At 58.4% G+C, this 54146-nt stretch carries 63 protein-coding genes (2 of these 63 cut by a window edge); 31 read left to right on the top strand and 32 right to left on the bottom strand.

Annotated elements, in window-relative coordinates:
• The 4 genes from ACR0DJ_RS00905 to ACR0DJ_RS00890 form a co-directional block, all read left to right on the top strand.
• Positions 1-159 carry the 3' end of an ABC transporter permease gene (locus ACR0DJ_RS00905; protein ID WP_170346388.1) on the top strand. Its footprint begins 810 nt before the window's first position, so the window shows 159 of its 969 coding nt (coding positions 811-969); its start codon lies beyond the left edge, outside the window; it ends in the stop codon at positions 157-159.
• A gap of 90 nt (positions 160-249) precedes the next feature.
• Positions 250-1173 carry a sulfite exporter TauE/SafE family protein gene (locus tag ACR0DJ_RS00900; protein ID WP_480683580.1) on the top strand — a complete coding sequence of 308 codons (924 nt, stop codon included), beginning with the start codon at positions 250-252 and terminating at the stop codon, positions 1171-1173.
• Between the two features lie 91 nt (positions 1174-1264).
• Complete coding sequence (locus ACR0DJ_RS00895) at positions 1265-2185, top strand: sulfite exporter TauE/SafE family protein (protein ID WP_480683579.1); 921 nt, start codon at positions 1265-1267, stop codon at positions 2183-2185.
• A gap of 2 nt (positions 2186-2187) precedes the next feature.
• Entirely contained in the window at positions 2188-2955 is a 768-nt protein-coding gene (locus ACR0DJ_RS00890) for a TIGR02186 family protein (protein ID WP_425078929.1), read from the top strand.
• Positions 2956-2958: 3 nt separating this feature from the next.
• Here ACR0DJ_RS00890 and ACR0DJ_RS00885 read toward each other — a convergent pair whose 3' ends face one another.
• The 6 genes from ACR0DJ_RS00885 to ACR0DJ_RS00860 all read right to left on the bottom strand — a co-directional run bounded on the left by ACR0DJ_RS00885 (position 2959) and on the right by ACR0DJ_RS00860 (position 9872).
• Entirely contained in the window at positions 2959-3687 is a 729-nt protein-coding gene (locus ACR0DJ_RS00885; RefSeq protein ID WP_480683578.1) for an SDR family oxidoreductase, read from the bottom strand.
• On the bottom strand, positions 3684-5216 hold the full coding sequence (locus ACR0DJ_RS00880) for an ATP-dependent DNA helicase (protein ID WP_170346383.1): 1533 nt from the start codon (positions 5214-5216) through the stop codon (positions 3684-3686). The genes ACR0DJ_RS00885 and ACR0DJ_RS00880 overlap by 4 nt, the downstream gene beginning before the upstream one ends.
• A 60-nt stretch (positions 5217-5276) precedes the next feature.
• Positions 5277-5915, bottom strand: a complete 639-nt coding sequence (locus tag ACR0DJ_RS00875; protein ID WP_170346382.1) for an acyl-homoserine-lactone synthase — start codon at positions 5913-5915, stop codon at positions 5277-5279.
• A gap of 83 nt (positions 5916-5998) precedes the next feature.
• The gene (locus tag ACR0DJ_RS00870) at positions 5999-6718 is read right to left on the bottom strand and encodes a helix-turn-helix transcriptional regulator (RefSeq protein WP_170346381.1); all 720 of its coding nucleotides are present in this window, start codon (positions 6716-6718) and stop codon (positions 5999-6001) included.
• Between the two features lie 369 nt (positions 6719-7087).
• Complete coding sequence (gene ccrA, locus ACR0DJ_RS00865) at positions 7088-8371, bottom strand: crotonyl-CoA carboxylase/reductase (protein WP_480683577.1); 1284 nt, start codon at positions 8369-8371, stop codon at positions 7088-7090.
• Between the two features lie 136 nt (positions 8372-8507).
• Complete coding sequence (locus ACR0DJ_RS00860; RefSeq protein WP_480683576.1) at positions 8508-9872, bottom strand: 1-acyl-sn-glycerol-3-phosphate acyltransferase; 1365 nt, start codon at positions 9870-9872, stop codon at positions 8508-8510.
• Between the two features lie 144 nt (positions 9873-10016).
• Between ACR0DJ_RS00860 and ACR0DJ_RS00855 the strand changes: the two genes are divergently transcribed.
• The 3 genes from ACR0DJ_RS00855 to deoD all read left to right on the top strand — a co-directional run bounded on the left by ACR0DJ_RS00855 (position 10017) and on the right by deoD (position 13154).
• Positions 10017-11984, top strand: a complete 1968-nt coding sequence (locus ACR0DJ_RS00855) for a methylmalonyl-CoA mutase family protein (RefSeq protein WP_480683575.1) — start codon at positions 10017-10019, stop codon at positions 11982-11984.
• Positions 11985-12108: 124 nt separating this feature from the next.
• Positions 12109-12426, top strand: a complete 318-nt coding sequence (locus ACR0DJ_RS00850) for an H-NS histone family protein (RefSeq protein ID WP_170346377.1) — start codon at positions 12109-12111, stop codon at positions 12424-12426.
• 17 nt (positions 12427-12443) lie between these two features.
• Positions 12444-13154, top strand: coding sequence for a purine-nucleoside phosphorylase (gene deoD, locus ACR0DJ_RS00845; protein WP_170346376.1), 711 nt, complete (start codon positions 12444-12446; stop codon positions 13152-13154).
• Positions 13155-13190: 36 nt separating this feature from the next.
• Here the strand turns inward: deoD and ACR0DJ_RS00840 are convergent, their stop codons facing one another.
• From ACR0DJ_RS00840 to ACR0DJ_RS00775, 14 genes are all read right to left on the bottom strand, one after another.
• The gene (locus ACR0DJ_RS00840; protein ID WP_170346375.1) at positions 13191-14054 is read right to left on the bottom strand and encodes an urea carboxylase-associated family protein; all 864 of its coding nucleotides are present in this window, start codon (positions 14052-14054) and stop codon (positions 13191-13193) included.
• A 46-nt stretch (positions 14055-14100) separates the two neighbouring features.
• Entirely contained in the window at positions 14101-14295 is a 195-nt protein-coding gene (locus tag ACR0DJ_RS00835; RefSeq protein ID WP_170346374.1) for a hypothetical protein, read from the bottom strand.
• A 49-nt stretch (positions 14296-14344) separates the two neighbouring features.
• A complete protein-coding gene (locus ACR0DJ_RS00830) occupies positions 14345-14485 on the bottom strand; it encodes a hypothetical protein (protein ID WP_170346373.1) in 141 nt (46 codons plus the stop codon).
• Between the two features lie 121 nt (positions 14486-14606).
• On the bottom strand, positions 14607-15386 hold the full coding sequence (locus tag ACR0DJ_RS00825; protein WP_152456842.1) for a succinate dehydrogenase iron-sulfur subunit: 780 nt from the start codon (positions 15384-15386) through the stop codon (positions 14607-14609).
• A gap of 31 nt (positions 15387-15417) precedes the next feature.
• Positions 15418-16059, bottom strand: a complete 642-nt coding sequence (locus tag ACR0DJ_RS00820; protein ID WP_170346371.1) for a sulfotransferase — start codon at positions 16057-16059, stop codon at positions 15418-15420.
• Between the two features lie 132 nt (positions 16060-16191).
• Entirely contained in the window at positions 16192-16791 is a 600-nt protein-coding gene (locus tag ACR0DJ_RS00815) for a hypothetical protein (RefSeq protein ID WP_480683574.1), read from the bottom strand.
• 23 nt (positions 16792-16814) lie between these two features.
• Entirely contained in the window at positions 16815-18620 is a 1806-nt protein-coding gene (gene sdhA, locus ACR0DJ_RS00810) for a succinate dehydrogenase flavoprotein subunit (RefSeq protein ID WP_257599958.1), read from the bottom strand.
• 18 nt (positions 18621-18638) lie between these two features.
• A complete protein-coding gene (gene sdhD, locus ACR0DJ_RS00805; RefSeq protein WP_117870336.1) occupies positions 18639-19010 on the bottom strand; it encodes a succinate dehydrogenase, hydrophobic membrane anchor protein in 372 nt (123 codons plus the stop codon).
• A gap of 13 nt (positions 19011-19023) precedes the next feature.
• Positions 19024-19410 carry a succinate dehydrogenase, cytochrome b556 subunit gene (gene sdhC / locus ACR0DJ_RS00800; protein ID WP_170346368.1) on the bottom strand — a complete coding sequence of 129 codons (387 nt, stop codon included), beginning with the start codon at positions 19408-19410 and terminating at the stop codon, positions 19024-19026.
• 214 nt (positions 19411-19624) lie between these two features.
• A complete protein-coding gene (locus ACR0DJ_RS00795) occupies positions 19625-20287 on the bottom strand; it encodes a DUF1194 domain-containing protein (protein ID WP_480683573.1) in 663 nt (220 codons plus the stop codon).
• Between the two features lie 54 nt (positions 20288-20341).
• Entirely contained in the window at positions 20342-21370 is a 1029-nt protein-coding gene (locus ACR0DJ_RS00790) for a MaoC family dehydratase (protein ID WP_425078940.1), read from the bottom strand.
• A complete protein-coding gene (locus ACR0DJ_RS00785; RefSeq protein WP_425078941.1) occupies positions 21370-21576 on the bottom strand; it encodes a DUF1737 domain-containing protein in 207 nt (68 codons plus the stop codon). Before ACR0DJ_RS00785 ends, ACR0DJ_RS00790 begins: the two co-directional genes overlap by 1 nt.
• A gap of 12 nt (positions 21577-21588) precedes the next feature.
• Complete coding sequence (locus ACR0DJ_RS00780; RefSeq protein WP_171119697.1) at positions 21589-22143, bottom strand: NnrU family protein; 555 nt, start codon at positions 22141-22143, stop codon at positions 21589-21591.
• A gap of 6 nt (positions 22144-22149) precedes the next feature.
• Positions 22150-23007 carry an HpcH/HpaI aldolase/citrate lyase family protein gene (locus ACR0DJ_RS00775; protein ID WP_480683572.1) on the bottom strand — a complete coding sequence of 286 codons (858 nt, stop codon included), beginning with the start codon at positions 23005-23007 and terminating at the stop codon, positions 22150-22152.
• Between the two features lie 171 nt (positions 23008-23178).
• On the opposite strand from ACR0DJ_RS00775, the gene ACR0DJ_RS00770 reads away from it, so the two are divergent.
• Positions 23179-23484, top strand: a complete 306-nt coding sequence (locus ACR0DJ_RS00770; protein ID WP_480683571.1) for a hypothetical protein — start codon at positions 23179-23181, stop codon at positions 23482-23484.
• Here the strand turns inward: ACR0DJ_RS00770 and ACR0DJ_RS00765 are convergent, their stop codons facing one another.
• On the bottom strand, positions 23485-24240 hold the full coding sequence (locus tag ACR0DJ_RS00765; protein ID WP_257599953.1) for a sulfite exporter TauE/SafE family protein: 756 nt from the start codon (positions 24238-24240) through the stop codon (positions 23485-23487).
• Between the two features lie 167 nt (positions 24241-24407).
• On the opposite strand from ACR0DJ_RS00765, the gene mdh reads away from it, so the two are divergent.
• On the top strand, positions 24408-25370 hold the full coding sequence (mdh, locus tag ACR0DJ_RS00760) for a malate dehydrogenase (RefSeq protein ID WP_117870353.1): 963 nt from the start codon (positions 24408-24410) through the stop codon (positions 25368-25370).
• Position 25371: 1 nt separating this feature from the next.
• Here the strand turns inward: mdh and ACR0DJ_RS00755 are convergent, their stop codons facing one another.
• Positions 25372-25608, bottom strand: a complete 237-nt coding sequence (locus ACR0DJ_RS00755) for a hypothetical protein (protein WP_425078943.1) — start codon at positions 25606-25608, stop codon at positions 25372-25374.
• Between the two features lie 71 nt (positions 25609-25679).
• On the opposite strand from ACR0DJ_RS00755, the gene sucC reads away from it, so the two are divergent.
• The 10 genes from sucC (at position 25680) to ACR0DJ_RS00705 (ending at position 36650) form a co-directional block, all read left to right on the top strand.
• Positions 25680-26873: an ADP-forming succinate--CoA ligase subunit beta gene (sucC, locus tag ACR0DJ_RS00750; RefSeq protein ID WP_152456830.1), complete on the top strand. Its 1194-nt coding sequence runs from the start codon at positions 25680-25682 to the stop codon at positions 26871-26873.
• A 709-nt stretch (positions 26874-27582) separates the two neighbouring features.
• Complete coding sequence (locus ACR0DJ_RS00745; RefSeq protein ID WP_170346358.1) at positions 27583-28410, top strand: glycosyltransferase family 25 protein; 828 nt, start codon at positions 27583-27585, stop codon at positions 28408-28410.
• 13 nt (positions 28411-28423) lie between these two features.
• Complete coding sequence (gene sucD, locus ACR0DJ_RS00740; protein ID WP_170346357.1) at positions 28424-29305, top strand: succinate--CoA ligase subunit alpha; 882 nt, start codon at positions 28424-28426, stop codon at positions 29303-29305.
• Positions 29306-29426: 121 nt separating this feature from the next.
• Positions 29427-29738: a hypothetical protein gene (locus ACR0DJ_RS00735; RefSeq protein WP_170346356.1), complete on the top strand. Its 312-nt coding sequence runs from the start codon at positions 29427-29429 to the stop codon at positions 29736-29738.
• Positions 29739-29740: 2 nt separating this feature from the next.
• Positions 29741-30283 carry a DUF805 domain-containing protein gene (locus tag ACR0DJ_RS00730; RefSeq protein WP_170346355.1) on the top strand — a complete coding sequence of 181 codons (543 nt, stop codon included), beginning with the start codon at positions 29741-29743 and terminating at the stop codon, positions 30281-30283.
• Positions 30280-33237 (top strand): 2-oxoglutarate dehydrogenase E1 component, encoded by a 2958-nt coding sequence (locus ACR0DJ_RS00725; RefSeq protein ID WP_480683570.1) that lies wholly within the window; start codon positions 30280-30282, stop codon positions 33235-33237. Before ACR0DJ_RS00730 ends, ACR0DJ_RS00725 begins: the two co-directional genes overlap by 4 nt.
• Positions 33238-33240: 3 nt before the next feature.
• The gene (odhB, locus tag ACR0DJ_RS00720) at positions 33241-34761 is read left to right on the top strand and encodes a 2-oxoglutarate dehydrogenase complex dihydrolipoyllysine-residue succinyltransferase (protein WP_480683569.1); all 1521 of its coding nucleotides are present in this window, start codon (positions 33241-33243) and stop codon (positions 34759-34761) included.
• A gap of 2 nt (positions 34762-34763) precedes the next feature.
• On the top strand, positions 34764-35033 hold the full coding sequence (locus ACR0DJ_RS00715) for a hypothetical protein (protein WP_152456823.1): 270 nt from the start codon (positions 34764-34766) through the stop codon (positions 35031-35033).
• 72 nt (positions 35034-35105) lie between these two features.
• Positions 35106-36494 carry a dihydrolipoyl dehydrogenase gene (lpdA, locus tag ACR0DJ_RS00710; protein WP_425078949.1) on the top strand — a complete coding sequence of 463 codons (1389 nt, stop codon included), beginning with the start codon at positions 35106-35108 and terminating at the stop codon, positions 36492-36494.
• 27 nt (positions 36495-36521) lie between these two features.
• Positions 36522-36650 (top strand): hypothetical protein, encoded by a 129-nt coding sequence (locus ACR0DJ_RS00705; protein WP_256369186.1) that lies wholly within the window; start codon positions 36522-36524, stop codon positions 36648-36650.
• A gap of 21 nt (positions 36651-36671) precedes the next feature.
• Here the strand turns inward: ACR0DJ_RS00705 and ACR0DJ_RS00700 are convergent, their stop codons facing one another.
• Positions 36672-37250, bottom strand: a complete 579-nt coding sequence (locus ACR0DJ_RS00700; RefSeq protein WP_480686216.1) for a TetR/AcrR family transcriptional regulator — start codon at positions 37248-37250, stop codon at positions 36672-36674.
• A 103-nt stretch (positions 37251-37353) separates the two neighbouring features.
• Here ACR0DJ_RS00700 and ACR0DJ_RS00695 point away from each other — a divergent pair, with 103 nt between their 5' ends.
• Positions 37354-37947 (top strand): NAD(P)H-dependent oxidoreductase, encoded by a 594-nt coding sequence (locus tag ACR0DJ_RS00695; RefSeq protein ID WP_480683568.1) that lies wholly within the window; start codon positions 37354-37356, stop codon positions 37945-37947.
• Positions 37948-37967: 20 nt separating this feature from the next.
• Here ACR0DJ_RS00695 and ACR0DJ_RS00690 read toward each other — a convergent pair whose 3' ends face one another.
• The 4 genes from ACR0DJ_RS00690 to ACR0DJ_RS00675 are packed head-to-tail and all read right to left on the bottom strand — an operon-like array spanning position 37968 to position 40873.
• The gene (locus ACR0DJ_RS00690; protein ID WP_257599945.1) at positions 37968-38573 is read right to left on the bottom strand and encodes a pyridoxamine 5'-phosphate oxidase family protein; all 606 of its coding nucleotides are present in this window, start codon (positions 38571-38573) and stop codon (positions 37968-37970) included.
• The gene (locus tag ACR0DJ_RS00685; RefSeq protein WP_257599944.1) at positions 38557-39300 is read right to left on the bottom strand and encodes a lysophospholipid acyltransferase family protein; all 744 of its coding nucleotides are present in this window, start codon (positions 39298-39300) and stop codon (positions 38557-38559) included. The genes ACR0DJ_RS00690 and ACR0DJ_RS00685 overlap by 17 nt, the downstream gene beginning before the upstream one ends.
• A complete protein-coding gene (locus ACR0DJ_RS00680) occupies positions 39300-40199 on the bottom strand; it encodes a cell division protein FtsX (protein ID WP_425078952.1) in 900 nt (299 codons plus the stop codon). The genes ACR0DJ_RS00685 and ACR0DJ_RS00680 overlap by 1 nt, the downstream gene beginning before the upstream one ends.
• Positions 40196-40873 (bottom strand): cell division ATP-binding protein FtsE, encoded by a 678-nt coding sequence (locus ACR0DJ_RS00675; RefSeq protein ID WP_170346345.1) that lies wholly within the window; start codon positions 40871-40873, stop codon positions 40196-40198. Before ACR0DJ_RS00675 ends, ACR0DJ_RS00680 begins: the two co-directional genes overlap by 4 nt.
• 182 nt (positions 40874-41055) lie before the next feature.
• Here ACR0DJ_RS00675 and ACR0DJ_RS00670 point away from each other — a divergent pair, with 182 nt between their 5' ends.
• Positions 41056-41805, top strand: a complete 750-nt coding sequence (locus ACR0DJ_RS00670; RefSeq protein WP_425078954.1) for a zinc-ribbon domain-containing protein — start codon at positions 41056-41058, stop codon at positions 41803-41805.
• Positions 41806-41808: 3 nt separating this feature from the next.
• Here the strand turns inward: ACR0DJ_RS00670 and ACR0DJ_RS00665 are convergent, their stop codons facing one another.
• From ACR0DJ_RS00665 to ACR0DJ_RS00655, 3 genes are all read right to left on the bottom strand, one after another.
• Positions 41809-44352 carry a TIGR02302 family protein gene (locus tag ACR0DJ_RS00665; RefSeq protein WP_480683567.1) on the bottom strand — a complete coding sequence of 848 codons (2544 nt, stop codon included), beginning with the start codon at positions 44350-44352 and terminating at the stop codon, positions 41809-41811.
• A 37-nt stretch (positions 44353-44389) separates the two neighbouring features.
• The gene (gene lysA / locus ACR0DJ_RS00660; protein ID WP_257599941.1) at positions 44390-45655 is read right to left on the bottom strand and encodes a diaminopimelate decarboxylase; all 1266 of its coding nucleotides are present in this window, start codon (positions 45653-45655) and stop codon (positions 44390-44392) included.
• Between the two features lie 97 nt (positions 45656-45752).
• The gene (locus ACR0DJ_RS00655) at positions 45753-46340 is read right to left on the bottom strand and encodes a TetR/AcrR family transcriptional regulator (protein ID WP_480683566.1); all 588 of its coding nucleotides are present in this window, start codon (positions 46338-46340) and stop codon (positions 45753-45755) included.
• A 141-nt stretch (positions 46341-46481) separates the two neighbouring features.
• On the opposite strand from ACR0DJ_RS00655, the gene ACR0DJ_RS00650 reads away from it, so the two are divergent.
• Positions 46482-46913 (top strand): DUF8051 family protein, encoded by a 432-nt coding sequence (locus ACR0DJ_RS00650; RefSeq protein WP_480683565.1) that lies wholly within the window; start codon positions 46482-46484, stop codon positions 46911-46913.
• A 95-nt stretch (positions 46914-47008) separates the two neighbouring features.
• Positions 47009-47395: a glycine zipper family protein gene (locus ACR0DJ_RS00645; protein WP_170346341.1), complete on the top strand. Its 387-nt coding sequence runs from the start codon at positions 47009-47011 to the stop codon at positions 47393-47395.
• Between the two features lie 260 nt (positions 47396-47655).
• Here ACR0DJ_RS00645 and ACR0DJ_RS00640 read toward each other — a convergent pair whose 3' ends face one another.
• Positions 47656-47853: a hypothetical protein gene (locus ACR0DJ_RS00640; protein ID WP_170346340.1), complete on the bottom strand. Its 198-nt coding sequence runs from the start codon at positions 47851-47853 to the stop codon at positions 47656-47658.
• A complete protein-coding gene (gene argH / locus ACR0DJ_RS00635) occupies positions 47853-49241 on the bottom strand; it encodes an argininosuccinate lyase (RefSeq protein ID WP_480683564.1) in 1389 nt (462 codons plus the stop codon). Before argH ends, ACR0DJ_RS00640 begins: the two co-directional genes overlap by 1 nt.
• Before the next feature lie 21 nt (positions 49242-49262).
• On the opposite strand from argH, the gene ACR0DJ_RS00630 reads away from it, so the two are divergent.
• From ACR0DJ_RS00630 to ACR0DJ_RS00595, 8 genes are all read left to right on the top strand, one after another.
• Positions 49263-49829 carry a TlpA disulfide reductase family protein gene (locus ACR0DJ_RS00630; protein ID WP_425078958.1) on the top strand — a complete coding sequence of 189 codons (567 nt, stop codon included), beginning with the start codon at positions 49263-49265 and terminating at the stop codon, positions 49827-49829.
• Between the two features lie 63 nt (positions 49830-49892).
• A complete protein-coding gene (locus tag ACR0DJ_RS00625) occupies positions 49893-50255 on the top strand; it encodes a hypothetical protein (RefSeq protein WP_480683563.1) in 363 nt (120 codons plus the stop codon).
• A gap of 87 nt (positions 50256-50342) precedes the next feature.
• Complete coding sequence (locus tag ACR0DJ_RS00620; protein WP_480683562.1) at positions 50343-50672, top strand: hypothetical protein; 330 nt, start codon at positions 50343-50345, stop codon at positions 50670-50672.
• A gap of 59 nt (positions 50673-50731) precedes the next feature.
• Entirely contained in the window at positions 50732-51118 is a 387-nt protein-coding gene (locus tag ACR0DJ_RS00615) for a hypothetical protein (RefSeq protein ID WP_480683561.1), read from the top strand.
• Entirely contained in the window at positions 51115-52086 is a 972-nt protein-coding gene (locus ACR0DJ_RS00610; protein ID WP_170346335.1) for a sterol desaturase family protein, read from the top strand. The genes ACR0DJ_RS00615 and ACR0DJ_RS00610 overlap by 4 nt, the downstream gene beginning before the upstream one ends.
• A gap of 94 nt (positions 52087-52180) precedes the next feature.
• A complete protein-coding gene (locus ACR0DJ_RS00605; protein ID WP_170346334.1) occupies positions 52181-52369 on the top strand; it encodes a hypothetical protein in 189 nt (62 codons plus the stop codon).
• 103 nt (positions 52370-52472) lie between these two features.
• Complete coding sequence (locus ACR0DJ_RS00600; RefSeq protein WP_257599937.1) at positions 52473-53306, top strand: EAL domain-containing protein; 834 nt, start codon at positions 52473-52475, stop codon at positions 53304-53306.
• Positions 53307-53496: 190 nt separating this feature from the next.
• Positions 53497-54146 carry the 5' portion of an acetyl-CoA C-acetyltransferase gene (locus ACR0DJ_RS00595; RefSeq protein WP_480683560.1) on the top strand. 526 nt of this gene lie beyond the right edge of the window, so 650 of the gene's 1176 nt are visible here — the first part of the coding sequence; it begins with the start codon at positions 53497-53499; the stop codon falls past the right edge of the window.

The raw sequence follows: 54146 nt of genomic DNA, 5'->3' as shown, positions 1-54146 counted from the left end.
GCGCTGCGGTTCCAAAATATCGACCTGGGTGGCGTCGTGATTCCCGTGCAGGTGATGGACGCCCTGCCCTATATCCTGACGGTGGTGATTCTTGCCGGGTTCGTCGGCAAAGCCATTCCACCGCGGGCGGGCGGAGAACCCTACGTCAAAGAGCGCTGATAAGGCCAGTTCCGAACTGAGTTTCAGTCCTGTTCGCTGCGGAGCGGCATGCAGAGTTGATTTTGCATGCCGCAACCGTTCTAAGAGGGTATGCACGTATACCTTCCCATAGCAGAAGTTTCCGTCAGCCCATTCCTGCTATTGGGGATCGGCGGGGCCGTCGGCATTTTGTCCGGTATGTTCGGGGTCGGAGGCGGGTTTTTGATCACCCCGTTGCTGTTCATTATCGGAATACCTCCTGCGGTTGCTGTGGCAACATCCGCCAATCAGGTTGTTGCCTCGTCCATTTCGGGTTTGTTGGCTCATCTCAGACGCAAGACCGTGGACCTGAAAATGGGAAGCGTTCTGCTGGCCGGAGGGTTGTTCGGTGCGGCCCTTGGGATGGTGGTTTTCAATTTCCTCAAGCATCTCGGGCAGGTCGATCTGGCGGTACAGCTTTGCTATGTGGCGTTTTTGGGGGCTATCGGAACCCTGATGTTCATCGAAAGCCTGGCAGCCATCCGAAAGGCCAGACAGTCAGGCAATGAACCTGCCCCCAAGCGACGCCAGCGAACCTGGATTCATGCCCTGCCGTTCAAGAAACGGTTCCCGGCATCTGGACTTTACATCTCGGTCATACCTCCGGCGCTGGTCGGATTCGGCGTTGGTGTTCTGTCGGCAATCATGGGAGTCGGCGGCGGGTTCATCATGGTGCCCGCGATGATCTATGTTCTTGGTATCCCGACAAAGGTGGTCATCGGGACATCCCTGTTCCAGATCATCTTCGTCGCCGGGTTCACAACGATGATACATGCCTCAACCAACTGCAGTGTCGACATTGTCCTCGCCCTGTTCTTGTTGCTGGGCGGTGTTTTGGGTGCGCAATTGGGAACGCAGATTGGTGCACGTCTGAAAGCCGAACAGTTGCGTATCCTTTTGGCGCTTCTAGTCATGGGTGTCGCCGGAAAGATCGGGTTTGACCTTTTTTTACCGCTAGAAGAGATCTTTTCTTTGGCGGAACCCGGGGGGATTTGATGTTGTTTGACCCACGGCACATGACAATTACCACACTTGAATTCTCAACCTATAACAGGCAAGCCACGACCATACGCAAAGTAACAGTACCATGCACATTTACCTTCCCATCGCCGAAGTCTCAGTAAACGCCTTCCTCTTGTTGGGGTTGGGCGGCATGGTCGGCATCCTGTCCGGCATGTTCGGTGTCGGTGGCGGATTTTTGATGACCCCGCTGCTGTTTTTCATCGGTATTCCGCCGGCGGTGGCCGTTGCAACCGAAGCCAATCAGATCGTCGCATCATCCTTTTCCGGAGTTCTGGCACATTTCCGACGAAAGACCGTGGACCTCAAGATGGGAACGGTATTGCTGGTTGGCGGGCTTGTCGGGGCCGCTTTGGGCGTGGTTGTCTTCAACTATCTCAAAAGCCTGGGTCAGGTCGATCTGCTGGTGACACTCTGTTACGTTGTTTTTCTTGGCGTCATCGGCAGCCTGATGTTTGTCGAAAGCCTGAGGGCCCTGCGTAAAGCCAAGAAGGGCGGCGCGGCCCCTGCCAAGCGCCGGCAGCGGGGCTGGGTCCATGCCATGCCCTTCAAAATGCGTTTCCGCACCTCGGGCCTGTATATCTCGGTCATTCCACCGGCCTTGGTCGGTCTGTGCGTTGGGGTTCTGTCCGCGATCATGGGTGTTGGCGGCGGCTTCATCATGGTTCCTGCCATGATCTATCTGCTGGGTATGCCGACCAAGGTCGTTGTCGGCACGTCGCTGTTCCAGATCATCTTTGTGACAGCCTTCACCACGATGCTGCACGCCACCACCAACTATACGGTTGATGTTGTTCTGGCGGTCTTGTTGCTGGTCGGCGGCGTCATTGGCGCCCAGATCGGAACCGTGATCGGAGCCCGGATGCCGGCGGAACAATTGCGCGTGCTGCTTGCCGCTTTGGTACTGGCCGTATGTGGCAAGCTGGCACTTGATCTGCTTCTTGAACCTGCCGAGCTCTACTCGCTTGGCAGCGGTGGAGGGCACTGAGGATGCTGCGTTCGCTTATTGCCGCCCTGTGCTTGTTCTGCATGCCCGCTTTGGCGGCGGAAGAGCAGGTTGTCCTTGGTCTCAGCCAGGACCGGGTTGCCATCACCGCTACATTCGACGGATCGGAGCTTCTGATTTTTGGGGCCATCAAGCGGGAAACCCCAATCCCTTCCGGCCCACCGGTTGAAGTCATCGTCGCGGTTGCGGGTCCGTCCGAACCTGTCACCGTGCGACGCAAGGAACGCAAGCTTGGGATCTGGGTGAACACCGACAGTGTTCTTGTCGACCTTGCACCCAGCTTTTATGCTGTTGCGACCAGCGGGCCCTTCGACGACATCCTGTCCGACACCGAAGACCTGCGTTACCGGATTTCGATCGAACGCGCGATCCGCTCGGTCGGTGCCGCGATGCACATCCGGGGCGCACAGGATTTTGCAGATGCCGTGATAAGGATTCGAGAAAACGAACACCTGTATTCCATCCGCGAAAATACCGTGGCAGTGGATGAACAGACCTTGTTCCGCACCTCGATCGATATGCCCGCCGACCTGACCGAAGGCGATTATGCCGCCCGGATATTCCTGACCCGTGGCGGAGAGGTCGTCTCGCAATATGAAGCGATCATTGATGTCCGGAAAGTCGGCCTGGAGCGTTTTTTGTACAATATGTCCCGCCAGCAACCCGTCTGGTACGGCCTGATGTCGCTGGTCATAGCGATTGCGGCAGGCTGGGGCGCCTCGACAGCCTTCCGGCTGTTGCGTGAAAAATAACGGTCAACCTCGGCCGATATAGGGCATGGTCGTGGCCATGACGGTCATGAACTGCACGTTGGCCTCGGGCGGCAGGCTTGCCATATGCAGGACGGAACGCGCGGCGTCTTCCACGGCCATCGTCGGGTCCGGTGTCTCGCCAGCGGCATGCGCCGCGTCCACAAGGCCTTGCACCATCTGCGTGCGCGCGTTTCCGATATCGATCTGCCCGCAGGCGATTCCAAAGCGACGCCCATCCAGCGAAAGGCTGCGCGTCAGCCCTGTAATGGCGTGCTTCGTGGCCGAATAGTGCACCGAATTCGGGCGCGGAACATGCGCCGCTATCGAGCCGTTGTTTATGATCCGGCCGCCCTGCGGGTTTTGGTGGCGCATGATCCTGAAGGCTTCTCGCGCACAGAGGAACATGCCGTTCAGGTTCACGTTGACGCTTTGGTACCAATCGTCCAGAGCGATCTCGTCGATCGTACCGCCCGGCGCAAAGATCCCGGCGTTGTTGAACAGAACATCCAGCCGCCCCGTGTGGTCTGTAAAAGACCGGAAAGCCCGTTCAACCGCATCCGGGTCGGTCACATCCGTAGGCAGGACAATGGCCGCCTGATGTTCTTTTGCCAGGGCTTCCAGCTTTTCCTTGCTGCGTGCCAACAGCCCGACCGTCCACCCTTCGGACAAGAACAGCTGGGCTGTCGCCCGACCAATACCTGAACTGGCACCCGTCACGATGATGGATTTCATGTCTCTTCCGCCTCCAATGTCAGCGAAGCCGCCGGAATCGCCCTCAAGTCATCCACACGCAGGGGGTGCGTGGGCTTTGACAGGCGATTGCGCACCACCCAGATCAAACGCTCTTGCGCCCGCGTGATCGCGACATATGCCAAACGTTTCCACAATGGCTGTCCGGCCTCGGTCCGGCCCATGCGAGCGGCGGCATAGAGATCCGGAGCGAACACCTGAACCGTATCCCATTGTGACCCTTGCGCCTTGTGGATCGTAACGGCCGCCCCGTGCAAAAAGGTCGCCCCCATGCGGGCAGCGAAGGGAATAAAAGGCTCTTCCTCGTCAGGTTTTTCGATCTGAACGATCGAGGCGGCACTGACCTGAGGGTCTTCGGCCCCCATCACGTGAAGACGCGAGAAACCCGGCTTTCGTCCCGGCCCCAGATATACCACCTGAGCTCCTTTGATCAGCCCGCGCGCCTCTAGATCCAGCCGCTTCTTGCGATGTTTCAGGGGCAACTCGATCCCATCACAAATGAGCGGTTCACCTTCCAGCAATTCCGTATCCGGCGCACCGTGAACTTGCCTGAAAGCCTGTATCAAACGAATGCGCGTGGCGTTGCGCCAGACAAGAACCGGGCTTCGGGCCATAAGATCGACCTCAACCCGCTGGCCCCAGACAACCCGGTCATCCCGACGAGCGGATTCTTCGATCAGTCGCTCGAAATCCTCGAAGCCCATTGCCGGATCGGCCAGCGCATGCGCAAGATCCAGAATTGGATTGTCCGCATCCTGGCGGTGCACCCGCTGGAGTGTCAGCTTCCTGGGCTCGGGCAATGCCTCGAAAACCATGCTGCCGGACTGATTTACCGGTGCCAGCTGAGCCGGGTCGCCGAACAACAGAAGGGTCGGGAAAATCTCTTTGAGATCATCGAACTGACGGTCATCCAGCATCGACGCCTCATCGACAAACCCGATATCCAGTGGTTCGTCACGGCGCTTCCACCCTGTGATGAAATCCGACCCTCGCAAACCGGCGGCGGCCAGCGCCCCGGGGATCGATTTGTTGTTTTGATAGAAAGCAGCCGCGCGATCCAAGGCTTCATCCGTCAAACCTTCGATATCGGGGCGTTCGTCATTGCCGGCCAGCCATTCCGCAATACGCTCGTATTCCGGATCATAAACCGGCGTGTACAGTATTCGGTGAATCGTGGTCGCAGGCACGCCGCGCAATCGCAGAACGCTTGCAGCCTTGTTCGTCGGGGCCAGTATGGCAAGGCTGCGCTTGTCTTTCGATTTACGGCTTTCATAATCGCCGGACACAATCTGAACACCCGTCTCTGCCAGTGCCTTGTACAGCTCGGCCAACAGCAGCGTTTTGCCCGAGCCGGCTTTGCCGATCACGGCCATCACACCGGATTTTCCTGCGCCCGGCAGTTTCAGAAGGGCATCATCTTCCAGATCAACACCTGCTGCCCGCAGCATTTCGGCGATGCTGTCATACGCGGCGGCCTGATCATCTGAGAACGTTACATTCGGCAAGGACATGGCGCGACCCTACAGGGCCGCGCCAGCCATCACCAGATGTGGATTTGCGTTTTCCGACACTTAGGCGGACAGGGCGAACCGGTGCTGTTTCTTCGGGCCGAATGCGGCCTTGAACCACATCCGAGACAGGTCGCGCGGGATGCCCGCACGCGCGGCCACCCGGTTGCAGTCGTCCGCGGAATAGGGCCACAAACCGACTGAAATCTGATCGCGTCCGCTGCCCTGGGTTCCCAGAACCTCGGGCGATGACCCGATCAGGCGATAGATTCTGATCATTCTGGCATCGAATACGCCGGCGATATGCGTCAGGCCGAAACCTTCCATCATTTCGCCTCCGCTCAGCATGATGGCGCCGGCAGTATGCGGGCTGGCTGTTCGCGACAGGCAGAACCGGGTCACCTCCCAGATCAGGGGGCTGCAAATCGGCTTACCGCCGTTGAGATGACCAAAAACCTCATTGATCATCACCCGGCCGGTCGTAGGCAATACACGCATCGACCCTCCGTGGCTGCCATCCGGCTCTTCCCAGATGACGTAAAGCGGATTGAGATCATCGTATTCGTCCCGCTCTTCCCCTTTCTCGTTGACGTGGACATCCCACCCCAACCGGGTCTTGAACTGATCCGCGCGATCCTTGAACATCCCCTCTGCCAGAGTCGGAAATCTGTGTAACTCATCGGCATATAGATAACGCAACATGACTTGTTCCCCTTGTCGTCCTGTGCAGGAACGAAGGGAGTACAGAGTCGTGGTTAATTTTGCGTGTGGAGGCCGTTCACCCCTTAAACCACTATTAATCCCCGGCTGAGTGCCGTGGCAATTGCGTGGGTTGTGTTATGTGCGCCCAGCTTTGAGCGCGCGCTTTCAATGTAAACGCGCAACGTATGCTCGGAAATCGTCAGAGAATGGGCCACTTGGGCGCGGCTGTATCCCAACGCCAAAAGTGTGATCGCGTCGATTTCCCTTGGCGACAAGCTGCGCGGGCAGTCCGGCTGCCTGTCTTTTTCAAACTCCAGCGCCTTGCGATTGATGTAATGCGCAACAAGAATCAAATCACGCCCGTAAGTCGAGATAAAGTTCTTCCAGGTTTGATCATCACAACTGTGGTTGACCGTGAACAGGGCGAACTGACCATTTGGACCCCGAATTGGGATGGAATACCCCTGATTGCCAACGCCATGGCTTTGCGCATCCAGAAGGAAGGCTTTTGCCACCTTGCCGGACCAATCCAGAGACTTCCAGTCAACCGGGTGAAACCGCTGGAAACACCCCAAGATCACAGGGTCGATACGGTGATAGTTTTTTTCCCTGTAGCGCTCATCCCAAGCGTCTGAATAGGTGGTGTAGCCGTATTGATCTCCGGCACCGTCAACCCAGTGATACGTCAGGTGCTCGACCTTCAACGCGTCCCGCAAACGCTCCGCTACGGCGCTGAGTTCTTCAAGCGTGTTGGTGTTTTCCAAATCCTGAAGGATTTGACCCAAATCGACCTTCGTTGCCATCCGCGGGCGCCCGTACCTCGTTCTTCAAGGACGCAATCTCGGCAGCCGCGATCAGTCTTGTGTCATCAAGCTGCTCTGCAAGCGCGCTCAAACCATTCGCAACGGCGAAAGCATTGAGGTCCGACAATACGTCCAATATCCACTCATTTTGCGCCATCAGGGTCTCTCTGAAACAGTTAACGAAGGGTTAACACAACCATAACATGTATGATCTTTTTCAGCCTATTCGCCGGTTTCTACTCCCCAAAAATAGCGATGGGCAAAAATGCAAACATTTGAAAGATCGTCAGAGGCCTGAAAAACACAAAACACCCGCGAACCAACAAGGTGATTCGCGGGTGTTTTTTTGTCTACAACCCTGGCGGGTTATCAACCTGCGTCCAGGACTTCCTCGAGGGTACGCAGACCAGTACGCGGCGCCTGAACAAGAACGGACATATTGCCCGGCTTGTGCTCGTTCCGCAGCATTTTCATGTGTGCTTCAGGCAGGTCATTCCAGGTGAACACTTCGGACATGCAGGGATCCAGACGACGCTCGACCATCAGTTTGTTCGCGGCTGCCGCCTGCTTCAGATGAGCAAAGTGCGAGCCCTGCAAACGCTTTTGGTGCATCCACATGTAGCGCACATCGAATGTACAGTTGAAACCCGATGTTCCAGCGCAAATCACGACCATACCGCCTTTTTTCACAACGAAGGTCGACACGGGGAAAGTGCTTTCACCCGGGTGTTCGAACACCATGTCAACATTGTTGCCTTTGCCGGTTATGTCCCAGATCGCCTTGCCGAATTTGCGGGCCTCTTTGAACCATTCGGCATATTCCGGTGTGTTGACCGTGGGCAATTGTCCCCAGCAGTTGAAATCACGACGGTTCAGAACACCTTTGGCGCCCAGACCCATAACGAAATCACGCTTGCTTTCGTCTGAAATCACACCGATCGCATTTGCGCCGGCGGTATTGATCAATTGGATCGCATAGGAACCCAGGCCCCCGGATGCACCCCAGACCAGGACGTTCTGACCCGGTTTCAGATCGTGTGGCTCGTGGCCAAACAGCATCCGGTATGCGGTTGCCAGCGTCAGGGTGTAGCACGCCGCTTCTTCCCATGTCAGATGCTTGGGGCGCGGCATAAGCTGCTGAGCCTGCACGCGCGTGAACTGGCTGAACGAGCCATCCGGCGTTTCATAACCCCAGATCCGCTGGCTGGGCGAATACATCGGATCGCCGCCGTTGCATTCCTCGTCATCGCCGTCGTCCTGGTTGCAGTGGATCACAACCTCGTCGCCAACTTTCCAGCGCTTTACCTTGTCGCCAACGGCCCAAACGATGCCCGACGCATCCGAACCCGCGATGTGGTAGGGTGCTTTGTGGCCATCAAACGGGCTGATCGGCTGCCCCAGAGCGGCCCAGACGCCGTTGTAGTTGACCCCGGCAGCCATAACCAGAACCAGCACTTCGTTGCTGTCCAACGTCGGAACATCCACAACTTCCTGCAGCATGGCCGTGTTCGGCTCGCCATGACGTTCTTTGCGGATGGCCCAGGCATACATCTGCTTTGGGACATATCCCATGGGTGGGATTTCACCCATTTCATACAGATCTTTTTCAGGTGCCTCGTACGACGCGATACCACTTTCGGTGTCCAAAGCCATGCCGGCCTCCTCTTTTCAGTACCTTTGCCGCGACGCAGAATCGCGCGCTTCACAGACTGGAATATTGGGCGTCGAGTAATATTGCAACCGTTTTTGGCATCATATTGTAATTTTATGACCCAGCGCTTGCAGAAAGTTATTTTGCGGATGCAGAAACTCCGATGCCTGAATCCGCCGGGACGGATGCGGCGTAATAGTCCAGAAGATCGCCGCGCTGACCTGATACGGACAGCATGTTCCCCTGTCGGTTCAGAATCCGGCGTTCAACCAGTTGATCCAAAGCATTTGATATGGCCTGCGAATTGTCCTTGGTCTGCGGGTCATCGCGCTCCATCATCTGTTGAATTCGTGACAGAGCGTCTTCTTCGGACATCGGGCCGTTGTCGCGTACCAGCAAACAGGCCGCTGGTGCCGGCACAAGCGGAATAGCATGCTGGATTCGCTGCATCAGCACCCGGGCCAAATCCGTCATCACGTCGTCGCTGCCTTCAGCCCGGAAGTCCTTCAGAGAGATCGGCCTGCCGTACCGGACGGACGCCAGACCGAACCGCTTGTATCGGCCGATCAAACGACGCCAAAGCTGTTTCAATATCCAACGCGTGATGACACCGATCCGCGCGCGAAACCGCCGCTCAGTGCCAAGTGCCGCGCGGGTCAGGATGGTGTCTTCCAACACACGGTCGTAATTCAGTGCCACCGGAACAAACACCACATCGCGCCCCTGTGGCGACGTTCCATCCATAATATATTTGAGCAGTCCAAGCTTGGGGCGCGCAATGGCCCCGGTCAGGCTCAGCCCGCCTTCTGGAAACATGGCTTGAGTTACGCCGGCTTCGGTTGCGTGACGCACATAGGTAGACAGAACCTGGCGATAGAGTTCGCTGCCGGACTTGCGCCGGATAAAGTAAGCCCCCATCGCCCGGATCAATCGGCTGAGCGGCCAGACCCGGGCCCACTCTCCGACAGCATAGGACAGCGCAGAATGTCGGGCTGCAAGATACGTGACCAATACGTAATCCATGTTGCTCCGGTGGTTCATGACAAAGACAACCGTTGCTTCAGGGTCGATATTCCTGACGGATTCTTCGTCCTGGTAGCTAAGCCGCACCTCGTAGAATGTGTTGCTCAGCAGCCGGGCCAGTCGAATCGCAAAGCTGAAATAGGCGAAGGCCGAAAAGGACGGCACGATCTCACGGGCATAGCGGCGCGCCTGCTCCGAGGCGACAGCCTCGGGCACACCGGTTTCGCGGGCATGTTGCTGAACCGCCTGACCGACCTGCGGATCATAAATCAAGCGCTGAATCATGTCGTGTCGACGCGCCAGCTTGAAAGGCTGGATCGGGCGCTGAAGGCGCTGGTTCAGGCGTGCCACCGCGCGTTCCAGCCTCCGGCGGAAAAACCAGCGGACAGATGGGAACAGGAAATGCGATGCGAAAGTGACCATGGCAAAGACCACGATCAGCACGAAAAGCCAAAGCGGAAGTTCCACGGTTTGCGTCATGGCCGCACATTGCCACCAATCACACTGACCCACAATCTGAACAATTGCGGCATGCCGCAACGCAGCGAATTGACATGTCCCGAAAATTGCGCTTTAGAACCTCAAGACGAAATTTTATTGCCCACTGAAATGCGAGGCCCCGCTATGACGCAGACGCAGAAAGATCGCCCCTGGCTCATCCGAACCTATGCCGGTCATTCCACGGCCAAAGCCTCGAACGCGCTCTATCGGGGGAATCTTGCGAAAGGCCAAACCGGTCTGTCCGTGGCCTTCGATCTGCCGACACAAACAGGCTATGACAGCGACCACACATTGGCGCGCGGTGAAGTCGGCAAGGTGGGTGTGCCGGTCTGTCATCTGGGTGACATGCGGGTTCTGTTCGACCAGATCCCCCTGGAACAGATGAACACCTCGATGACGATCAACGCCACTGCACCATGGCTTTTGGCGCTTTACACCGCCGTCGCGGAAGAGCAAGGCGCGGATGTATCCAAACTACAGGGCACCGTTCAAAACGACCTGATCAAGGAATACCTGAGCCGCGGCACTTATGTTTGCCCGCCCAAGCCGTCGCTCAAGATGATCGCGGACGTGGCCGAGTATTGCTATACCAATGTTCCGAAATGGAACCCGATGAACGTGTGCTCGTATCACCTGCAAGAGGCGGGTGCGACGCCAGAGCAGGAACTGGCCTATGCCTTGGCCACTGCCATCGCCGTGCTGGACGAATTGCGCCCACGTGTACCTGCCGAAGATTTCCCGGCGCTCTGCGGCCGGATTTCCTTTTTCGTGAATGCTGGCATCCGCTTTGTCACCGAAATGTGCAAGATGCGCGCCTTCGTGGATCTTTGGGATGAGATCCTGCAACAACGCTATGGCGTTGAAAATCCGAAATTCCGTCGATTCCGGTATGGCGTGCAGGTGAACTCTCTGGGTCTGACCGAGCAGCAGCCCGAGAACAACGTCTATCGCATCCTGATCGAGATGCTGGCCGTAACCCTGTCGAAGAATGCACGCGCCCGTGCAGTGCAGTTGCCCGCCTGGAACGAGGCGCTGGGTCTGCCGCGTCCGTGGGACCAGCAGTGGTCGATGCGGATGCAGCAGATTCTGGCCTACGAGACCGATCTGCTGGAATATGATGACCTGTTCGATGGCAACCCCGCTGTCGATGCCAAGGTCAATGAGCTGAAAGAAGGCGCACGGGCCGAACTGGCTAACCTGGATTCGATGGGCGGCGCAGTCGCTTCGATCGAATACATGAAATCCCGACTTGTGGATTCCAACGCTGAACGCCTGAACCGGATCGAGCGCAATGAAACCGTCGTCGTCGGCGTGAACAAATGGATCGAAGGCGAGGCATCCCCCCTGCAAACCGAAGACGGTGGCATCATGGTTGTTGATCCTGCCGTGGAGCAAGAACAGATCGACCGCCTGAATACGTGGCGCGCAGAACGGGACGAAGCGGCCGTAACAGCCGCCCTGGCGGCGCTGCGCGAAGCGGCACAGACCGGGGCAAACATCATGGAACCGTCCATTGCCGCCGCAAAGGCCGGCGCGACGACGGGCGAATGGGCCGAAGAGATGCGTCAAGTCTACGGAACCTATCGCGGCCCAACCGGTGTTTCGGGGTCTGTTTCGAACAAGACCGAAGGGTTGAACGACCTGCGTGCCGCCGTTGATGCCGTCAGCGACAAGCTGGGCCGGCGTCTGAAGTTCCTTGTAGGCAAACCCGGGCTGGACGGCCATTCCAACGGCGCCGAACAGATTGCCTTCCGTGCCCGCGATTGCGGTATGGACATCAGCTATGAGGGCATTCGCCTGACACCCGAAGAAATCGTTGCGGCCGCCCGCGAAGATGACGCGCATGTCATTGGACTGTCGATCCTGTCCGGCAGCCACCTGCCACTGGTCAAAGACGTCATGGAACGTCTGCGGCAGGCGGGGTTGTCTCATATCCCAGTCGTGGTGGGCGGCATTATTCCGGACGAAGATGCCGAAAAACTGAAATCCATGGGTGTGGCCAAGGTCTACACCCCGAAAAACTTCGAACTCAATTCGATAATGGGCGATATTGTTACTCTGGCGGATCCTCGGAATCTCGCAGCAGAGTAATCAAGGTTTAAGGCACTTTTTCTCCTGTTTCCGTCCCTGAAATATTCGGGATGGAATAAGCTGGTATTTGGAATTACGGTGCGCGCTCATGTGCACCGTAATTATTATCTGATGGAGAAGAATGATGGGGATCAATCTTGAGCAAATGTCACGCAAAGACCTTTTGGCTTTGCGCAATGACGTTGAAAAAGCTTTGATCAGGGCAGAAAAACGCGAACGTCAGGAAGCTTTGAAAGCCGCAGAAAAGGCTGCGGCAGAATTCGGCTTTTCTTTGTCTGAACTGTCCGGAGAAGCGCCGCGCAGCGTTAAGCCAACAAAAACAAAGGCTAAATACCGCAACCCGGAAAACCCCGATCAAACCTGGACCGGTCGCGGCCGCAAACCTCAATGGGTGCATGACGCGCTGACCGCAGGCGTGGATATTTCTGATCTGGAAATCTAATCTGAGCGATTCTGAAAATGACAATTCATATTGGCGCCGAAAAAGGCGAAATAGCTGAAACCGTTCTTTTGCCCGGTGATCCCTACCGGGCGAAATGGGCAGCCGAGACGTTTTTGGACGATGTCAAACAGGTCAATAACGTTCGCGGAATGTTTGGCTTTACCGGAAACTGGAAGGGAAATCCCGTAACAATTCAGGGAAGCGGCATGGGAATGCCGTCTCTTTCCATTTATGTAAATGAGTTGATCCGCGATTACGGTGCGAAAACCCTGATCCGCATCGGATCCTGCGGGGGGATGCAGGACAGCGTCAAAATTCGTGACGTTATTCTGGCCATGACATCAACCACGTTGAGCACACCGTCGCGCGGCATCATGAAAGAGCTCAACTTTGCGCCCTGCGCCGATTGGGGGCTGCTGCAAGCTGCCGCCACAGCGGCCGCGGCCAAGGGAACGCCGACCCATGTTGGTGGAATTTACTCGTCAGATGTCTTTTATGACGAGCGCCCTGATCTCAACGAACAGATGGTGCGTCACGGCATTCTGGGCGTCGAAATGGAAGCGGCCGAACTCTATATTTTGGCGGCGCGCCACAAATGCCGCGCCTTGGCCGTTCTGACTGTTTCCGATCACCTGTTGACCGGAGAGGCTCTGCCATCCTCAGAACGTGAAAGCAGCTTTGGCGATATGGTCGAGATCGCGCTTCAGGCCGCATTCCCGAACAGCTGACAAAGCGCAGGTACCGAATATTGGTGCCTGCCGATCCTAACGCCCGTGCGAGCGATCATAACCATTGCTCGCGGGGCTGTCCCACCCCTCCAAATCGCCTCTAGCCGGAGCAAAAACCTCGACCAGCAAGGGGTAACACGCAGCTGTGTCCGAGGAATGCTCGGACGAACAATCCCCGCCCGGGCAGGCGCTGAGATTGCCCAGCAGATCAATCTCGGCAAAGAACTCCAGAAAATCTCCGGGACGTACGGGTGAGGCTTTCATGAAGTATTGACCCGTGTCGCGGGTGAAACCGGTACACATGAAAACGTTCAGTACGTCGTGTACCGCTGGTTCGGCTTCAGTCAGCGGAATATTGAGGTGATCCGCAAGCGCGCGGGTCAGGTTGGAATGGCAGCAATGGTGGTATTGCGTGCCGGACAAAAGGTTGCCCGTATACGGATCGCATCGCGTGCCGATGACGTCATGAACCGACCCCCCATAGGGATCGATTCCGTACCACTCAAGCGTATCCTCAATAATCGTGGCCATCGGGCGCAGATGCGGGAAACTGGACCACATCCGCTCTCCGGTGGTCAGATGCGTGCCATGCAGCGCCCGGGTTTTTCCGGAATAGAAGCGTTCCGACAAGTCGTTTCGGTTCCACAGGTTCAGATCGCCAACCTGCGGCCCCTCGACGGAAGTGATGCGAAAGAAATGGCCGGCAGGCACTTCGAAACAACGCGCATCACGTGGCGGCACCAGCACTTCGCCCGTTTTGCTTGCGCGTTCGCGAAGGGACCTCATCCAGCGCACATCCGGTCGCGGCAATGCCTCGTTCGGGTAACAGATGACAGGGGCAACCGCGCGTCGGGCTTCGGCATCTTCGGGAGGGTGGACAGTGTTTTCTGAAACGGTCATGCCGGGCAGAGTGGCGCATTATTCAGCCCGCGAAAAGCACTATCTTTCAGGGATCACGCGCCCGCAAACACCGCAATGGTTGGTCCAGCGCAGTGATTTCGGCACCGCAGAAGCTGCACCGCCAGATGCCGTGGCTCTTGTCCTGCCGCCACCTGCAATCACGTGTCAGCCCGGAATGGCGCGAGCGCCAGAGGAAATAGGCAAACACGCCGGTCGCCAGAAGAAGCAGAAGAACAGGCATCCCTCTGCTTTGCCGATAAACCGTCGGTTTTCAAGTCTTGCCGCCCGTATCAGGCAGCGTTTGCGTATTCGAAAAGCTCTGGTTCCTTGTCAGCCTTTGCAGGTTCTGGCGTGTAATAGGCCCATGCCTGTTCAAGCAGGTCCAGCGCTTCTTGGGCGTCGGTTTTCCGTTTGGATGTTTCTTTGCTCATTGGAGTGATCCTGACTAAAACTCATCACTCCTCCCTGCCCAAAAAATAAGGCAATGCAGCCGGGGCTGCATCGCCTAATTTTGCAAGATGGACATGCGAAAACCGCAAATCGCGCCCGTGGTTAGACTGCGCGCTCGACCATCATCTTCTTGATCTCGGCAATCGCCTTGGCCGGGTTCAGACCTTTCGGACAGGTCTTGGCACAGTTCATGATTGTGTGACAGCGGTAGAGCTTGAACGGATCTTCCAGCTCATCCAGACGTTCACCCGTCGCCTCATCCCGGCTGTCGATGATCCAGCGATAGGCATGCAGCAAGGCCGCGGGGCCAAGATAGCGGTCGCCGTTCCACCAGTAGCTGGGGCATGAGGTCGAGCAACTGGCGCACATCACGCATTCATAAAGACCGTCCAGTTTCTTGCGGTCTTCGATGGACTGTTTCCATTCCTTCGCGGGGCGATTGGTCTTGGTTTCCAGCCACGGCATGATCGAGGCGTGCTGGGCATAGAAGTGGGTCAGATCAGGGATCAGGTCCTTGACCACCGGCATATGCGGCAGCGGGTAGATTTTCACGTCACCCTTGATCTCATCCATACCATAGATACAGGCCAGCGTGTTGATCCCATCGATATTCATCGCGCAGGATCCACAGATGCCTTCGCGGCAAGACCGGCGGAACGTCAAGGTCGGATCAATCTCGTTCTTGATCTTGATCAGCGCGTCCAGAACCATCGGACCGCACGTATCCATATCAACGAAATACGTATCGACACGCGGGTTCTGCCCGTCATCGGGGTTCCAACGATAGATCTGGAACTTGCGCACGTTCGTGGCGCCGTCCGGCTTTGGCCAGGTCTTGCCGGTGGTAATCCGGGAATTCTTGGGCAGGGTCAGTTGAACCATGTCAATTCTCCATTCAGCACAAGGCCGCCTTTCAGCCTGTCCGGGCGCGTTCAGACGCCCCTCGGTTATAATGCCCCCAATGGGCGATGTTCACGTCGAAATCCGGAGAAAGCCAATCCGCAAGGTTTTGCGGGTCGTCCCGGTCGATATCAAAACGCAGAAAGCGCGGGTTGTCGTCAAAGAAAGCTTCGACCTCGGAATGGTGCACGTCATACATATGCGCCCAGCCCCGCTTCACCTGGTCGGCCGTCTGTCCATTGGCCTTGCAGCATCGCTCAAGGTACCTACCGCCGGAATGGTTGGCACGTGATGCGATCCAGTCATCGCGATTGCGCGTGTTCAGCAAGAAATAGGCGTCCGGGTAAGCCGCGTGCAGCTCTCGAAAGAACCGCGCGCCGTCCAGCATGAAGCGCGAATTGACGAAGGCGATATCAGTGAAGGCCCGGACTGTACCAAACCCATCCAGCGGTCTGCGCCCCATGGCAATATTGGTTACCATGCGATGTGCAAGGTTTAGACCCTGGTCATCTTCCCAATGCACCGAAGGAATCCCGCTGTTCTGAAACAGCATGTGAAACGAGGTCGTCGCACATCGGTTCAAGCCGATCAGGATGATCTTGGGATCACTTTGCCCGGATTGGAGTTTCTCGACCGTCATTGCAAGCACCAGCATAGCGTACGCCGCGATGCGCCTGTGATTTCATCATGGCTTGCGCTTTTTTGAACGCCCCACCGGTATTTGACAGGATCAAAAGCGGCTTGTTTGGCTTCCCGGGTCGATATGGTGCTTGCGCCAGTCACTCGTTCATCTCCGCTCGAACACTTTGAACGCGGCGAAGCTGTTCTTTGAGGCATGGGCATGCCCTTTGACGGCAAACGGGTTCTCTTCTTCACAATAGAGCTGCCAGCCGGGCATGAAGTCTTCTATCCAGGCGGAATACGGGCGATGACGCACATGCTGGTTGGAAGGGTTCAGGTCAAAATCCGACGAATAGATAACGACAAAACGCTGTGCCAACCCGAAGAGCCGCCGCATGTAGTTGTCGAAAACGCTGTCCTCGGTCAGATGATAAATGACATCCAACGAAAGAGAAACGTCATGCGGCTCAACCTCGGAATCGGCGTTTTTGAACACCCAATTGGGGCGGGATCGAAAAACTTCGTTGCAGCGCCGAACGCAGAGGTCCGAGACATCCAAACCGGTATATTTCGGGATATCAAACAATTGCGCCTGATTTCCGTCGCCCGATCCCAATTCTACAACCGAGTCCACGCCTTCCATCTCGACCATCGTGTTGATGAAATTCGCTTTGTAGACAGCAAGACGCCCGTAAGACCCCGCACCCGAGGTCTTGCCGTGCTCATATCGGCGTTGCCAATAATCGGTCGAAGAAAACTCTGCCATCTCGCCCTGTTCCTGACCAGCCCTTAGAACGTCCGCGCTTTGGGCGCGATTTTCTGCAAGCTGATACCGCCTTGTTCTTCGGTCGTCAGTGGATCAACGATGACCGGACGGTAGCTGAGCTCAACCTTGTTGCCCTCAACCCGGCTGACCGTATGAACGCGCCAGTTTTTGTCATCGCGCTCGCTGAAATCCTCATGCGCGTGGGCCCCACGGGATTCCTTGCGAGCCTCGGCACCGACGATGGTGGCAAGCGCGTTTGGCATCAGGTTGGTCAGTTCAAGGGTTTCCATCAGATCGCTGTTCCAGACCAACGAACGGTCTGTGACCTTCAGGTCGTCCATCTTTGCGGCAATCGCTGTCATCTTCTCGACGCCTTCGGCCATGGTCTTGGCGGTTCGGAACACGGCCGCATCCGCCTGCATGGTCTTTTGCATCTCAAGCCGCAGTTCGGCGGTTGGGATTGAGCCGCTGGCGTTGCGCACCGCATCAAAACGGTCAAACGCCTTGTCGACCGACGCCTGGTTCAGAACCGGGTTGGCGGATTCGGCGTCGACTACCTTGCCGGCCCGGATCGCTGCCGCCCGGCCAAAGACCACGAGGTCAATCAGCGAGTTCGACCCCAGTCGGTTCGCACCGTGGACCGAGGCACAGCCGGCTTCGCCAACGGCCATCAAACCGGGAACGACCGCAGTCGGATCGTCGGCAGTTGGGTTCAGAACCTCACCCCAATAGTTCGTGGGGATACCGCCCATGTTGTAATGCACTGTCGGCAGTACCGGGATCGGTTCCTTGGTGACATCCACACCCGCGAAAATCTTTGCGCTTTCCGAGATGCCGGGCAGGCGTTCCGCCAGAGCCTCGGCAGGCAAGTGGCTGAGGTTCAGGTGAATGTGATCTCCTTCGGCCCCTACTCCACGTCCCTCGCGGATTTCCATGGTCATCGAGCGCGAAACGTAGTCGCGCGGCGCGAGGTCCTTGTACTGGGGCGCATAGCGCTCCATGAACCGTTCGCCTTCCGAGTTGGTCAGGTAACCGCCCTCGCCGCGCGCACCTTCGGTGATCAGGCAGCCTGACCCGTAGATACCGGTGGGGTGGAACTGAACGAATTCCATATCCTGCAAGGCCAGCCCAGCACGTGCCACCATGCCGCCGCCATCGCCGGTGCAGGTATGGGCCGAGGTGGCGCTGAAATAGGCGCGGCCATAGCCGCCGGTCGCCAGAACCACCATCTTGGCGTTGAAGACATGCATGGTGCCGTCGTCCAGCTTCCAGCAGACGACCCCCTGACACTGGCCGTCCTCGGACATGATCAGGTCGATGGCGAAATATTCGATATAGAACTCGGCGTTGTTCTTGAGAGACTGCCCGTACAGCGTATGCAAAATCGCGTGGCCGGTCCGGTCGGCGGCTGCACAGGTGCGCTGTACCGCAGGACCTTCTCCGAATTCAGTGGTGTGCCCACCGAAGGGGCGCTGGTAAATCTTGCCCTCTTCCGTCCGGCTGAACGGCACGCCATAATGCTCCAGCTCGTAGACTGCCTTGGGTGCCTCCCGCGCGAGATACTCCATCGCGTCGGTATCGCCCAACCAGTCCGAGCCCTTGACGGTGTCGTACATGTGCCACTGCCAATGGTCGGGGCCCATGTTTGACAGCGATGCGGCAATGCCACCCTGCGCGGCCACGGTGTGGGAACGGGTTGGGAAAACCTTGGTCACGCAGGCCGTACGCAGGCCTTGTTCCGCCATACCCAATGTCGCCCGCAGACCGGCCCCACCGGCGCCGACAACGACCACGTCATATTCATGCGTTTCGTATTCGTATGCAGCCATTTCTTTCAGCTCCGGGAATTAAAGGGCAATGCGCGCGATGGCGAAGATGCCGGCCGCAGCCGCACCGTAGGACAGGCAGGTCACCAAGATGATCAGGACCTTTTCAAGCGTGCCGTGAACATAGTCCTCAAGCATCACCTGCGCACCGTCTGCGAAGTGTTTGAAGCCAACCGCCAGCGTCAATGCTGCCACGATGGCTGGGAAAGGCCGCGAGTAATACTCGAGCACCACGTCAAACGGCTGACCCAGAACCGGGCCGAAGGTGAAGACAAACAAAGGCACAAGGATCAGCAGAGCCACCGAGCTGACTTTCATCGCCCAGAAATGGGCTGTGCCGGATTTCGCCGAGCCAAGGCCAGCGGCGCGTTTGCGGTCGGTCAGATAACGCATGTCAGGCCTCCAATCACGCGACGATGACAAGGGTCAGAAGGGTCAGAACGACCGATCCGATGACAACCGCCCAGCCCAGCTTTGTCGCTGTGGGAAGGTCCAGACCAACCGCATTGTCCCAGATCAGGTGCCGCACACCGGCCAGCGTGTGATACCAAAGACCCCAAACGGACAGAGCCATCACCAGGTCGCCAAGCACCGAAGTAATCACTCCGTTCGCAACGGCGAAGGCCTCGGGCGACGTTGCTGCGGCCAGAAACCACCAGACGATCAACAGCGCCGCCAGTAGAAGCGCGTTTCCGGTGATGCGTGTCAGGATGGATGTGACCGACGTCAGCTGTGGACGATAGATCGACAGGTGCGGCGAAAGTGGGCGGTTGCCCCGATTTACATCGGCCATGGCGGCTCCTTTTCGGTTGGCTACCGAACGTTTTACTGGTTTTTGCGACACTGTCACGTGCTGCGGGTGCAAAAACCACTAAATTCAGTGCAAATTGGCGGATTATTCAGGTATGTGATCACACAAAATATTGTCGTGATCACATTTCACATCCCCCGTCATCAATGTTAGCGATTTCAAGATCAAAGGCATGTGATCACGAATCTCCTGACTGTCATTTCAGGCCCGCCGTTTGCTGCGTCACTTCGCGCAGCAGTTTTTTGCGAATTCGTTCCGGATAGTCCGCGAAGCCCGAGGCCGAAACCACAAAAGCGCCCTCGCCCACGATGACATTCTCGAAGAAATAGGCCGTCAGATCCGGTTCACTTTCTTCGATGGCCAACGCATTGACGACAATGCCGCGGTTGCGCAGAGCGGCATGAACCTGCGTTGGTTCGACCCCTTCATTGGATACGCCGTCCCCCGACAGATCGATCAGATGTCGCTTGCAATCGGAAACGGAATCAAAAGCGTCCAGCGCCGTGTGCAACGCCTCACCTATCGCCGTCGAGAAATTCCGCCAGATGCGTGGATCTGCGGCAACCTGATCGGCGAAACTATCCAACGCCGCGAAACTGTCGATACGGGTCCAGGGGATCGTGACCTGCTGGCGCGATGACCCGGTCCATTGCACCAGCATCAACTGCGCCTGACCCCGCACCAGCGCCTCGGACACGATCGGGTCGCGCAGACCGGCGGCCAGCCCGTCCATCTGGATGCGGTACTCGTTGCTGTCGACCGAGCCGGAAACGTCAACCGCCAGGGCCAATGCCAGATCGCAGGCCTGAGCCGACGGGGCCAGACAAATACTGGCTAGTATCGCGCGCAGAAGATGCATGGTGCAAGCCTAGCACGGCTTGCACGCAAATGGCTCACATTACCGTCAGTTCTCTTACTGCGGCATGAGTGCCCAATAATCGAGGTCCAGAAGCACATCGGGCAAATACCGGCCCTCGTCAGTCTTCAACACGAACGGATCGCCACCCTTTGTCGCCACCAGGCGCAGACGGATCGCACCCACGCCGGGAACACCGGTTTCCGCTTTATCCAGGACTTCGGACCAGGCCTTGATCGTGTCACCCGCGAAACAGGGGTTGGCATGCGCGCCGCCATTCAGGCCAACAATCATCTGCGCGTTCGCAAGTCCATTGAACGACAAGGTCCGCGCCATCGAGATCACGTGCCCGCCATAGATTAACCTGCCTTCCGGGCGGAACGTCAGATCGAAATGCACCTTGGCGGTGTTCTGCCAAAGCCGGGTGGCCAGCATATGCTCGGCCTCTTCCACGGTGACGCCGTCCACGTGGTCGATTTTCTCACCGATTTCATAATCGCCCCAACGATGCGCTTCGCCGGCCAACGCGAAATCGTAATTCGAGAAATCGAGACCTTCGGGCACGATCAGATCCTGAGGTGTCAATGCCTTCTTCAATTCGGGAACAACCGTTTCGGGCGCAGGCGCATTCACGTCTGCTTTGCGCACCATGACCCAACGGACATATTCGATGACCACTTCGTCCAATTGGTTCAATCCACGGGTACGGACCCAAACCACACCCGTTTTCCCGTTGGAGTTCTGCTTGAGCCCGATCACCTCGGACACGGATCGCAGAGTATCACCGGCATAGACAGGCTTCAGCCATCGGCCTTCGCCGTAGCCAAGATTGGCAACCGCGTTCAGCGAAACATCCGGTACTGTCTTGCCGAACACCAGATGAAACGCGGCCAGATCATCAAGCGGACTTTCCGGCAAACCACAATCCCGGGCAAATTCGTCCGAGGAATAAAGAGCGTGGCGTGCGGGATAAAGCGCGTGATACAAACCGCGTTCGCCCTCGGTCACTGTGCGTGGCACGGCGTGTTGCAATACCTGCCCTACGGAATAATCCTCGAAAAATCGGCCCGGATTTGTTTTTACCATTACTGTTGTCCCAGTTTCATGTCGGGGGAATAGTCGGCTTCGACCTCTTTTGTCACGGCCTGCGCACACCGCATTACGTTGCTGGCTGAGTCAAAGGCATAGGACGGGCCGCCATACAGCTCCCATCCCTTTGCCAGCGCATCCGACACCTTGTGGCAGAAGGCTGACGTGTCTTCTTCGGTCAACAAACGATAGAGTTTCGCCATGGAGTCAGGTCCTCATGAGCCGAACGGAGACGGACCGACCAGGCCGTGGATATATCCGATAATCCCCAGCAGAACGATCGAGGCCACAAAGAACATCGCATCCTTGCCGTAAGTACCGGGCTCACCCGGCGTCCAGTCGGGTTCGGACTTGTTGATTACAATGACTTCCACCACGGCCCATGCCAGAAGACCGCCGAACAGGATGATCGAGGCCAGATCTCCGTTCACCAGCAAATGCGCAAAGGCCCACAGCTTGAACCCACCCAGCATCGGATGGCGAAACTTGTTCAGCACCCGACCTTTGGTGCCCGCTGGGCTCATCATGTAGATCGCGACAAGGACCAACAGATTGTTGACGTGAATCAGGAAGGTCGGCGGCGCCCAGACATAGATGAAGTCGGTCATGCGATAGCCGAACACCATCAGCAGGATCGACGCGACCAGCGCCAGGGCAACTGCCCCCTTGCCCCCGTCGCCCATAGCGGCGCGGCGTTCAGGCGCCACACGTTTGAACAGATGCGCCGCCCACCACAGTGCCACGCCCAAGATCAGAAGAAAAAAGCCCATGCTGGCTTACCCCGCTTGCAAAGCTGAAATCGCCTCTGCTTTTGCCAGAATTTCGCGGGCCGTTGCAACGTGCAGATTTTCAACGATCTTGCCATCCACGACGGCAACACCCTGTCCTTGCGCTTCGGTCTCTTCGAATGCCGAGATTTGGCGGCGGGCCAGATCGATTTCGTCATCCGATGGCGCGAAGGCCGTGTTGGCCACATCGACCTGGGCCGGATGGATCAGTGTTTTGCCATCAAAGCCCATGTCGCGACCCTGCGCACACTCGGCGGCCAGACCCTCGGCATCCTTGAATGCGTTGTAAACGCCATCGATGATGATCAGCCCTTCGGCCTTGGCGGCCAACAGGCACAGACCCAGCGAAGTCATCATCGGCAAGCGATCGGGACGAAAACGGGTTTGCAGTTCTTTGGCCAGATCGTTTGTGCCCATCACGAACCCGGCCATCAACGGATGCGCGGCGATTTCGGCGGCGTTCAGCATTCCGCGCGGTGTTTCCATCATGGCCCAGATCGGCATTTCTCCGGTGATCGCCGCCAGTGCATCCACGTCAGCCGCCGCATTCACCTTGGGTAACAGGACAGCATCGGCATCCATGTCGCGCACCGCCTCGGCGTCGGCACGCCCCCATTCGGTATCCAGCCCATTGATCCGGACGATCTTGACCCGTGCCCCATACCCCCCGGCGGCCAAGGCCCCTTTCAGCGTTTCGCGTGCGTTTTCTTTTTCGTCCGCTGCAACTGCATCTTCCAGATCGAAGATGATCGCATCCACAGGCAAAGAACGGGCCTTGTCCAGGGCCCGGTCCTTCGAACCGGGAATGTAGAGAACCGAACGATAGGGGCGCTGACGAGGATCCATGGACCACTCCCATTGAAATAAAGTTGCGCGGAATGGGGCATTTTTTGCAGGAAAGTTCAAGCATAAAATCGCCGCACTGCAGCAAACCCGACGCAACGTGCGTTCCCTTAACCGGATTTCGTCCCTTGCCACCCACCCTGATCGGCAGTTGGAATCAAAAAAGGGTACGGGATGCAAAAGACGGTGTTCAAGATGACGATGGGGCTTGGGATCATGGTCCTGGCCGCGCAACATGTGCACGCTCAGGGTCAAAACTGTGCGCCCAGAGAAGCTGTGCTGGAGCGCTTGCACGAGGCCTATGGTGAAACGCGCAGGGGTTTGGGACTGGCCCGGAAAGGCGCTGTGATGGAGCTTTTTGCCTCGGGCGAAACCGGCAGTTGGACGATCACGGTGACTTTGCCCAACGGGATCACCTGCCTTGTGGCTTCCGGTCAGGCTTTTGAAGAGGTGGCCGAGGCGCTACCCCCCAATGCCTGATCAGGTAAGCGCGTCCCAGATCAGTTTGCTGCCGGTGAGTGTCAGCAGCACATAGGCGAGCCCGAAGAACAGGCGTTCGGACAACATGAAATGCGCCCGAACGCCCAGCCATGCCCCCAGGATCGCAAAGGGTGTCAGCAACAAGTCCGCCCACAACGTCTGCCATGTGAACATGCCCAGATAAGCGTAGGGTACGAATTTCGCGATATTGATCACCCAGAAAACCAATACCGTGCTGGCCTGAAACTCGGTTTTGGTCAGCCGTTGCGACAAAAGATAGACAGCCGCCGGGGGGCCGCCGGCGTGGCTGACGAAGCTTGTGAAACCCGCGACCAGCCCGGCAAACAAACCAGAAGACGGCGGCAGTCGCCTGGCAAACCCCCGCACCCAACCTTGCGATTGCGCCATGTGCCAAATCACGAACCCGACAGAGATTCCACCGATCAGCAGGCGCAGCAGATCATCATCCGTTGCACGATAAAGCCATGCTCCCATCGCCACGCCGGGCACCGCGCCCAGAATCAGCAGACGTGAATCCGGCCAGCTCCACCGTCTCCAATAAGGACCCAATGTGGCCACGTCGATCACCATCAGAATCGGCAGCATCAAGGCCAAAGCCTGCCCGGGTGTCAGGATCAAGGCCAGAATCGACGAAGACGCAAAAGCCACGCCGGAACCGAAACCGCCCTTTGAAATGCCGGCAAAGATCACGGCAGGGATCGCCACGGCAAAAAACATCAGGTTCAGCTCGAACATGTGACAGTCCCGGTTTTGGCTTGTGTCAAAGGCCGTTTAGCGCAATCAAAGCAGGGCCTGCAAACAGTATGCGGTTGTATGCCACGTCGCAGAACTCTTGCCTATTGACGTTTTAACGACTAGCACAACCGCGATTTCAATACCGACCGGATATGGAGAAATTCCAAATGGCCAGACCCAAGATTGCGCTGATCGGCGCGGGGAACATCGGCGGCACGCTTGCACATCTCGCAGCTGTCAAAGAACTGGGTGACGTTGTCCTGTTTGACATCGCAGACGGACTGCCGCAGGGCAAGGCGCTCGACATCGCGGAATCCGGCCCTTCGGAAGGGTTCGACGCCTCGATGAAAGGCACCAGCGACTATGCCGATATCGCCGGTGCGGATGTATGCATCGTGACCGCAGGTGTGGCCCGCAAGCCGGGCATGAGCCGCGATGATCTGCTGGGCATCAACCTGAAAGTCATGAAGTCGGTCGGTGAAGGCATCGCTGCCCACGCACCCGATGCGTTCGTGATCTGCATCACCAACCCGCTGGACGCCATGGTCTGGGCCCTGCGCGAATTCTCGGGCCTTCCGCACAACAAGGTCTGTGGCATGGCAGGGGTGCTGGACTCGGCCCGCTTTGCACATTTCCTGTCGGAAGAGTTCAACGTTTCGATGCGCGACGTCACCGCGTTCGTGCTGGGCGGCCACGGCGACACCATGGTGCCGTCGGTACGCTACTCGACCGTTGCCGGTATTCCGCTGCCTGATCTGGTCGAGATGGGCTGGACCACGCAAGAGAAACTGGACGCCATCGTGCAGCGCACTCGTGACGGCGGCGCGGAAATCGTTGGCCTGTTGAAGACCGGTTCTGCCTATTACGCGCCTGCCACGTCGGCGATCGAAATGGCCGAGGCCTATCTGAAAGACCAGAAACGCGTTCTGCCATGCGCGGCCTACTGCAACGGCGAGCTGGGCGTAGATGGGCTCTATGTCGGCGTTCCGACCGTCATCGGTGCTGGTGGTGTCGAGCGCATCGTTGACATCAAGCTGAACGAAGACGAGCAGGCAGGGTTCGACAACTCTGTGAACGCCGTGAAGGGCCTGATCGACGCCTGTAAGGGCATCGACAGCTCGCTGGCATAAGTCAGCCATACAATCCGAGTTTGAGACCGGCCCGTTTCAGGGCCGGTTTTCGTTTGGCCCGCGCATGCCCCGGTCGCAAATGTTGGCGCAAACGCCGCAAATCCCTTTTTTCGAATATGATTTTCTTATGCTGCGCCGTTTTTTCGAATCGTTTTGCCACATCGGAAAGTTTGTGATCACACCCTAAAATACTGTGATCACAAATAGCGAAAATCTTCGCTAAAAACCCATCGAGCATCAAAAAACCCTTTAAACTTGCCCGCTAGACACCCCTATAACGATTAAACGCAGTCAGACGGGACAGTTTCGATGAACATTCACGAATATCAGGCCAAAGCCCTCCTTCGCAGCTATGGCGCACCGGTGTCCGATGGTCGCGCCGTGTTGCGCGCCGAAGAAGCCAAAACCGCAGCAGGTGAGCTGGACGGCCCGCTTTGGGTTGTCAAAGCACAGATCCACGCAGGTGGTCGCGGCAAGGGTTCGTTCAAAGAGGCCGACGCCGGTGAAAAAGGCGGTGTTCGTCTGACCAAATCGGTTGAAGAAGCCGCTGAAGAAGCCAAAAAGATGCTGGGCCGTACACTGGTCACGCATCAGACCGGTCCGGCAGGCAAGCAGGTCAACCGCATCTATATCGAAGCAGGCTCGGGCATCGAGCGTGAACTGTACCTGGCCCTGCTGGTGGACCGCCAGACCAGCCGCATTTCCTTCGTCTGTTCGACCGAGGGCGGCATGGACATCGAAGAAGTGGCCGCAGCGACGCCCGAGAAAATCCTGTCCTTCTCGGTCGATCCGGCCACCGGTTACATGCCGTATCACGGTCGCCGCATCGCCTTCTCGCTGGGTCTGGAAGGCCCGCAAGTCAAGCAATGCGTCAAACTGATGGGTCAGCTCTATCAAGCCTTCGTCGAGAAGGACATGGAGATGCTGGAGATCAACCCGCTGATCGTCTCGGACAGCGGCGATCTCAAGGTGCTGGACGCCAAGGTCGGCTTTGACGGCAACGCGGTCTACCGCCACCCGGACATCGCCGAACTGCGCGACACGACCGAGGAAGACCCCAAGGAACTGGAAGCCTCCAAGTACGACCTGAACTACATCGCACTGGATGGTGAGATCGGCTGCATGGTCAACGGTGCCGGTCTGGCGATGGCGACGATGGACATCATCAAGCTGTACGGGGCTGAGCCTGCCAACTTCCTCGACGTGGGTGGCGGCGCGACCAAAGAGAAAGTGACCGAAGCGTTCAAGATCATCACCTCGGACCCGCAGGTCAAAGGCATTCTGGTCAACATCTTCGGCGGCATCATGCGCTGTGACGTCATCGCCGAGGGCGTTGTGGCCGCTGTGAAAGAAGTTGGCCTGAAAGTACCGCTGGTCGTCCGTTTGGAAGGCACGAATGTCGAGAAGGGCAAAGAGATCATCAACACCTCTGGCCTGGACGTGATCGCGGCGGACAACCTGAAGGACGGCGCCGAAAAGATCGTGAAGGCGGTTAAGGGGTGAACACAGCCCGTCGTATAAGCCTATTGCCGGGATTATTGGCCGCGAGCGCTTTGCTTTCTGCATGTGTTGAAAGCCCTTCAAGGCTTTCTTCTGGAGGAAGCGTTGCGCAACAAGCAGCCAAAGCATTCTCAAGCACATGCCTTGAGAGTTTGCCCGGCTTCGATCGCTTTCAGACTAACGCTCGCGCCGCATCACTGAAACCATCAGAGAACCTAGGCAATATTCATACTGTATACGTAGTGCCGAACAGCAAGGTTTTTGTCGGGCTTCAGAATCTACCAGGTGCATCTGACGTTGAAGTCTGCGGTGTTAGAGCAGTTAGTTCCGAGCCCTCGTCAGTCGTTGGAGATGCTATTCTGAATGCAGCTCGCTCATCGGTAGGTTCTGGAACGGAAAAAGAGTTTCCATCCGAAAGGTTCGAATACGCTATCCAGCTTCCAAACGGCAGCCTTCTTACACACGACGCAAAAGACATGGGAAGCACGACAAGCAACGTGTTTCTGATTTCTCAACCAGTTCCACAGGGAAGAGTCCCGTCGCTGATTTTCGACGGATAGGCGCTGCCCACAGAAATCCAATAAAGGAGAACGCCAAATGGCAGTCCTCATTGACGGAAATACCAAAGTGATCTGTCAGGGCTTTATCGGCTCGCAAAACAGATTGCACCGGATGCGGACTGCCTGATCTGACTGGAAACTGAACTGAACCCATGACCATCCCCATTTTCCTCATAGGTCTTGAACGCGCCACAGGGCGGGCACGTTTGATGAAGCAGGAGCTGCAAAAGGCAGGCCTGTCCGCGACGCGCGTCAATGCTGTTGATTGCGACGCCGCCACCCGTGAGGATTTCCTGCGCGAATGCCGGGCGGAAGGACCTTGGGGCTATTTCCACACCAAGGACATGGCCTGCACCCTCAGCCATGCCAAAGCGTGGGAGGCGCTGATCGCCTCGGGGGCGGAACAGGCCTTGATCCTTGAGGATGATGTGTTTCTGACACCGGAATTGGCAGACTGGTTGAATGATGCATCATGGTGGCCAGAGGATGCCGACATCGTGCGGTTCGAACGCTGGCGCAGCACGAAGCTTTACGTGGCCCTTGGGCGCAAGCGGCTGCCCCATCTGGGGCGGGAATTGCGCCTGATGCGCTCGCGCCATCCCGGTGGTGCAGCTTATGCGCTGACACGCGAAGCGGCCCGGCACTTTCTAGCGCAGAAACCCTTTGACATCACGCTGGATGGTTTGTTGTTCAACCCGTCCGCCTCGCCGGCGGCGCGTCAGATCAACATCTATCAGGTGATCCCGGCCATGGTCGAACAGGGCAACGAAGCGCCCGGCGAATACAATATGGGTGCACCGCGCGCGCGGCCAACAGGCTGGCCCCTGATCCGGCAAAAAGTCAGGCGCGGCATCGCTGAAATCAGCAGCGGCCTGCGCACGACGGCCAATCTGGCGCTGGGACGCGCCACGCTCGAGAAAATTACCTATGCGCCGCAGGTTCTGCCGGCGACCGAACCCAATCAATCCAACACCGCCTAGAGAAAGGGACAAAATGGCAGTCCTCATCGACGAAAACACCAAAGTGATCTGTCAGGGCTTTACCGGCTCGCAGGGTACATTCCACAGCGAACAGGCCATTGCCTATGGCACCAAGATGGTCGGCGGCGTCACCCCCGGCAAAGGCGGGATGGAGCATCTGGGCCTGCCCGTGTTCAACTCGGTCCACGAGGCCAAGCACGTGACCGAAGCCAACGCCAGCGTGATCTACGTGCCGCCGCCTTTTGCGGCTGACTCGATCCTCGAAGCGATTGATGCCGAGATGGAAGTGATCGTCTGCATCACCGAAGGCATCCCGGTTCTGGACATGATGAAGGTGAAGCGCGCGCTGGAAGGCAGCAAGTCGCGTCTGATCGGCCCGAACTGCCCCGGTGTCATCACGCCCGACGCCTGCAAGATCGGGATCATGCCCGGCCACATCCACAAGCGCGGTTCGGTCGGCGTCGTGTCGCGTTCGGGCACCCTGACCTATGAGGCCGTCAAGCAGACCACCGACGTGGGTCTGGGCCAGTCCACCTGCGTGGGCATCGGCGGCGACCCGATCAAAGGCACCGAGCATATCGACGTTCTGGAATGGTTCCTGGCGGATGACGAGACCGAGTCGATCATCATGATCGGTGAGATCGGCGGCTCGGCCGAAGAAGAAGCCGCGCAATTCCTGGCGGATGAAGCCAAGAAGGGCCGCAAGAAGCCGACCGCCGGTTTCATCGCTGGCCGCACAGCCCCTCCGGGCCGCCGTATGGGCCACGCGGGCGCGATTGTCGCTGGTGGCAAGGGCGGTGCCGAAGACAAGATCGAAGCCATGCGCGCGGCCGGTATCGTCGTGGCCGAAAGCCCGGCGCAGCTGGGTGAGGCCGTGCTGGAAGCGATTGGGTAATGGAAATCCGGCCCTCCAAAGGCGCTGAGGACAACGCCCGACCCTGGGTGGGTGCTGCAAGCGCCCTCCCGGGGGGAGGGTCGGGCGCTGCCCGGCGTTGCCGCCAGGCGGGACATCCGAAATGAGATTTCTCAAGATCATAGGTTTTTTCTGCTGCCTTCTGGGTGGGATTTTGGCCCTTTTCTTATGGGCAGCGTCATATCCAGAGCGCTTGGCTCAGGAAAAAGCACCAGATGGGATCAGAGTGGTCTTGGTCGATTTTCCAAGCGATCCGAACATCGTGTCCTATGACCCCAGTCTAATTTCCTCGGGCGCATTGTTTACATTTGGCAGGCAGCTTTGTGGAGACACGCCGGTTGTATCAGATTTGGAACCGACATTTGTTGACAGGCTGCGCGACTATCACCGCGCCAGCATAGTTTGCGGGTTATGAAGATGACCTTCTCCGACGCCATCCGCACCTGTTTCGCCAAGTTCTTCACCTTCTCAGGCCGTGCCTCGCGGACCGAATACTGGTTCTTCTTTCTCTTCATCGTGATCTGGAACATCATCGCCGGGATCATTGACTGGCAGTTCTTCACTCAGGTCACTGTGACTGAGACGGATACGTCCAAATCCATCACCGCCACTTCTTCGCAACCGGTGCAGAGCATCGTCGGCCTGATCGTTTTCTTCCCGCATCTGGCTGTCGCGTGGCGACGGATGCATGATACCGGGCGCAGCGGGCTTTATGCTTTGCTGCCGATCCTGCTGATCCTTGGGGCCTTTGCGGTTCTGATCTTCGGCATCGGCCTCGCCTCTCATTTCCAGCATGGTGGCACTCTGGACATTTTGTTCACCCGCGCAACATTGCTGATCGTCATCCCGACACTTATCGTTCTGGTGGTGTCGCCCCTCCTGGTGCTGTGGTGGCTGACCCGCCCCAGCCAGCCAGGCACCAATCAATACGGTCCCAACCCACATGAGGTAGCCCAATGACCGAACACTCGCCCAATACTGCCTTTCACGCCTCGAGCTTCATGCAGGGGCACAACGCCGAATACCTGGAACAGCTTTATGCGCAGTACACCAAGAACCCCGGTGCGGTAGACGCTGCCTGGGTCGAGTTCTTCAAGTCCATGGGCGACGCCGCGCCTGATGTGCAGCGTGAGGCCGAAGGGCCTTCGTGGGCGCGCACGGACTGGCCTCCGATGCCGGCCGATGATCTGACCGGTGCGCTGACCGGTGAGTGGGCCGAGATTGACGCCAAGGCCGCAGGCAAGAAGATCAAGGAAAAGGCCGCCGACAAAGGTGTCGAAGTCAGCGATGACCAGATCAAGCGTGCGGTGTTGGACAGCCTGCGCGCCCTGATGCTGATCCGGGCCTACCGCATCCGGGGCCATCTGGCCGCCAACCTTGACCCCCTTGGCATGCGCGCGGCCAGCAATCATCCGGAACTGGATCCCAAAACCTACGGCTTCACCGATGCCGACATGGACCGCCCGATCTTTATCGACAACGTTCTGGGGCTTCAGGTCGCCTCGATGCGACAGATCGTCGAGATCGTGAAGAGGACCTATTGCGGTACTTTTGCGCTGCAATACATGCATATCTCGAACCCGGAAGAATCTGCATGGCTGAAAGAGCGCATTGAGGGCTATGGCAAGGAAATCCAGTTCACCAAGGAAGGCCGCAAAGCCATCCTGAACAAGATGGTCGAGGCCGAAGGCTTTGAGAAATTCCTGCACGTCAAGTACATGGGCACCAAGCGCTTTGGTCTCGATGGCGGTGAGGCGCTTATTCCGGCGATGGAGCAGATCATCAAGCGCGGCGGCGCGCTGGGCCTGAGCGACATCGTCATCGGCATGCCGCACCGGGGCCGTTTGAACATTCTGGCCAACGTGATGGGCAAACCGTACCGCGCCATTTTCAACGAATTTCAGGGCGGCAGTTTCAAACCTGAAGACGTGGATGGTTCGGGCGACGTGAAATACCATCTGGGTGCTTCCAGCGACCGCGAGTTCGATGGCAACAGCGTGCACCTGTCGCTGACTGCGAACCCGTCGCATCTTGAGGCGGTGAACCCTGTGGTTCTGGGCAAGGTCCGCGCCAAGCAGGATCAGTTGGGCGACACGGACCGCACCAAGGTCATGGCCATTCTGCTGCACGGGGATGCGGCCTTTGCCGGACAGGGCGTCGTGGCCGAAGGATTTGGCCTGAGCGGTCTGCGCGGGCATCGCACCGGCGGGACAATGCATATCGTGGTGAACAACCAGATCGGCTTTACCACCGCGCCGCATTTCTCACGCTCCAGCCCGTATCCAACGGATATCGCGCTGATGGTCGAGGCGCCGATCTTCCACGTGAACGGGGATGACCCCGAGGCGGTTGTTCATGCAGCCAAGGTGGCGACCGAGTTCCGCCAGAAATTCCACAAGGACGTGGTTCTGGATATCTTCTGCTATCGCCGGTTTGGTCACAACGAGGGCGACGAGCCCATGTTCACCAACCCGATCATGTACAAGAAGATCAAGACGCATAAGACCACGCTGTCTCTGTACACGGAACGCCTGGTCAAGGATGGCCTGATCCCCGAAGGTGAGATCGAGGATATGAAAGCGGCCTTCCAGGCCCATCTGAACGACGAATTCGAGGCCGGTAAGGACTATAAACCCAACAAGGCCGATTGGCTGGATGGGCGCTGGTCGCATCTTGACAAGAACAAAGACGAATACATGCGCGGCGAGACGGCGATCACGCCCGAAACCATGGCCGAAATCGGCGATGCCCTTACCCGCGCACCAAGCGGATTTGCCATGCACAAGACGGTTGGTCGTCTGCTTGAGCACAAGAAACAGATGTTTGAAACCGGTAAAGGCTTTGACTGGGCCACTGGTGAGGCGCTGGCTTTCGGATCCCTGCTGACCGAAGGGTACCCGGTACGCCTGGCAGGTCAGGACGCCACGCGCGGCACCTTCAGCCAGCGCCATTCGGGGTTCATTCATCAGGAAACCGAAGAACGGTACTACCCGCTGAACAACATTCGCGCAGGTCAGTCGCATTACGAAGTGATTGACTCGATGTTGTCCGAATATGCTGTGCTCGGGTTCGAATACGGATACTCGCTGGCCGAACCAAATGCGCTTGTTCTTTGGGAAGCCCAGTTCGGGGACTTCGCCAACGGCGCGCAGATCATGTTCGACCAATTCATCAGTTCGGGTGAATCGAAATGGCTGCGGATGTCCGGCCTGGTCTGTCTGCTGCCGCACGGGTTCGAGGGGCAAGGCCCCGAGCATTCGTCGGCAAGGCTGGAGCGGTTCCTGCAAATGTGCGGTCAGGACAACTGGATCGTGGCGAACTGCACCACGCCTGCGAACTATTTCCACATCCTGCGCCGCCAACTGCATCGAACGTTCCGCAAACCGCTGATCCTGGTGACGCCCAAATCACTGCTGCGCCACAAGCTGGCGGTCAGCACCGCCGAGGATTTCACCACCGGCTCCAGCTTCCACCGGGTACTGTGGGATGATGCACAGAAGGGCAATTCCGACACCAAGCTGGTGGCGGATGACAAGATCAAGCGCGTGGTGATGTGTTCCGGCAAAGTCTATTTCGACCTGCTGGAGGAACGCGATGCACGCGGCATCGACGACATTTACCTGATGCGGATCGAACAGTTCTATCCTTTCCCGGCGCATTCTCTGATCAACGAGCTTGAACGGTTCAAGAATGCCGAAATGGTCTGGTGTCAGGAAGAGCCCAAAAACCAAGGCGCGTGGACCTTTATCGAGCCCAATATCGAATGGGTTCTTTCCCGGATCGGCGCGAAACATACCCGTCCGGCTTATGTCGGTCGCGCAACCTCGGCCTCGCCCGCAACGGGCCTGGCCAGCCAACACAAAGCCCAACAAGAAGCGCTGGTTAACGAAGCGCTGAGCCTCGAAGGAAAATAAGCGATGACGATTGAAGTTCGTGTTCCCACGCTTGGCGAGTCGGTCACCGAAGCCACTGTTGCAACATGGTTCAAAAAGCCCGGTGATGCGGTCGCCGTGGATGAGATGCTGTGTGAGCTGGAGACTGACAAGGTCACGGTCGAAGTGCCCTCTCCCTCGGCCGGCGTGATGGGTGAGATTGTGGCCGCCGAAGGCGAAACGGTTGGCGTCGATGCTCTGCTGGCGACGATTGCTGCCGGCGAAGGTGCAGCCGCGCCTGCCCCGGCAACAGCGGCAGCAGCCCCCGAGGCCGCACCTGCCGCATCGGGCGGGTCGGTTGACGTGATGGTGCCCACGCTAGGCGAATCCGTGACTGAGGCGACGGTTTCGACCTGGTTCAAGCAAGTCGGCGACAGCGTCGCGCAGGACGAGATGTTGTGTGAGCTGGAAACCGACAAAGTCTCGGTCGAAGTACCGGCCCCGGCTGCGGGTGTTCTGGCGGAAATCGTCGCACCGGAAGGTGCAACCGTGGATGCAACCGCAAAGCTGGCAGTCATCTCTGGCGCGGCCGCTGGCGCAGCTCCTGCGCCCGCTCCTGCGGCGGCGGCGGCGGCTCCTGCTGCGACAAGCACCGGCAAGGATGTTGCAAATGCGCCGTCTGCCGAAAAGGCGATGGCCGAAGCCGGGTTGTCGGCCGATCAGGTCACCGGCACCGGTCGCGATGGTCGCATCATGAAAGAAGATGTTGCCAAGGCGGTTGCGGCTGCTTCGGCTCCGGCACCTGCGGCGGCTGCGCCCGCACCTGCTGCACAGGCTCCGCGCGCACCGGTTGCTGCCGAAGATGCGGCCCGCGAAGAACGCGTACGGATGACCCGTCTGCGTCAGACCATCGCCAAGCGCCTGAAAGATGCGCAGAACACCGCCGCGATCCTGACCACCTATAACGAGGTGGACATGACCGAGGTCATGGCCCTGCGCAATCAGTACAAGGACCAGTTCGAGAAGAAGCACGGCGTGCGTCTGGGCTTCATGTCCTTCTTCACCAAGGCCTGCTGCCATGCCCTGAAAGAAGTGCCCGAGGTCAATGCCGAGATCGATGGCACCGACATCGTCTACAAGAACTTCGTTCACATGGGCGTTGCGGCCGGCACGCCGCAGGGTCTGGTCGTACCGGTCATTCGCGACGCGGACAGCATGTCCTTTGCAGCCATCGAAAAAGCCATCGCCGAAAAGGGCAAGCGCGCCCGTGACGGCAAGCTGTCCATGGCCGAGATGCAGGGTGGCACCTTCACAATCTCGAACGGTGGTGTTTACGGGTCGCTGATGTCCTCGCCGATCCTGAACCCCCCGCAGTCGGGCATTCTGGGCATGCACAAGATCCAGGAACGGCCGATGGTCATCAATGGCGAGATCAAGATCCGCCCGATGATGTATCTGGCGCTGTCCTATGACCACCGGATCGTTGACGGCAAAGGCGCGGTGACCTTCCTGGTACGTGTGAAAGAGGCGCTGGAAGATCCGCGCCGCCTGCTGATGGATCTGTAACCATGGCGACACATGTACTCTGGCAGGCCGATGTTGCCGATTTCGACGCCTGGCTGAAAGTGTTCCGCGAGGACAAGCCGATGCGCAAGGCCGCGGGCATCCGCGACCTGCATGTCTGGCGCGATCCCGATCAGAAGGACCATGCGATCGCGATGTTCGAGGTGATCAACCTGGACAAGGCCAAGGCATTTTTCGGTTCCGAAGAACTGGCGATGCACCATGAACGAGGCGGCATTGCCCATATCTCGATCAAACTGCTGGAACCCGTTTGACAATAGATATTCCCGACCCGCCAGATCGGGTCGGGAAAGCGCCGGATCGTCCGGTCGGATTAGGAGAATGTAATGGCAAACTATGACGTCATCGTAATCGGCGCCGGACCCGGCGGCTATGTCTGCGCGATCCGCTGCGCTCAACTGGGTTTGAAAACCGCTGTGGTCGAAGGGCGCGAAACGCTGGGCGGCACTTGTCTGAACGTGGGCTGCATCCCCTCGAAAGCGTTGCTGCATGCCAGCCATCAGCTTCATGAAGCCGAACACAACTTTGCCAAGATGGGCCTGAAGGGCAAATCGCCTTCGGTCGATTGGAAACAGATGCAGGCTTACAAAGATGAGGTGATCGAGGGCAACACCAAGGGCATCGAGTTTCTGTTCAAGAAGAACAAGATCGACTGGCTGAAAGGCTGGGGCTCGATCCCTGCGGCCGGCAAGGTTCAGGTTGGCGATGAAATCCATGAAACCAAGAACATCATCATTGCGTCAGGCTCCGAACCGTCCTCGCTGCCCGGTGTCGAAGTGGATGAGAAGGTGGTTGTGACCTCAACCGGTGCGCTGTCTCTGGGCAAGATCCCCAAGAAAATGGTGGTGATCGGCGCGGGTGTGATCGGGCTGGAACTGGGGTCGGTGTACAGCCGCCTGGGCGCCGAAGTAACGGTGATCGAATTCCTCAAGGAAATCACGCCGGGCATGGACCCCGAAGTTCAGAAGACATTCCAGCGTATCCTCAAGAAACAGGGGCTGAATTTCATCATGGGTGCGGCGGTGCAGAAAACCGAAGCAACCAAGACCAAGGCCAAGGTGACCTACAAACTGCTCAAGGACGACAGCGAGCATGTGATCGACGCCGATACCGTGCTGGTGGCCACCGGGCGCAAACCTTATTCCGATGGTCTTGGGCTGGACGCTCTGGGCGTCGAGATGACCCCGCGCGGCCAGATCAAGGTGGGTGCGGACTGGCAGACCAACGTACCGGGCATCTACGCCATCGGTGACGTGATCGAAGGCCCGATGCTGGCGCACAAGGCCGAAGATGAGGGCATGGCCGCCGCGGAACAGGTTGCCGGCAAGCATGGCCATGTAAACTATGGTGTTATACCGGGTGTGATCTATACGTGGCCCGAGGTCGCCAATGTGGGTGAAACCGAGGCGACGCTCAAAGAACAAGGCCGTGCCTACAAGGTCGGCAAGTTCATGTTCATGGGCAACGGCCGCGCCAAAGCCAACTTTGCTTCTGACGGTTTCGTCAAGATTCTGGCAGACAAGGAAACCGACCGTATCCTGGGCTGCCACATCATCGGCCCCGGCGCAGGTGACCTGATCCACGAGGTCTGCGTGGCGATGGAATTCGGCGCATCCGCCGAGGATCTGGCCCTGACCTGCCACGCGCACCCGACCTATTCCGAGGCCGTGCGTGAGGCCGCACTGGCTTGCGGCGACGGCCCGATCCACAGCTAGGCAGGTCGGGCTCCGCCCGTTTGACGCGTGAAAGGTCCACCGGACCTTTCATCGGCTGCGCCGAACCACGTCAAACCCTGCCACGCGCACCCGACCTATTCCGAGGCCGTGCGTGAGGCCGCACTGGCTTGCGGCGACGGCCCGATCCACAGCTGACAACCTTGACCCCGGCGGCGATCAGCCTGTCGGGGTCAACCAGGCATTCAGATAGGTCTCCAACCTGTCGGTAAATGTCGTCGCTGAATGCAACGCACAGAACCTTAATGACATGGCCTGTATGGCAAAGGCCTGCACACCTTCGGCCAACAATTCGGGTGGCACGTCCTTGCGCACCTCTGCATCTTCGAGCCACAGCATCACGACGCGGAAGTATCGCTCAAAACAATAGGCCACCGGTCCTATTTCGGCGACAGCCGTCGCACCGGAATACCTGATCAACAGATCGAATACATATCGCTCGGACGTCATGAAACTGTGAACCGGGTCCAGCGACGCGACGATTTCTGCAACAGTCTTGGGTGGTGCTCCGGCCTCGGCCTGATCCAGACACGCATTCAGCTTGTCCGCGATCAGAATTTCCATCAGCGCATCCTTGTCGTGGAAATGCGCGAAAAAAGTGCCCTTCGCGACCCCTGCGGCCTTCACGACCTCTTCCACCCGTAACGCTTCATATCCGCCATTGCGGATGACCTCTTCAGCGGCCGCAAGAAGCTTGGCGCGGGTCTTGATCGTGCGTTTCTGAATCGTCTTTTGCATATGGCTCAATCGCATGATTTCTGACCGTGGTCAAATTTTTTATTGACCGTGGTCATTTTTTGATTCTATAAACTGACCACGGTCATTTTTCAGGAGATACCCGATGCAACCGAAAAAAATTCTCATCCTTGACGGACACCCCGCAGAAAGCAGCCTGTCACGCACATTTGCCGAAACATACAGAGACGCGGCCCGCAAAAACGGGCACGATGTACGGTTGGTTCATCTGAGCGATCTGCAATTCGATTTTGATTTCGGTCAGGGCAATTACCACGACTTCAAACCGCTTGAGCCGATTCTGGAGCAAGTGTTGCAAGACTTTGAGTGGAGCGACCATCTGGTCCTGACCACCCCGATGTGGTGGGGCGGCCTTCCAGCAAAACTCAAAGGACTGATCGACCGAATGTTCATTCCGGGGCGAACGTTTGACACACGGAACACCACCAAGATCGGGTTCCCGGCGCCCATGCTGACTGGGCGTACTGCACGCGTCATCCTGACGTCAGACACGCCGGGATGGTTCATGCGCCTGATATACAGGCAGGCGCTTATCCGTCAGGTACGGGACCAGATCCTTGGGTTCGTCGGCTTCAAGCCAACGCGGTTCACCTATTTTTCCGGTGCAAGCTATCCCAAGCCCGGCAGCGTCGATCGCTGGTTGGAAAAAGTATCAAGGATCGGAGCCGCTGCGGTTTGAACCACAACTGGCACCTACATCTACCACATCGTTTTTGCGGCGCGTGCAGGCCATTCCTCGTCATATTGCGCGCCGCCTTCCGCACCGTCTGATGCCTCGGACAGAAGCTGTCCTATCGTGGGAAGATTGCCGCTTCCATCACCGCTGGACCAGATACGCGCCCGGATCAGAGCACGAGCGCATTGGCTGTATATCTCAGCAATTTCAATCACGATCACGGTCGCCGGGCGTTTGCCGGCCTTCTCGAATTGATGCCGCAGGGTCTCATCCGCCGTTACCCGCCCCAACCCGTTCACCCGAACGACGTTGTTGGACCCCGGGACGAAGAACATCAGCGAAACACGTGGGTCGCGCACGATATTGCGCAGACTGTCCAGACGGTTGTTGCCGCGCCAGTCCGGCAGAGCCAGCGTATTCGCATCCAGCTCCTTCACGACCGGGCCATCATCGCCCCGCGGGCTGCCATCCACACCTTCTGGGCCAACCGTGCTGAGCACACAGAGGCGCGATGCGAGGATCCACTTGCGATAGAGAGGCGTCAGCTGATGAACGACCTTTCGCAAGGACGGCGCGCCGGGCCGACCATACAACGCTTCAAGCGTTTCAATGTCACGAATGTGCTCCATCCGGATCAAACCCCACTTCCCGCATCAACTCGTTGGAACGTGTTTCTATCACATCTTCCAGCCGGGCAAGGAAGTCGTCCCGGCCAACACCCGGCTCGATTGGGTCGAGGAATTCCACGATCGCAAGGCCCGGTTTGCGCATGACACCCGTTCGGGGCCAGAAGACGCCGGCATTCGTGGCGACCGGAACGCAGGGAAAGCCGAGCCCTTCGTAAAGAACGGCTGTTCCAACCTTGTAAGGTTTCTTCGCACCGGGCGCCACACGTGTCCCTTGCGGGTAAATCACAAGCTGCCCGGGTTCCGAAAACTCTTTCGACACATCCTTGACCATCTTGGTCACGGCAGCACCGCGCTTGCCGCGATTGACCGGAATACAGCCAAGTCGCCGCGCATACATTCCAATGACGGGAGTAAACAAAAGCTCGCGCTTCATAATGAACTTGCCATGCGGAATGGCATCAAAAATTATGATGATATCAAGAAAAGACTGGTGTTTTGCGGCTATGACCACTTCGTTCGTTGGGACCCTACCCCGCACTTCGCACCGAATGCCAACCATCCAACGCGCCAGCCACATGGTACTGCGCGCGTAGGTCTTGCACGCCTTCAGGGCGCCAGCCTTGGAAAACAACGCGTAGGGCAGAAAGACAATGCCAAGGATCAGCATCCAGGCGTAGATCACGATCATGAAGATCAACGACCGAACCCATTGAACAGCCATCAACATCAGGAAAGCTCCTTCAATTTGCGTCGGGCCGCAGCCCAGGTGGCAAAAAACGCGACCATGGCACCAAGGATCGGGATGAGTACCGGCAACACCCAGTCTTTGCCCTGAAAGCCGACGCCAGCCAGAAACCCACCCGCATCCGAGGCTTCGGGCAGCATCAGAACACCGGTCATTCCCAGCAATGTACCGACCGAGGCTCCAAAAAATGCGCGATAAGTAAACCGCCTTACGAATGCGCCCGCTATGAACCCGTCGCGTGCGCCGACCAGGCGCAGCACTTCGATGATCTGGGCATTTGCGGCAAGTGACGCATTGGCGGCAAGGGTAATCATGGCAGCGGTCGCACCGCCGATCAGCAGGATTGAAATCCACCCCAGTCGACGCAGGGACATCGCCGCATCGACCAGAGGTTCCCGCCACCGCGTATGATCATCCAGCACGGCGCCCGGCACCTCGGCCCCCAATCGCAAACGCAACCCGGCCACATCGATGCCCGGTTCGGTTTCAATGATCTCGATAAGCTGCGGCACGGGCAGCGTATCCAGCGGCAGGTCCGGCCCGAACCACGGGGCAAGCAACGCCGCCTGCTCTTCCTGCGTCAAAGCACGGGCCGAGGCCACGCCGGGCGTTTGGCTAAGAACCGTCAACGCAGCCTCGGTCTGGGCCGCGCGCTGTTCCGCGGGCGCGTTGATGCGCAGGGTTGCGGCTCCGGCCAGTTCCGATGCCCAACGATCCGCAATGCGCCCCGACGCCAGAGACAGGGCCAAGGCGAACACTGCAAGAAACGCCATCGCACCCGCGACAAAAAGGGTCAGGTGCGCCGTGTATCCCGTTGGAGGAACAACCCGGTCTGCCCGTTTGTCGCCGCGCAACAGATTTCTGAGGTCAGGACTGATCATAAATCCGCCCCCGCCAGTTGCAGCTTGCGCTGCGAAATACGCAAGACACGCGCCTGCACCTGGCTTTTGGCCGCGCGAATCAGGCTCAGGTCATGGGTGGCGATCAGGACTGTTTTGCCCATCCTGTTCAGTTCGATCAGAAGACGCAGCAGCCGTTGCGACATTTCCCAGTCAACATTGCCCGTCGGCTCATCCGCCAAAACCACGTCAGGCGACAATATGACGGCACGCGCCAGAGCGGCCCTTTGGCGTTCGCCGCCGGACAGTTCAGGCGGGAGCGCTTCGAGCCTGGAGCCAAGACCCACCCAGCTGAGCAGCTCGGTCAGGTTTTCCTGCTCGGATGTTTCCGAACGCCCGGACACCATCAGCGGCAACGCAACGTTTTCGGCAAGCGTCATATGGTCTAGGAACTGACAATCCTGATGCACCACACCCACGCGGCGGCGCAGCACCGCCAGCTGGTCGCGATCAAGGGCTGAAATATCCTGGTCAAACACGCTCAACCGCCCTGAGCTCGGAAGCAGGGCACCATAGCACAGCTTGAGCAACGTGGTCTTGCCCGCCCCGGAAGGCCCGGTCAGAAAGTGAAACGAACCCGGCTGCAATTGTACCGAGACATCACTCAGCAATTCACCGCCACCGTAGGTGTAGCTGACATTTTCCAGCTCGATCACACGTGCCCCCGTTATTTTGCCGCTCTTCTTGCCCGAGCATGGTGATGGTTTCAATGGCTCTACCGAGTCCAATTGGTGACACTTGACCCGCGAAACCGAAAACGCTCTTTGCTGTTGGGTCTTAACCGAATATCATTCCTGAAAAAACTATTATCGGCCCTTCACCCGGCCGAGGAGGCAGCATGCGTCTAACATGTCCGAATTGCAGTGCGCAGTACGAGGTTCCTGACGAGGTCATCCCCGAGGAAGGCCGCGATGTACAGTGTTCCAACTGCGATCAGACCTGGTTTCAAGCGAAGCACCCTGCCGAAGCCGCAGGCGCACCGGACGAAAAAGCGGAAACCCCCGAAAAGGATGACGCATCGCCCGACGTGGTTAACGCTCCGCAGGACGCTGAACCGGAACCTGTTGAAGAAGCGGTATCCGAAGACAAGCCAGAAGTTGATGAACCCGCCGCGACCACCGGGAGTGTCGATCCTTCCGTTGCCAGCATTCTGAAAGAAGAAGCTGCCCGCGAAGCGGAATTGCGGGCGCAGGAAGGCAGCAGCCTCGAAAGCCAGCCCGATCTGGGGCTGGATACGCCGCCAGAACCCCCAGAACCCAAGGTGCGCCCCAAGCGGCCGTCGGCCACGGAAACCGCTGTCGATGCCGGGCAGAAAGACGCGCTGCCGGATGTCGAAGCCATCAATTCGACCATGCGATCTGACGAGTCGGAAGAGGCGCCGCAACCACCCCGCAAATCGGGCGGATTCCTCCGCGGCTTTGCGTTGATGCTGATTATCGGCGTGGTTCTGTATCTGATCTATGGAAATGCCCAACAGATCAGCGACGCAGTCCCTCAGGCCGACCCGTTGCTGAGCTCATATGTTTCGCTTGTGGATCAGGCGCGTATCTGGCTTGAGGCACAGGCTGGATCCGGTGCCCAGAACTAAGGTCTAGAACCGCTCCAACAAACGCTTCAGGTATTCCAGCTCGATCTGGGGGCGGTCCGATTCCCCAGTTCTGCGTCGGATTTCATCCAGCAGTTCCCGCGCCCGGCGGTACACGTCTTCGCCTTGCAGCAGGTTCTCATCCGTTGAAATCGAACCGGCGGCACCCGGGTTTCGGCCCAGCGGATCGCGGTTGTTGGCTTGCATGTCGCCATCCTGCGTTCCCTGACCCGGCTGGTTCTGCTGGTTCTGCGCCATCGCCTCGCCCAGCGAACGCATCCCTTCGCGCAGGGCTTCCATGGCCTCGGATTGCCGGTCGATGGCTTCGGCCAGATCATCCCCACGCAGGGCCTGTTCCGCCTCGTCCATGGCGCGCCCAGCCCGATCAAGCGCCTCGCGCGCGGCGTCGCCTTCGGGCGTGCCGGCACCGGGCAACCCCTGTTGCTGACGGTTCAGCTCATCTCTCAGCGCCTGCTGCCGATCCGCAAGTGAGCCTTGACCCTGCTGGCCTTCGCCAGCCTGATCCGAGCCTTCCCCCTGACCGCCCTGGCCTTCGTGGCTTTGCCCCCGGCCTTGCCCGCCATTGCGCCCCTCATTGCCCTGGCTTTCACCGGATTGAGCGCCTGGGTTGAACTGTTCCTGCAAATCCCGGAAGGCTTGATCGCTCAGACCTTGTTGTTCGCGCAGAGTTTCCGCAAGACCTTCCATGGCCTGCTGACCTTCGGACTGCTGGCCCTGACCCTGGCCCTGAGTCACACGCATGTTTTCCATCATCTGCTGGAACTCTTCCAGCGCCTGCTGGGCTTCGGCCATGCGGCCCTGTTCCATGAGTTCCTGAATGCGGTCCATCATGCGTTGCAGATCATCCTGCGTCATTTGCAGGGACTCGCCGTTCTGGCCCTGCTGCCGCTCGCCATCTTCGCCGTTTGGCTGCGCCAGCCGCTGCAACTGCTGGAGGTAATCCTGCGTCGCGTCGCGCAATTCCTGCATCAGTTCCGCGATTTCTTCGTCGCTGGCCCCGTTCTGCATCGCTTCGGTCAGACGTTCCTGCGCGCGCCGCATCCGTTCCAGCGCATCCGCCAGCGTGCCGTCCTCGATCAACACCGCAAGATCCCAGAGGGCCTGGGCGATCTCGGCCTGCTGTTCAGGTTTCAGCCCGTACTGATCAAAGGTCTCAAGCCGCCGCAGCACGACCCTCAGACGCAAATAGGCAGTGTCCGAACGAAACAGGTCCTCCGGCAGATGAGACACAGCCCGCAGCATTTGCGCGATCCGAGGCGCATTGGACCGCGACCAGAGCAGATCGCGCCGTTGTTCGATCACCGCCGCGGCCAGCGGATCAAAGAACCGACGGGCCGGAAGGTCGGTCACATAAGGTTCGGAGGAAGATTGCTGATCCGCCGCATCCGCTGCCATCAAAGTGATCCGGACCGGCAAGTGTGCCCAGGGGTGTTGCGAGAAGTCCTCGATCAGATCTTCGGCAAAATCCGCCCGGTCGCCCGTGATCGGCATCGGCAGTTCAACCTCGATCGCTTCGCGTGGTTCGGGCTCTGCCGCCAGGCCATAGCGGCGGTCAACGGCAGCCAGATCCAGTGAGATCCGGGCTGAGCCTGAAACGACGCCATAGTCATCTCCTGCGACGAATGGCAGTTTCATCTGCCCGCCCGCCTCGGCCTCGGCCGATCCGGCCACGGCTATCTGTGGTGCCGTGTCGTCAATGATCTCAACGGCCCATTCGCGCCCCGTGGGCCCGTCGATGCGCAACTGGCCAGAGCGTTCTGCCACGAACTCCTGCTCGGGGTCGGTCACCGCTTCGGCGCCCAGGGCCGAGCTGTTTTCCGTCAGGCTATGTGCGCCAACCTCCCCATAAAGCCGCAAGGTAACGCGGCTGCCCTTGGGAACGGAAAGCTCTGCATCCGTTTGATCCGCAAGATACAGCGTTGGAAGGCCCGTATAGCGCGGGGGTTCGACCCATCCTTCCCACGTTGGCCCCTGCCCGGCGGCGGCAGTGCCCGGGGCCATGTCCGCCACCGACCCCACGCGCCACAAAGAGCCGAAAACCAGCGCTACGACAAAAGCCAGCAATGCCGCGTAGCGCAGCGCATAAGGATCTCGCGATGCCAGCCGAAGATCTGGCTTCACGGCCTCGGCCGTTGCGACCCGTTGCGCCATCCGGGTTTTGTGGGCTTGCCATAGCGCCACGGAATCCCGATCGGCCGCACCGATGGCCTGATCATCCATCAAGGCCTGAATTGGGCGTCCCGGCAAGGTCTCATCCAGCCGCACCAAAACGTCGGCGCGCGAAGGCAACTTGAGAACCCTCAGGCCAAGCACCGCAGCCGTCAAAAACAACCCCAGGGACAGCGCGCCAACTGCCCAGACAATTTCCACGGAAACAATATCTTGAAGCCCCAGCATCAACGCCGCAAGCAGAACCAGCACGATCGAGAACGCCGGCCAGAACGCGCGCAACACCTGTTCTGCCACCATGCCGACATGGGTCAGCCACACGGACAGGCGCGGAATAGGCAGGTTTGAACGGTCGGACAAAGCGGGCCTCCGGGGTTAGGCCCGCGCGGTCATCGCGTCAAAGCCATGAAGGTATGGTATCGCGGTTTATGATTTCGTCAAAGCTTGGTCGTTCACGAATGACTGCAAATTGATCACCATTGACCAGAACCTCGGGGATCAGCGGGCGGGTATTGTACTCGCTGGCCATCACCGCGCCATAGGCACCCGCGCTGCGGAAGGCGATCAGGTCTCCCGATTTCAGCGGCGGCATGTTGCGCTGCTTGGCAAATGTGTCACCGGATTCGCAAACCGGGCCGACGATGTCATAGGCCTGCTGTTCCACGCCGGCCACCGGTTCCTGCACCGCGACGATATCATGATGCGCTTCGTACATTGCCGGGCGGATCAGGTCATTCATGGCCCCGTCGACAATCAGGAAATCGCGGCCTTCGCCCGACTTCACATAGATCACCTTGCTGACCATCAGCCCCGCATTGCCTGCGATCAGGCGGCCCGGTTCGATTTCGATCTCACAGCCCAGATGGCCCAGTGTTTTCTTGATCAACGCGCCATACTCCACCGGCAGCGGCGGCGCGTCATTCGAGCGGGTATAGGGGATGCCCAATCCACCGCCCAGATCAAGACGGCGGATGTTGTGGCCTTCAGCCCGCAACTGTTCAGTCAGTTCGGCCACTTTCGTATAGGCCAGCTCGAACGGCTCCAGTTCGGTCAGCTGCGAGCCGATATGGACGTCGATACCGATCACTTCCAAACCTGGCAGGCTGGCGGCGTGGGCATAGACCTCTGACGCGCGGGAAATCGGTATTCCAAATTTGTTCTCGGACTTGCCGGTCGCAATCTTGGCATGGGTCTTGGCATCCACATCCGGATTCACCCGGACCGTGATCGGAGCAACCACACCCAATTCCAGTGCAACGGCGTTGATCACTTCCATCTCGGGCTCGGATTCGACGTTGAACTGACGGATGCCTCCGGTCAGCGCGGTACGAATCTCATCCGCCGTTTTGCCCACGCCAGAGAACACGATCTTTTCGCCCGGAACGCCCGCCGCCTTGGCGCGCAGGTATTCCCCGCCCGAGACCACGTCCATCCCCGCGCCCGCCTGTGCCAAAGTTTTCAGGATCGCCTGATTGCTGGCCGCTTTCATCGCGTAGCACACAAGGTGGTCCGTGCCGTCAAGCGCATCGTCGAACAGCTGGAAATGCCGCAGCAAGGTTGCGGTGGAATAGACATAGAACGGCGTTCCGACCGCAGCAGCGATTTCGGAGACAGGGACATCCTCGGCGAAAAGCGCGCCGTCGCGGTAGAGAAAATGATCCATACCTGCGCGCTTAGACCAAAAAGGACCGGCGGATCAACGGGATTTGCCGTGCGTCAAACAAACGGGGGCTGGCGGCTGGCACCGCGGGCGCTACAATTCATCCCCGCAGGCCGACCTCCAGCAGCGACAGCGCAGCATCCCTCCGGGTCTCGAACACGTCTTTATCGACACCGAAGATCGCCAGGTGGATCACCAGCCCATCCAGAATTGCCGTAACCGCCTGGGCAGCAGATTGGGCGCTGAGGTCGTCGCGAATTTCTTCTGATTCGATCAGGGGCTCGAACTGCGCGGCGTAGTGGTCGGCAAGCCAGGCAAAGAAACCGCCGATGATCTCGGCCGCGCGCGGGTCCTGAAATCCGGGCCCCAGAACGTCGAAGAACAGACGCGTGGCGGCCAACCGGTCTGCGGGCATGGTCAGGCGCAGCCCCATCATGAACTGGTCCAGCGTCTGCGGGGAAGGGATCATGCGGATACGCGCACGGATGTCGTCGAAATAACGCTGCAACAGCGCCAACAGCAAAACCTCTTTGCTTTGGAAGTAAAGGTACAGCGTACCCTTGGCCAGCCCAGACTGGCGGGCCACGTCCTGCATCTTGGTGGCGTGATAACCCTGGTCCAGAAAACAGGCCATGGCCGCATCCAGAATGCGCCCCTGCATTTCCTCGCGATCGACGATCTTTGGCATATCGGCCCCTGGTTTTCGTCCGGTTCGCCCTTTCTTGAAGCAGATTGGACGCCGCGTCACGCAAATTCATTCTTTTAATGACTTGACGGTCATTAAAACCGCATCCATTTATGACCCGCCAGTCATTAAAAGGATTTCGCCATGGCACACCCGTCACGATCCAACCCCGAACCTACATCGCTGTCGACGCCCCGCCACACTGCAACCGCCGCCAGACTTCTGCTTGTTCTGGTCGCCAGCTTTGTCACGCTTGTCCCCGGCGGGCCGATCGAGACCCGGGATTTCTCGGGGTTGGGCGGAGGAGTGTTCTGGGGCTTCAACGCCTTTCTGATCGCACTTGCCCTGCTGGCCGTAGGATCGGCGGTGGCCATGCTGCGCGGCTCGGTTGCCGCAGGCTGGGGCGCCATCGTGGCGGCCTGGGGGTACGTCTTCGTGGTCCTTCTGGACCTGGGCCATGTCTTTCCGACATCGCCCGACCCGATCCCGCTGATGCTGGGGGTGGTCGAAATCCTGGATTTCGTCCTCGCCCTTTATGTCCTTGCGCTGGTCCATCGCAGCCTTGGACACATCTGAACCGACCCTGCTCACACCCGAACCGAAACCGCAGCCATACCGATTCGGATGAGACCCGAGACCCTATTCAAAAACCTCAGGAAGAAGGAAAACCCATGCTTTTCAAGGAACGTTTCACATTGATGGCCTTACCGTTGGCCCTGATCACGGCCGCGTGCAGCGGCACCGGGGCGCAACATCAGCCCGTTCTGTCGGCCGAACCGGGTCCGGCCTTTGCCGCAGATCTGGAACAATGCCGCGCCGTGGCCAAATCCCAGAACCTGTGGAACCCGGAAACCCGGTCCCAGGCCCTTATCGGTGCCGGAGTTGGCGCACTGGCCGGGATCGCGGACGACTCGGTCAGCAACGCCGAGGGCGCGTTGGCCGGAGCGGCTGTCGGATCAGCGGCGGGTGCGGTCGCAGGTGCGGCAGATATGCGCAATACACGCCGCGATATCCTGATCGAGTGCCTACAGCAGCGCGGGCACCCGGTGGTTGGCTGAGATCATCAGCCGATCGATTAAAAGGTCTTCGAAACCCCTGCCCGCGCGTAACCGGAAATGGATACTCCAGAACCTGAGCGCGCGGGATCTTCCACAGGTTCCGGGCGTCTTGCCGATGTAGGTTCGCAAGCCGTCAAAGCCGCAAATACCAGAAACAGTCCTAGTGTTCTCATTTCAGTATCTTTTCTTTGGATGACATGCGCACCGGCATGCCAATTCACGTTGGTAGAAACAAAACCGATGCGCAATATGAAAGTGGCTTAGAATCCCAGGTAAATTCCCAGCGGCCCACGGCTCAGACCCACACCACCGCCAACATACGCTCCGCTTGAGCCTACCCCAATGGTCGCACTGACAGTTGGCTGAGCGGGCGCGGGCTGTACGGGCTCGCCGTCGGCTCCGCATCCGGCAAGCATAAGGCCGGACCCTGCAATCAGGATCGCTCGCAGCACGGTCATCACACCATTGCCTTCCATCGTTCAACCTGAGCACGCACCTGATCCGGGGCCGTGCCACCATAGGACTGGCGTGAGTTTACAGAGTTTTCGACACCAAGGACAGAGTAGACGTCATTTGTGATCTCGGGATGGACCGCCCGCATGTCATCCAGCGCCAGATCCGGCAGGTCGCAGCCCTTCTTCTCGGCCATGGCCACCAGCGATCCGGTAACATGATGCGCATCGCGGAATGGCAGGCCCAGCACGCGCACCAGCCAGTCGGCAAGATCGGTTGCAGTCGAGAAACCCGAGCCGGCGGCAGCGGCCAGGCTGTCGCGGTTGGCGGTCATGTCCTTGACCATGCCTTCCATCGCCGCCAGCGCCAGCATCCAGTTGTCGGCGGCATCAAAGACCTGTTCCTTGTCTTCCTGCATGTCCTTGGAATAGGCCAGCGGCAGGCCCTTCATCACCATCATCAGCGCCGTGTTGGCGCCAAAGATCCGGCCCACCTTGGCGCGGATCAGCTCGGCCGCGTCGGGGTTTTTCTTCTGCGGCATGATCGACGAGCCGGTCGAGAACCGATCTGACAGTGTAACAAAGCGGAACTGCGCCGAGGACCAGATCACCAGTTCTTCGGCCAAGCGCGACAGGTGGACGGCGCAGATCGAGGCGGTCGACAGGAACTCCAGCGCGAAATCCCGGTCGCTGACGGCGTCCAGCGAGTTGGCAGCGGGCCGGTCAAAGCCCAGCGCCTGGGCCGTCATATGACGGTCGATCGGAAAGGACGTGCCAGCCAGCGCCGCCGCACCCAGTGGGGATTCGTTCATCCGGGCGCGGGCGTCACGAACGCGGGACAGATCACGGCCGAACATCTCGACATAGGCCATCATGTGATGGCCCCATGTCACCGGCTGCGCCGTTTGCAGGTGGGTAAAGCCCGGCATGACCCAATCGGCCCCGGCCTCGGCCTGCGCCAAAAGCGCGCGGATCAGGGCCAACAGGCCGGATTCAGCCGCGTCCAGCTGATCGCGGACCCACAGCTTGAAATCCGTTGCGACCTGATCATTGCGCGAACGCCCTGTGTGCAAACGGCCTGCGGGCTCGCCGATGATCTCTTTCAGGCGTGCCTCGACATTCATGTGGATGTCTTCCAGCGCAGTCGAAAACTGGAACTCTCCGTTCTGGATTGCTGACAAAACGGTGAGCAGCCCTTCCCGAATGGCTTCGGCGTCACTATCACTTATGACGCCTGTGGCAGCCAGCATGGCCGCATGGGCGCGCGAGCCTGCGATGTCCTGGGCTGCCATCCGCTGATCGAACCCGATCGAGGCGTTGATCGCCTCCATGATCGCGTCTGGACCGGCGGCAAAGCGGCCGCCCCACATCTGGTTCGAGGATTGATCGGTCATGTAAGAAAACCCGGAGTTGATATGCGCCTATTTCGTCTGATCCCCCTTTATATGGCCCTTGCGCTGGGTGCAAATGCCGCCTTGGCGACCGATGCCGAGACGCTGGCCCCTCTGCGGGAAGACAGCCTGAAACGTCTGATCCTGCACAAGGAGCCGAAACCCGCCAAATCAATCGAGTTCCAGCTGGAAGACGACAGCGGTGTCGGCACGCTTGCTGATTACGAGGGCAAATATGTGCTGCTGAATTTCTGGGCCACCTGGTGTGCGCCCTGCCGCAAGGAAATGCCTCAGATCGCTGAGCTTCAGGAAGAGTTCGGCGGTGACAAGTTTCAGGTTCTGACACTGGCCACGGGTCGCAATTCACCTGCCGGTATCAAAAAGTTCTTTGAAGAAAACGGTATCGCCAACCTGCCCCGTCATCAGGACCCCAGCTCGGCCGCTGCCCGTGAGTTCGGCGTCATCGCTTTGCCGATCACGGTCATCCTGAATCCCGAAGGACAGGAAATCGCCCGGCTGATCGGCGACGCCGAATGGAACTCGGACAGTGCCAAAGCGATCATCTCGACGCTTGTTGGCGCCGAAAGTTAACGCATTTAGAAAAATTCGCGGATTTATGGTACCCTCCCACGCATTAAGAGTGGGAGGATTTTTATGAAACTCATTTTCAGTCTGGCAGCTGCAGCACTACTTGTCACCGGGCTAACGTCTGCCGCTGAAGCCAAAGAGCTGAAGAAACAAAAGCAATTTATCGAAGCTGTAGCGGGTAAAAAGCTTGTTAGCGGTGATACTTGGCTGATTATTTCCCCGGACGGAAAAATTGAAGGCGTGGGGCGAAACAACGTAAAGATAACCGGTGCCTGGGTCTGGAACAAACGTTTCTGGTGTAGGAATGTCGTCGCGGGTCAGAAGAAATTTCCTGAAGACTGCCTGAAGGTCAAAATTGACGGGTCTCAGGTGGAGTTCATTCGCAACAAAGGCAAAGGCGACGCCATAGTCTACACGATTGCCAATTAGGCACGCGGCTCTTTTCGATTCGTGTTACACTTGAGCCGGCCCCTATGGGCCGGTTTCCGTTTGCGACCTTAGAGAATGGAGGCAATGATGAAACCCGTCGTACTGCTGATCGGACGGTTGCCAAATGTGATCGGTGATGTGGCGCGGCAACTGGATCATCTGCCGATTCAGTGGCTGGGCGCACATGACACGGACGAGGTTCGAAAACAGCTGGATGCCGAGCCGCGGATTGCCTGCGCCATCTTGGGCGCGGGGCTTGACGACACGATCCGTGGTGAAATGGTGGGCATTATTGCCGCCCGCCGTCCGGATATCTGCATCCATCTGAAGGATCGTACATCCGGCCCCGAGGGTCTGGTGCCCTTCGTCGAACGTGTGGTGCAACACGAGATACTGGAACAGCTGGAAAACAGCTGACGCAACGCCACCTTTGACAGAGTTTCAACTCCTTTGCACTCTGCGCTCAGGAGGATGGAATGCCACTTGAAGTTCTACTGGCGCTGGTCGTCGGCGGCATAGCTGGCGTCACCCTGTTATTGCATCTCACCGGCAGGTCGCAGCAGGTGATGCTGACGCCCGACACTGCACGCTCACAATGGGCACGTCACTTTCCGGACGACGATGTGGTCGATGTCACGGTTTCCCATGATGGCCACGCCGCGGTGGTGCGCACCAGTACGGGCAATGGGTTGCTTTGGTCTTTCGGGGCCGACACCGTGGCCCGGCATCTGCTGGACTATGATCTTCTGGATCATCCGGAAGGCTTTGAGATTCTGTTTCACGAATTCTCGGTGCCCAAAACACTCATCCGACTGGACGAATTCGAACGCGATCACTGGCGTGACCTGATGGAGCCCGCATGACAGACCAGATTAGTTTTCCCGATGCGGTACAATGGGCCGTTCCTTTTTTCATCGCAGCAATTCTGGCCGAGTTTCTGTGGATCGCAGTCAAAGGCAAAGGCGGGCGCTATGAAACACGCGATGCGGTGACCTCTTTGATCATGGGCGCCGGAAACATCGCGTCGGGCTTTTTGCTGGGCTTTATCGCCTATGCGTTTTTCATGTGGCTGTGGCAAATCACGCCGATGAACCTGGGCACGTCAATTCCGGTTATCATCCTGTGCTTTGTCCTGGATGATCTGCGGTATTACTGGGTCCATCGCTTTGGCCATCGCATCCGCTGGGTCTGGGCCAGTCACGTAAACCATCACAGTTCACAGCACTACAACCTGACGACCGCGCTGCGGCAGACCTGGACCTATACGTTCACTTTCATGATGGTCGTACGCGCCCCGCTGATCCTGCTTGGGTTCCATCCGGCGATGGTTCTGTTCGTCGGCGGCCTCAATCTGATCTATCAGTTCTGGATTCACACCGAAGCCATCGGCAAGATGCCCCGCTGGTTCGAGGCGGTAATGAACACGCCCAGTCACCACCGCGCCCATCACGGCCGCAACGCGCGCTATCTGGATTGCAACTATGCCGGGGTGTTCATCATCTGGGACAAGCTGTTCGGCACCTTCGTCCCCGAGCAGGAGGACGACCGGGTGGACTATGGTCTGGTGCACAATATCGGCACCTTCAATCCCCTGCGGGTGGCCTTTCACGAATGGGTGGCCATCTGGCGCGACGCGACCCAGCCGGGCCTGACCCTGAAACAGCGGCTGGCCTACTGCTTTGCCCCACCGGGGTACAGCCACGATGGCAGCCGGGACAGTTCGGAACAGATCAAGGCCAAGCATCTGGCGCGCCATCCGGAAGATCGCGGAACGCCAGGTTTTGAGCATCTGGACAAAAAACTGCCCAGCGGACAAGCAGAACAGGCCTGAAACGGCCGGCTGAACCCTGCTTGTGCCTTGAAACTCGGCCATTCAACGCCATATCGGTCGACAGGCGCCGTGTATTGAGTGAGCGAGGGTCGGTATGAATCGTTTGGCAACCATTTCAACCTTTTTCGGCCTGTTCGGCCTGTTGATGGCCATGCTCGCAGCCCTTGGGGGCGCCGTTTCAGCCCTGATCGCGCTGGGTTTTGCAATGATGGCCCTAGGTGCGATGGGCGCAATACTTGGCGCCGCAGCCTCTTTGGCGCGCGCTTGGCAATCCACCCGCTGAGCCCCCGAGGCGGAAATTTTTCCGACCCCTTAACCGCAGATTCATCTCTTTGCCCCGAGACTGTGACCGGACACCTGTCCCGGACACATGGGAATCCGCGCTTATGGGAAACAAAAAACTGGCACATCTGCCTGAAGGGTCGGACAGCCCGTTGAATGCGGCAGTTTCGACACGGGATCGTTCGGTTGTGCAGATGGCAACCGATGCCGTGAAGCATAAGCAATGCAAACTGGCCTTTCAGCCGGTGATACAGGCGCACGCCCCTTACAGTGTCGCGTTTTACGAAGGGTTCATTCGGGTTCTGGACGAAACCGGCCGCGTCATCCCGGCCCGCGAATTCATGCCTCAGGTCGAAAACACGCCTATCGGCCGCGAACTCGACTGCGTGGCGCTGGAGCTTGGGCTGCGTACCTTGGCGAAGAACCCGGAAATACGCCTGTCGATCAACATGTCAGCCCGCTCGATCGGTTATTCCAACTGGTCGAGAATACTGGACAGGTTTCTGAAACGAGATGCCGGCTTGGGCGAACGGTTGATCCTCGAAATCTCCGAAAGCTCGGCCATGCAGGTACCTGAGCTGGTTGTCGATTTCATGGACCGATTGCAGGATCGTGGCATCGCCTTTGCGCTGGATGACTTTGGTGCCAGCAACTTCAGCTTCCGCCATTTTCGCGAGTTTCTGTTCGACGCAGCCAAAATCGATGGACAGTTCGTGCGGGGCATCAGCACCGACCCCGACAACCAGACATTGGTGCGGGCGCTGATCGCGGTGGCCCGTGAATTCGAAATTCTGGTCACGGCCGAATCGGTTGAAACACAGGAGGATGCAGCGTTTTTGGTGGCAAGTGGCGTGGATTGCCTGCAAGGATTCTTGTATGGCGCACCCAGCGTCGCGGAACCCTGGAAACAGGAAAACAAATCAAAAACAGGAAGTTGATTGCCTGCTCATCGACATTTTCCCACCTTTTCCGACACTGAGACAAGCTGCCCGTTGCTGCATGTGCAGCGTTGCGCTATTGCAAGGGTACTTGAGCGGGGGATCACGGGGCGCTCTTGTTTCGAGAGGACACCTCTTGACCTGCGCCGTCAGAAATTCCGCTGGCCCATGACGGTAAAGGACTGATCATATGACCAACGTAGTAATCGCATCCGCCGCACGAACAGGTGTCGGCAGCTTCAGTGGTTCGTTTGCGAACACCCCTGCCCATGATCTGGGCGCTGCCGTCCTGGAAGCAGTTGTCGAGCGCGCCGGAGTGGAAAAAGGCGAAGTCAGCGAAACCATCATGGGTCAGGTTCTGACTGCCGCCCAAGGCCAGAATCCCGCGCGTCAGGCGCATATCAATGCCGACCTGCCTCAGGAAAGCGCCGCATGGGGCATAAATCAGGTTTGTGGCTCGGGCCTGCGCGCCGTTGCTTTGGGCGCCCAGCATATTCAGCTGGGAGACGCGGAAATCGTCGCTGCTGGTGGTCAGGAAAACATGACCCTGTCACCCCACGCCGCCGCGCTGCGCGCCGGTCACAAGATGGGCGACATGAAATACATCGACACGATGATCCGCGATGGTCTTTGGGATGCTTTCAACGGCTATCACATGGGTCAGACTGCCGAGAATGTTGCAGAGAAATGGCAGATCAGCCGCGAAATGCAGGATGAATTCGCCGTCGCTTCGCAGAACAAAGCCGAAGCAGCCCAAAAGGCCGGCAAGTTCGCGGACGAAATCGTGCCCTTCACCATCAAGACCCGCAAGGGCGACATCGTGATGGACAAAGACGAATA

The organism is Ruegeria sp. BF10, assembly GCF_056538725.1.
The sequence above is the reverse complement of the archived record's forward strand: the minus strand, read 5'-3'. Positions and strand labels throughout refer to the sequence as shown.

Excerpts from the sequence above, each read along its gene's own strand:
- ACR0DJ_RS00790 (WP_425078940.1), bottom strand. The coding sequence starts at position 21,370 with ATGGTAAAAACAAATCCGGGCCGATTTTTCGAGGATTATTCCGTAGGG.
- ACR0DJ_RS00715 (WP_152456823.1), top strand. The coding sequence starts at position 34,764 with ATGGCGACACATGTACTCTGGCAGGCCGATGTTGCCGATTTCGACGCC.
- ACR0DJ_RS00895 (WP_480683579.1), top strand. The coding sequence starts at position 1,265 with ATGCACATTTACCTTCCCATCGCCGAAGTCTCAGTAAACGCCTTCCTC.
- ACR0DJ_RS00815 (WP_480683574.1), bottom strand. The coding sequence starts at position 16,791 with ATGGCAGAGTTTTCTTCGACCGATTATTGGCAACGCCGATATGAGCAC.
- ACR0DJ_RS00725 (WP_480683570.1), top strand. The coding sequence starts at position 30,280 with ATGACCGAACACTCGCCCAATACTGCCTTTCACGCCTCGAGCTTCATG.
- ACR0DJ_RS00855 (WP_480683575.1), top strand. The coding sequence starts at position 10,017 with ATGACGCAGACGCAGAAAGATCGCCCCTGGCTCATCCGAACCTATGCC.
- ACR0DJ_RS00835 (WP_170346374.1), bottom strand. The coding sequence starts at position 14,295 with ATGCCTGTTCTTCTGCTTCTTCTGGCGACCGGCGTGTTTGCCTATTTC.
- ACR0DJ_RS00820 (WP_170346371.1), bottom strand. The coding sequence starts at position 16,059 with ATGCTGGTGCTTGCAATGACGGTCGAGAAACTCCAATCCGGGCAAAGT.
- ACR0DJ_RS00600 (WP_257599937.1), top strand. The coding sequence starts at position 52,473 with ATGGGAAACAAAAAACTGGCACATCTGCCTGAAGGGTCGGACAGCCCG.
- ACR0DJ_RS00735 (WP_170346356.1), top strand. The coding sequence starts at position 29,427 with ATGAGATTTCTCAAGATCATAGGTTTTTTCTGCTGCCTTCTGGGTGGG.
- ACR0DJ_RS00780 (WP_171119697.1), bottom strand. The coding sequence starts at position 22,143 with ATGGGCTTTTTTCTTCTGATCTTGGGCGTGGCACTGTGGTGGGCGGCG.
- ACR0DJ_RS00850 (WP_170346377.1), top strand. The coding sequence starts at position 12,109 with ATGGGGATCAATCTTGAGCAAATGTCACGCAAAGACCTTTTGGCTTTG.
- ccrA (WP_480683577.1), bottom strand. The coding sequence starts at position 8,371 with ATGGCTTTGGACACCGAAAGTGGTATCGCGTCGTACGAGGCACCTGAA.
- ACR0DJ_RS00655 (WP_480683566.1), bottom strand. The coding sequence starts at position 46,340 with ATGCCAAAGATCGTCGATCGCGAGGAAATGCAGGGGCGCATTCTGGAT.
- ACR0DJ_RS00745 (WP_170346358.1), top strand. The coding sequence starts at position 27,583 with ATGACCATCCCCATTTTCCTCATAGGTCTTGAACGCGCCACAGGGCGG.
- ACR0DJ_RS00680 (WP_425078952.1), bottom strand. The coding sequence starts at position 40,199 with ATGATCAGTCCTGACCTCAGAAATCTGTTGCGCGGCGACAAACGGGCA.
- mdh (WP_117870353.1), top strand. The coding sequence starts at position 24,408 with ATGGCCAGACCCAAGATTGCGCTGATCGGCGCGGGGAACATCGGCGGC.
- ACR0DJ_RS00770 (WP_480683571.1), top strand. The coding sequence starts at position 23,179 with ATGCAAAAGACGGTGTTCAAGATGACGATGGGGCTTGGGATCATGGTC.
- ACR0DJ_RS00695 (WP_480683568.1), top strand. The coding sequence starts at position 37,354 with ATGCAACCGAAAAAAATTCTCATCCTTGACGGACACCCCGCAGAAAGC.
- ACR0DJ_RS00755 (WP_425078943.1), bottom strand. The coding sequence starts at position 25,608 with ATGCTCGATGGGTTTTTAGCGAAGATTTTCGCTATTTGTGATCACAGT.
- ACR0DJ_RS00870 (WP_170346381.1), bottom strand. The coding sequence starts at position 6,718 with ATGGCAACGAAGGTCGATTTGGGTCAAATCCTTCAGGATTTGGAAAAC.
- ACR0DJ_RS00880 (WP_170346383.1), bottom strand. The coding sequence starts at position 5,216 with ATGTCCTTGCCGAATGTAACGTTCTCAGATGATCAGGCCGCCGCGTAT.
- ACR0DJ_RS00785 (WP_425078941.1), bottom strand. The coding sequence starts at position 21,576 with ATGGCGAAACTCTATCGTTTGTTGACCGAAGAAGACACGTCAGCCTTC.
- ACR0DJ_RS00625 (WP_480683563.1), top strand. The coding sequence starts at position 49,893 with ATGAAACTCATTTTCAGTCTGGCAGCTGCAGCACTACTTGTCACCGGG.
- ACR0DJ_RS00795 (WP_480683573.1), bottom strand. The coding sequence starts at position 20,287 with ATGCATCTTCTGCGCGCGATACTAGCCAGTATTTGTCTGGCCCCGTCG.
- ACR0DJ_RS00630 (WP_425078958.1), top strand. The coding sequence starts at position 49,263 with ATGCGCCTATTTCGTCTGATCCCCCTTTATATGGCCCTTGCGCTGGGT.
- deoD (WP_170346376.1), top strand. The coding sequence starts at position 12,444 with ATGACAATTCATATTGGCGCCGAAAAAGGCGAAATAGCTGAAACCGTT.
- ACR0DJ_RS00875 (WP_170346382.1), bottom strand. The coding sequence starts at position 5,915 with ATGTTGCGTTATCTATATGCCGATGAGTTACACAGATTTCCGACTCTG.
- ACR0DJ_RS00605 (WP_170346334.1), top strand. The coding sequence starts at position 52,181 with ATGAATCGTTTGGCAACCATTTCAACCTTTTTCGGCCTGTTCGGCCTG.
- ACR0DJ_RS00615 (WP_480683561.1), top strand. The coding sequence starts at position 50,732 with ATGCCACTTGAAGTTCTACTGGCGCTGGTCGTCGGCGGCATAGCTGGC.
- ACR0DJ_RS00610 (WP_170346335.1), top strand. The coding sequence starts at position 51,115 with ATGACAGACCAGATTAGTTTTCCCGATGCGGTACAATGGGCCGTTCCT.
- ACR0DJ_RS00685 (WP_257599944.1), bottom strand. The coding sequence starts at position 39,300 with ATGTTGATGGCTGTTCAATGGGTTCGGTCGTTGATCTTCATGATCGTG.
- ACR0DJ_RS00860 (WP_480683576.1), bottom strand. The coding sequence starts at position 9,872 with ATGACGCAAACCGTGGAACTTCCGCTTTGGCTTTTCGTGCTGATCGTG.
- ACR0DJ_RS00670 (WP_425078954.1), top strand. The coding sequence starts at position 41,056 with ATGCGTCTAACATGTCCGAATTGCAGTGCGCAGTACGAGGTTCCTGAC.
- ACR0DJ_RS00825 (WP_152456842.1), bottom strand. The coding sequence starts at position 15,386 with ATGGTTCAACTGACCCTGCCCAAGAATTCCCGGATTACCACCGGCAAG.
- ACR0DJ_RS00830 (WP_170346373.1), bottom strand. The coding sequence starts at position 14,485 with ATGAGCAAAGAAACATCCAAACGGAAAACCGACGCCCAAGAAGCGCTG.
- ACR0DJ_RS00650 (WP_480683565.1), top strand. The coding sequence starts at position 46,482 with ATGGCACACCCGTCACGATCCAACCCCGAACCTACATCGCTGTCGACG.
- sdhC (WP_170346368.1), bottom strand. The coding sequence starts at position 19,410 with ATGGCCGATGTAAATCGGGGCAACCGCCCACTTTCGCCGCACCTGTCG.
- ACR0DJ_RS00645 (WP_170346341.1), top strand. The coding sequence starts at position 47,009 with ATGCTTTTCAAGGAACGTTTCACATTGATGGCCTTACCGTTGGCCCTG.
- ACR0DJ_RS00700 (WP_480686216.1), bottom strand. The coding sequence starts at position 37,250 with ATGCAAAAGACGATTCAGAAACGCACGATCAAGACCCGCGCCAAGCTT.
- lysA (WP_257599941.1), bottom strand. The coding sequence starts at position 45,655 with ATGGATCATTTTCTCTACCGCGACGGCGCGCTTTTCGCCGAGGATGTC.
- sdhA (WP_257599958.1), bottom strand. The coding sequence starts at position 18,620 with ATGGCTGCATACGAATACGAAACGCATGAATATGACGTGGTCGTTGTC.
- ACR0DJ_RS00690 (WP_257599945.1), bottom strand. The coding sequence starts at position 38,573 with ATGGAGCACATTCGTGACATTGAAACGCTTGAAGCGTTGTATGGTCGG.
- ACR0DJ_RS00620 (WP_480683562.1), top strand. The coding sequence starts at position 50,343 with ATGAAACCCGTCGTACTGCTGATCGGACGGTTGCCAAATGTGATCGGT.
- sucC (WP_152456830.1), top strand. The coding sequence starts at position 25,680 with ATGAACATTCACGAATATCAGGCCAAAGCCCTCCTTCGCAGCTATGGC.
- ACR0DJ_RS00775 (WP_480683572.1), bottom strand. The coding sequence starts at position 23,007 with ATGGATCCTCGTCAGCGCCCCTATCGTTCGGTTCTCTACATTCCCGGT.
- ACR0DJ_RS00730 (WP_170346355.1), top strand. The coding sequence starts at position 29,741 with ATGACCTTCTCCGACGCCATCCGCACCTGTTTCGCCAAGTTCTTCACC.
- ACR0DJ_RS00885 (WP_480683578.1), bottom strand. The coding sequence starts at position 3,687 with ATGAAATCCATCATCGTGACGGGTGCCAGTTCAGGTATTGGTCGGGCG.
- ACR0DJ_RS00640 (WP_170346340.1), bottom strand. The coding sequence starts at position 47,853 with ATGACCGTGCTGCGAGCGATCCTGATTGCAGGGTCCGGCCTTATGCTT.
- odhB (WP_480683569.1), top strand. The coding sequence starts at position 33,241 with ATGACGATTGAAGTTCGTGTTCCCACGCTTGGCGAGTCGGTCACCGAA.
- ACR0DJ_RS00840 (WP_170346375.1), bottom strand. The coding sequence starts at position 14,054 with ATGACCGTTTCAGAAAACACTGTCCACCCTCCCGAAGATGCCGAAGCC.
- ACR0DJ_RS00890 (WP_425078929.1), top strand. The coding sequence starts at position 2,188 with ATGCTGCGTTCGCTTATTGCCGCCCTGTGCTTGTTCTGCATGCCCGCT.
- ACR0DJ_RS00900 (WP_480683580.1), top strand. The coding sequence starts at position 250 with ATGCACGTATACCTTCCCATAGCAGAAGTTTCCGTCAGCCCATTCCTG.
- ACR0DJ_RS00765 (WP_257599953.1), bottom strand. The coding sequence starts at position 24,240 with ATGTTCGAGCTGAACCTGATGTTTTTTGCCGTGGCGATCCCTGCCGTG.
- lpdA (WP_425078949.1), top strand. The coding sequence starts at position 35,106 with ATGGCAAACTATGACGTCATCGTAATCGGCGCCGGACCCGGCGGCTAT.
- sdhD (WP_117870336.1), bottom strand. The coding sequence starts at position 19,010 with ATGCGTTATCTGACCGACCGCAAACGCGCCGCTGGCCTTGGCTCGGCG.
- argH (WP_480683564.1), bottom strand. The coding sequence starts at position 49,241 with ATGACCGATCAATCCTCGAACCAGATGTGGGGCGGCCGCTTTGCCGCC.
- sucD (WP_170346357.1), top strand. The coding sequence starts at position 28,424 with ATGGCAGTCCTCATCGACGAAAACACCAAAGTGATCTGTCAGGGCTTT.